The organism is Photobacterium sp. HL06 (genome assembly GCF_059552575.1).
Window position 1 is genome coordinate 2474803 of sequence record NZ_CM183915.1, and the last position, 54490, is coordinate 2529292.

Annotated in this window: 72 protein-coding genes and 1 pseudogene (2 of these 73 running past the window's edge); 24 read left to right on the top strand and 49 right to left on the bottom strand. The window is 44.3% G+C overall.

All coding sequences use genetic code 11. From position 1 onward, the window contains the following. The 5 genes from AC51G0_RS29205 to AC51G0_RS29225 form a co-directional block, all read right to left on the bottom strand. Positions 1-156, bottom strand: the beginning of a protein-coding gene (locus AC51G0_RS29205; RefSeq protein WP_496304246.1) for a YeiH family protein. The gene continues 789 nt to the left of window position 1, outside the view; only the first 156 of its 945 coding nucleotides appear in the window; its start codon is at positions 154-156; its stop codon lies off the left edge, out of view. A 135-nt stretch (positions 157-291) separates the two neighbouring features. Then, positions 292-615 (bottom strand): YdbL family probable chaperone protein, encoded by a 324-nt coding sequence (locus AC51G0_RS29210; protein ID WP_496303030.1) that lies wholly within the window; start codon positions 613-615, stop codon positions 292-294. Positions 616-633: 18 nt separating this feature from the next. Then, the gene (locus tag AC51G0_RS29215; protein ID WP_496303031.1) at positions 634-849 is read right to left on the bottom strand and encodes a YnbE family lipoprotein; all 216 of its coding nucleotides are present in this window, start codon (positions 847-849) and stop codon (positions 634-636) included. Between the two features lie 48 nt (positions 850-897). Next, on the bottom strand, positions 898-4227 hold the full coding sequence (locus tag AC51G0_RS29220) for an intermembrane phospholipid transport protein YdbH family protein (protein ID WP_496303032.1): 3330 nt from the start codon (positions 4225-4227) through the stop codon (positions 898-900). A gap of 353 nt (positions 4228-4580) precedes the next feature. Continuing rightward, positions 4581-4928: a hypothetical protein gene (locus tag AC51G0_RS29225; RefSeq protein WP_496303033.1), complete on the bottom strand. Its 348-nt coding sequence runs from the start codon at positions 4926-4928 to the stop codon at positions 4581-4583. A gap of 323 nt (positions 4929-5251) precedes the next feature. On the opposite strand from AC51G0_RS29225, the gene AC51G0_RS29230 reads away from it, so the two are divergent. Next, positions 5252-5905, top strand: a complete 654-nt coding sequence (locus tag AC51G0_RS29230; RefSeq protein ID WP_496303034.1) for a hypothetical protein — start codon at positions 5252-5254, stop codon at positions 5903-5905. Positions 5906-6054: 149 nt separating this feature from the next. On the opposite strand, the gene AC51G0_RS29235 is transcribed toward AC51G0_RS29230, so the two are convergent. Further along, a complete protein-coding gene (locus AC51G0_RS29235; RefSeq protein WP_496303035.1) occupies positions 6055-6846 on the bottom strand; it encodes a DUF4344 domain-containing metallopeptidase in 792 nt (263 codons plus the stop codon). Between the two features lie 154 nt (positions 6847-7000). On the opposite strand from AC51G0_RS29235, the gene AC51G0_RS29240 reads away from it, so the two are divergent. Then, complete coding sequence (locus tag AC51G0_RS29240; protein ID WP_496303036.1) at positions 7001-7894, top strand: LysR family transcriptional regulator; 894 nt, start codon at positions 7001-7003, stop codon at positions 7892-7894. 131 nt (positions 7895-8025) lie between these two features. On the opposite strand, the gene AC51G0_RS29245 is transcribed toward AC51G0_RS29240, so the two are convergent. Both AC51G0_RS29245 and AC51G0_RS29250 read right to left on the bottom strand, forming a co-directional pair. Next, positions 8026-10719: a bifunctional acetate--CoA ligase family protein/GNAT family N-acetyltransferase gene (locus AC51G0_RS29245; RefSeq protein WP_496303037.1), complete on the bottom strand. Its 2694-nt coding sequence runs from the start codon at positions 10717-10719 to the stop codon at positions 8026-8028. A 175-nt stretch (positions 10720-10894) separates the two neighbouring features. Next, a complete protein-coding gene (locus tag AC51G0_RS29250) occupies positions 10895-11404 on the bottom strand; it encodes a DUF2301 domain-containing membrane protein (protein WP_496303038.1) in 510 nt (169 codons plus the stop codon). Positions 11405-11555: 151 nt separating this feature from the next. On the opposite strand from AC51G0_RS29250, the gene AC51G0_RS29255 reads away from it, so the two are divergent. From AC51G0_RS29255 to AC51G0_RS29270, 4 genes are all read left to right on the top strand, one after another. Continuing rightward, positions 11556-12137: an SPOR domain-containing protein gene (locus AC51G0_RS29255; protein ID WP_496303039.1), complete on the top strand. Its 582-nt coding sequence runs from the start codon at positions 11556-11558 to the stop codon at positions 12135-12137. Between the two features lie 323 nt (positions 12138-12460). After that, positions 12461-13453 carry a D-alanine--D-alanine ligase gene (locus AC51G0_RS29260; RefSeq protein WP_496303040.1) on the top strand — a complete coding sequence of 331 codons (993 nt, stop codon included), beginning with the start codon at positions 12461-12463 and terminating at the stop codon, positions 13451-13453. Positions 13454-13565: 112 nt separating this feature from the next. After that, positions 13566-13739 carry a YhfG family protein gene (locus AC51G0_RS29265; protein ID WP_496303041.1) on the top strand — a complete coding sequence of 58 codons (174 nt, stop codon included), beginning with the start codon at positions 13566-13568 and terminating at the stop codon, positions 13737-13739. After that, the gene (locus tag AC51G0_RS29270) at positions 13729-14367 is read left to right on the top strand and encodes a putative adenosine monophosphate-protein transferase Fic (RefSeq protein ID WP_496303042.1); all 639 of its coding nucleotides are present in this window, start codon (positions 13729-13731) and stop codon (positions 14365-14367) included. The genes AC51G0_RS29265 and AC51G0_RS29270 overlap by 11 nt, the downstream gene beginning before the upstream one ends. Positions 14368-14446: 79 nt before the next feature. Here AC51G0_RS29270 and AC51G0_RS29275 read toward each other — a convergent pair whose 3' ends face one another. After that, the gene (locus AC51G0_RS29275; RefSeq protein ID WP_496303043.1) at positions 14447-15418 is read right to left on the bottom strand and encodes a tyrosine-type recombinase/integrase; all 972 of its coding nucleotides are present in this window, start codon (positions 15416-15418) and stop codon (positions 14447-14449) included. Between the two features lie 249 nt (positions 15419-15667). Between AC51G0_RS29275 and AC51G0_RS29280 the strand changes: the two genes are divergently transcribed. After that, positions 15668-16030, top strand: a complete 363-nt coding sequence (locus AC51G0_RS29280) for a DUF3319 domain-containing protein (RefSeq protein ID WP_496303044.1) — start codon at positions 15668-15670, stop codon at positions 16028-16030. Between the two features lie 50 nt (positions 16031-16080). Here AC51G0_RS29280 and AC51G0_RS29285 read toward each other — a convergent pair whose 3' ends face one another. Both AC51G0_RS29285 and AC51G0_RS29290 read right to left on the bottom strand, forming a co-directional pair. Next, positions 16081-16596 carry an ATP-dependent zinc protease family protein gene (locus AC51G0_RS29285; RefSeq protein ID WP_496303045.1) on the bottom strand — a complete coding sequence of 172 codons (516 nt, stop codon included), beginning with the start codon at positions 16594-16596 and terminating at the stop codon, positions 16081-16083. 109 nt (positions 16597-16705) lie between these two features. Beyond that, positions 16706-17311 carry an HAD family hydrolase gene (locus tag AC51G0_RS29290; protein ID WP_496303046.1) on the bottom strand — a complete coding sequence of 202 codons (606 nt, stop codon included), beginning with the start codon at positions 17309-17311 and terminating at the stop codon, positions 16706-16708. Positions 17312-17431: 120 nt separating this feature from the next. Here AC51G0_RS29290 and yciH point away from each other — a divergent pair, with 120 nt between their 5' ends. Beyond that, positions 17432-17755 carry a stress response translation initiation inhibitor YciH gene (gene yciH, locus AC51G0_RS29295; protein ID WP_496303047.1) on the top strand — a complete coding sequence of 108 codons (324 nt, stop codon included), beginning with the start codon at positions 17432-17434 and terminating at the stop codon, positions 17753-17755. Positions 17756-17854: 99 nt separating this feature from the next. On the opposite strand, the gene AC51G0_RS29300 is transcribed toward yciH, so the two are convergent. Next, positions 17855-19999, bottom strand: a complete 2145-nt coding sequence (locus AC51G0_RS29300; RefSeq protein ID WP_496303048.1) for a methyl-accepting chemotaxis protein — start codon at positions 19997-19999, stop codon at positions 17855-17857. Between the two features lie 714 nt (positions 20000-20713). On the opposite strand from AC51G0_RS29300, the gene AC51G0_RS29305 reads away from it, so the two are divergent. Then, positions 20714-22063 carry an ISNCY family transposase gene (locus AC51G0_RS29305; RefSeq protein WP_496304247.1) on the top strand — a complete coding sequence of 450 codons (1350 nt, stop codon included), beginning with the start codon at positions 20714-20716 and terminating at the stop codon, positions 22061-22063. Between the two features lie 358 nt (positions 22064-22421). Beyond that, a complete protein-coding gene (locus tag AC51G0_RS29310) occupies positions 22422-22883 on the top strand; it encodes a phage protein (protein ID WP_496303049.1) in 462 nt (153 codons plus the stop codon). A 50-nt stretch (positions 22884-22933) separates the two neighbouring features. Here AC51G0_RS29310 and AC51G0_RS29315 read toward each other — a convergent pair whose 3' ends face one another. From AC51G0_RS29315 to AC51G0_RS29420, 22 genes are all read right to left on the bottom strand, one after another. Then, positions 22934-24319: a DUF8370 family protein gene (locus AC51G0_RS29315; protein ID WP_496303050.1), complete on the bottom strand. Its 1386-nt coding sequence runs from the start codon at positions 24317-24319 to the stop codon at positions 22934-22936. 148 nt (positions 24320-24467) lie between these two features. Continuing rightward, positions 24468-24620 carry a hypothetical protein gene (locus tag AC51G0_RS29320; RefSeq protein ID WP_496303051.1) on the bottom strand — a complete coding sequence of 51 codons (153 nt, stop codon included), beginning with the start codon at positions 24618-24620 and terminating at the stop codon, positions 24468-24470. A gap of 9 nt (positions 24621-24629) precedes the next feature. After that, entirely contained in the window at positions 24630-24827 is a 198-nt protein-coding gene (locus tag AC51G0_RS29325) for a hypothetical protein (RefSeq protein ID WP_496303052.1), read from the bottom strand. Between the two features lie 100 nt (positions 24828-24927). Next, positions 24928-25443, bottom strand: coding sequence for a virion protein (locus tag AC51G0_RS29330; protein WP_496303053.1), 516 nt, complete (start codon positions 25441-25443; stop codon positions 24928-24930). Next, positions 25444-26523 (bottom strand): hypothetical protein, encoded by a 1080-nt coding sequence (locus AC51G0_RS29335; protein ID WP_496303054.1) that lies wholly within the window; start codon positions 26521-26523, stop codon positions 25444-25446. Continuing rightward, positions 26520-27344 (bottom strand): hypothetical protein, encoded by an 825-nt coding sequence (locus AC51G0_RS29340; RefSeq protein WP_496303055.1) that lies wholly within the window; start codon positions 27342-27344, stop codon positions 26520-26522. Before AC51G0_RS29340 ends, AC51G0_RS29335 begins: the two co-directional genes overlap by 4 nt. Then, positions 27344-27886 carry a chemotaxis protein gene (locus tag AC51G0_RS29345; RefSeq protein WP_496303056.1) on the bottom strand — a complete coding sequence of 181 codons (543 nt, stop codon included), beginning with the start codon at positions 27884-27886 and terminating at the stop codon, positions 27344-27346. Before AC51G0_RS29345 ends, AC51G0_RS29340 begins: the two co-directional genes overlap by 1 nt. Continuing rightward, positions 27876-28256: a hypothetical protein gene (locus AC51G0_RS29350; RefSeq protein WP_496303057.1), complete on the bottom strand. Its 381-nt coding sequence runs from the start codon at positions 28254-28256 to the stop codon at positions 27876-27878. The genes AC51G0_RS29345 and AC51G0_RS29350 overlap by 11 nt, the downstream gene beginning before the upstream one ends. Next, the gene (locus AC51G0_RS29355) at positions 28253-28471 is read right to left on the bottom strand and encodes a hypothetical protein (protein WP_496303058.1); all 219 of its coding nucleotides are present in this window, start codon (positions 28469-28471) and stop codon (positions 28253-28255) included. The genes AC51G0_RS29350 and AC51G0_RS29355 overlap by 4 nt, the downstream gene beginning before the upstream one ends. Continuing rightward, positions 28471-28620: a hypothetical protein gene (locus AC51G0_RS29360; RefSeq protein ID WP_496303059.1), complete on the bottom strand. Its 150-nt coding sequence runs from the start codon at positions 28618-28620 to the stop codon at positions 28471-28473. Before AC51G0_RS29360 ends, AC51G0_RS29355 begins: the two co-directional genes overlap by 1 nt. Continuing rightward, positions 28620-28901 (bottom strand): hypothetical protein, encoded by a 282-nt coding sequence (locus tag AC51G0_RS29365; RefSeq protein ID WP_496303060.1) that lies wholly within the window; start codon positions 28899-28901, stop codon positions 28620-28622. Before AC51G0_RS29365 ends, AC51G0_RS29360 begins: the two co-directional genes overlap by 1 nt. A gap of 9 nt (positions 28902-28910) precedes the next feature. Then, the gene (locus AC51G0_RS29370) at positions 28911-29744 is read right to left on the bottom strand and encodes a major capsid protein P2 (RefSeq protein WP_496303061.1); all 834 of its coding nucleotides are present in this window, start codon (positions 29742-29744) and stop codon (positions 28911-28913) included. 490 nt (positions 29745-30234) lie between these two features. Then, complete coding sequence (locus AC51G0_RS29375; RefSeq protein WP_496303062.1) at positions 30235-30564, bottom strand: hypothetical protein; 330 nt, start codon at positions 30562-30564, stop codon at positions 30235-30237. Positions 30565-30584: 20 nt separating this feature from the next. Next, on the bottom strand, positions 30585-31187 hold the full coding sequence (locus tag AC51G0_RS29380; RefSeq protein ID WP_496304248.1) for an ATP-binding protein: 603 nt from the start codon (positions 31185-31187) through the stop codon (positions 30585-30587). Positions 31188-31246: 59 nt separating this feature from the next. Continuing rightward, entirely contained in the window at positions 31247-31741 is a 495-nt protein-coding gene (locus AC51G0_RS29385) for a hypothetical protein (RefSeq protein ID WP_496303063.1), read from the bottom strand. A gap of 19 nt (positions 31742-31760) precedes the next feature. Continuing rightward, a complete protein-coding gene (locus AC51G0_RS29390; RefSeq protein WP_496303064.1) occupies positions 31761-32174 on the bottom strand; it encodes a hypothetical protein in 414 nt (137 codons plus the stop codon). Continuing rightward, on the bottom strand, positions 32167-32331 hold the full coding sequence (locus AC51G0_RS29395) for a hypothetical protein (protein ID WP_496303065.1): 165 nt from the start codon (positions 32329-32331) through the stop codon (positions 32167-32169). The genes AC51G0_RS29390 and AC51G0_RS29395 overlap by 8 nt, the downstream gene beginning before the upstream one ends. A 17-nt stretch (positions 32332-32348) precedes the next feature. After that, positions 32349-34019 carry a rolling circle replication-associated protein gene (locus tag AC51G0_RS29400; RefSeq protein WP_496303066.1) on the bottom strand — a complete coding sequence of 557 codons (1671 nt, stop codon included), beginning with the start codon at positions 34017-34019 and terminating at the stop codon, positions 32349-32351. Then, entirely contained in the window at positions 34006-34170 is a 165-nt protein-coding gene (locus AC51G0_RS29405) for a hypothetical protein (protein ID WP_496303067.1), read from the bottom strand. Before AC51G0_RS29405 ends, AC51G0_RS29400 begins: the two co-directional genes overlap by 14 nt. Then, positions 34170-34454, bottom strand: a complete 285-nt coding sequence (locus tag AC51G0_RS29410) for a hypothetical protein (RefSeq protein ID WP_496303068.1) — start codon at positions 34452-34454, stop codon at positions 34170-34172. The genes AC51G0_RS29405 and AC51G0_RS29410 overlap by 1 nt, the downstream gene beginning before the upstream one ends. Continuing rightward, complete coding sequence (locus AC51G0_RS29415; protein ID WP_496303069.1) at positions 34451-34645, bottom strand: hypothetical protein; 195 nt, start codon at positions 34643-34645, stop codon at positions 34451-34453. Before AC51G0_RS29415 ends, AC51G0_RS29410 begins: the two co-directional genes overlap by 4 nt. Further along, on the bottom strand, positions 34642-34878 hold the full coding sequence (locus tag AC51G0_RS29420; protein ID WP_496303070.1) for a hypothetical protein: 237 nt from the start codon (positions 34876-34878) through the stop codon (positions 34642-34644). Before AC51G0_RS29420 ends, AC51G0_RS29415 begins: the two co-directional genes overlap by 4 nt. Before the next feature lie 143 nt (positions 34879-35021). On the opposite strand from AC51G0_RS29420, the gene AC51G0_RS29425 reads away from it, so the two are divergent. The 4 genes from AC51G0_RS29425 to AC51G0_RS29440 all read left to right on the top strand — a co-directional run bounded on the left by AC51G0_RS29425 (position 35022) and on the right by AC51G0_RS29440 (position 37610). Continuing rightward, the gene (locus tag AC51G0_RS29425; protein WP_496303071.1) at positions 35022-35285 is read left to right on the top strand and encodes a helix-turn-helix domain-containing protein; all 264 of its coding nucleotides are present in this window, start codon (positions 35022-35024) and stop codon (positions 35283-35285) included. A 153-nt stretch (positions 35286-35438) separates the two neighbouring features. Further along, a complete protein-coding gene (locus AC51G0_RS29430) occupies positions 35439-36788 on the top strand; it encodes an ISNCY family transposase (protein ID WP_496304247.1) in 1350 nt (449 codons plus the stop codon). A 359-nt stretch (positions 36789-37147) separates the two neighbouring features. Continuing rightward, positions 37148-37357 carry a helix-turn-helix domain-containing protein gene (locus AC51G0_RS29435; protein ID WP_496303072.1) on the top strand — a complete coding sequence of 70 codons (210 nt, stop codon included), beginning with the start codon at positions 37148-37150 and terminating at the stop codon, positions 37355-37357. A gap of 10 nt (positions 37358-37367) precedes the next feature. Next, positions 37368-37610: a DUF3653 domain-containing protein gene (locus AC51G0_RS29440; protein WP_496303073.1), complete on the top strand. Its 243-nt coding sequence runs from the start codon at positions 37368-37370 to the stop codon at positions 37608-37610. A 57-nt stretch (positions 37611-37667) separates the two neighbouring features. Here AC51G0_RS29440 and AC51G0_RS29445 read toward each other — a convergent pair whose 3' ends face one another. The 4 genes from AC51G0_RS29445 to AC51G0_RS29460 all read right to left on the bottom strand — a co-directional run bounded on the left by AC51G0_RS29445 (position 37668) and on the right by AC51G0_RS29460 (position 39538). Beyond that, entirely contained in the window at positions 37668-38786 is a 1119-nt protein-coding gene (locus tag AC51G0_RS29445; protein ID WP_496303074.1) for a hypothetical protein, read from the bottom strand. Positions 38787-38859: 73 nt separating this feature from the next. Next, positions 38860-39009, bottom strand: a complete 150-nt coding sequence (locus tag AC51G0_RS29450) for a hypothetical protein (protein ID WP_496303075.1) — start codon at positions 39007-39009, stop codon at positions 38860-38862. 9 nt (positions 39010-39018) lie between these two features. Then, on the bottom strand, positions 39019-39234 hold the full coding sequence (locus AC51G0_RS29455; protein WP_496303076.1) for a hypothetical protein: 216 nt from the start codon (positions 39232-39234) through the stop codon (positions 39019-39021). 100 nt (positions 39235-39334) lie between these two features. After that, positions 39335-39538: a hypothetical protein gene (locus tag AC51G0_RS29460; RefSeq protein WP_496303077.1), complete on the bottom strand. Its 204-nt coding sequence runs from the start codon at positions 39536-39538 to the stop codon at positions 39335-39337. A gap of 6 nt (positions 39539-39544) precedes the next feature. Between AC51G0_RS29460 and AC51G0_RS29465 the strand changes: the two genes are divergently transcribed. Next, complete coding sequence (locus tag AC51G0_RS29465) at positions 39545-39766, top strand: hypothetical protein (protein WP_496303078.1); 222 nt, start codon at positions 39545-39547, stop codon at positions 39764-39766. A 358-nt stretch (positions 39767-40124) separates the two neighbouring features. Here the strand turns inward: AC51G0_RS29465 and AC51G0_RS29470 are convergent, their stop codons facing one another. Further along, positions 40125-40826 (bottom strand): hypothetical protein, encoded by a 702-nt coding sequence (locus AC51G0_RS29470; RefSeq protein ID WP_496303079.1) that lies wholly within the window; start codon positions 40824-40826, stop codon positions 40125-40127. A 151-nt stretch (positions 40827-40977) separates the two neighbouring features. Further along, positions 40978-41169, bottom strand: a complete 192-nt coding sequence (locus AC51G0_RS29475) for a hypothetical protein (RefSeq protein ID WP_496303080.1) — start codon at positions 41167-41169, stop codon at positions 40978-40980. A gap of 144 nt (positions 41170-41313) precedes the next feature. On the opposite strand from AC51G0_RS29475, the pseudogene AC51G0_RS29480 reads away from it, so the two are divergent. Continuing rightward, positions 41314-41445 (top strand): annotated as a pseudogene (locus AC51G0_RS29480) (ISNCY family transposase); the annotation flags it as partial. 68 nt (positions 41446-41513) lie between these two features. Here the strand turns inward: AC51G0_RS29480 and AC51G0_RS29485 are convergent. After that, positions 41514-42059 carry a GNAT family N-acetyltransferase gene (locus tag AC51G0_RS29485; protein ID WP_496303081.1) on the bottom strand — a complete coding sequence of 182 codons (546 nt, stop codon included), beginning with the start codon at positions 42057-42059 and terminating at the stop codon, positions 41514-41516. 217 nt (positions 42060-42276) lie between these two features. Here AC51G0_RS29485 and AC51G0_RS29490 point away from each other — a divergent pair, with 217 nt between their 5' ends. From AC51G0_RS29490 to AC51G0_RS29505, 4 genes are all read left to right on the top strand, one after another. Further along, positions 42277-42495, top strand: coding sequence for a hypothetical protein (locus tag AC51G0_RS29490; RefSeq protein ID WP_496303082.1), 219 nt, complete (start codon positions 42277-42279; stop codon positions 42493-42495). 696 nt (positions 42496-43191) lie between these two features. Continuing rightward, the gene (gene rpoS, locus AC51G0_RS29495) at positions 43192-44067 is read left to right on the top strand and encodes an RNA polymerase sigma factor RpoS (protein ID WP_496303083.1); all 876 of its coding nucleotides are present in this window, start codon (positions 43192-43194) and stop codon (positions 44065-44067) included. A 185-nt stretch (positions 44068-44252) separates the two neighbouring features. Then, positions 44253-44471: a hypothetical protein gene (locus AC51G0_RS29500; protein ID WP_496303084.1), complete on the top strand. Its 219-nt coding sequence runs from the start codon at positions 44253-44255 to the stop codon at positions 44469-44471. Positions 44472-44552: 81 nt separating this feature from the next. Beyond that, positions 44553-45095: a YceB family lipoprotein gene (locus tag AC51G0_RS29505; protein ID WP_496303085.1), complete on the top strand. Its 543-nt coding sequence runs from the start codon at positions 44553-44555 to the stop codon at positions 45093-45095. 93 nt (positions 45096-45188) lie between these two features. Here the strand turns inward: AC51G0_RS29505 and AC51G0_RS29510 are convergent, their stop codons facing one another. Continuing rightward, entirely contained in the window at positions 45189-45488 is a 300-nt protein-coding gene (locus tag AC51G0_RS29510; RefSeq protein WP_496303086.1) for a hypothetical protein, read from the bottom strand. A gap of 232 nt (positions 45489-45720) precedes the next feature. Next, positions 45721-46869, bottom strand: a complete 1149-nt coding sequence (chrA, locus tag AC51G0_RS29515; protein WP_496303087.1) for a chromate efflux transporter — start codon at positions 46867-46869, stop codon at positions 45721-45723. A gap of 486 nt (positions 46870-47355) precedes the next feature. On the opposite strand from chrA, the gene AC51G0_RS29520 reads away from it, so the two are divergent. Next, positions 47356-48285, top strand: coding sequence for a LysR family transcriptional regulator (locus AC51G0_RS29520; RefSeq protein WP_496303088.1), 930 nt, complete (start codon positions 47356-47358; stop codon positions 48283-48285). 88 nt (positions 48286-48373) lie between these two features. Next, the gene (locus AC51G0_RS29525; RefSeq protein WP_496303089.1) at positions 48374-48925 is read left to right on the top strand and encodes an OmpA family protein; all 552 of its coding nucleotides are present in this window, start codon (positions 48374-48376) and stop codon (positions 48923-48925) included. Positions 48926-48963: 38 nt separating this feature from the next. Here AC51G0_RS29525 and AC51G0_RS29530 read toward each other — a convergent pair whose 3' ends face one another. Then, positions 48964-50070 (bottom strand): 1-acyl-sn-glycerol-3-phosphate acyltransferase, encoded by a 1107-nt coding sequence (locus AC51G0_RS29530; protein ID WP_496303090.1) that lies wholly within the window; start codon positions 50068-50070, stop codon positions 48964-48966. Positions 50071-50343: 273 nt separating this feature from the next. Between AC51G0_RS29530 and AC51G0_RS29535 the strand changes: the two genes are divergently transcribed. Continuing rightward, positions 50344-51030, top strand: coding sequence for an AraC family ligand binding domain-containing protein (locus AC51G0_RS29535; RefSeq protein WP_496303091.1), 687 nt, complete (start codon positions 50344-50346; stop codon positions 51028-51030). An 89-nt stretch (positions 51031-51119) separates the two neighbouring features. Here the strand turns inward: AC51G0_RS29535 and AC51G0_RS29540 are convergent, their stop codons facing one another. Then, on the bottom strand, positions 51120-51644 hold the full coding sequence (locus tag AC51G0_RS29540) for a hypothetical protein (RefSeq protein WP_496303092.1): 525 nt from the start codon (positions 51642-51644) through the stop codon (positions 51120-51122). A gap of 48 nt (positions 51645-51692) precedes the next feature. Further along, positions 51693-52235, bottom strand: coding sequence for a nicotinate-nicotinamide nucleotide adenylyltransferase (locus AC51G0_RS29545; protein WP_496303093.1), 543 nt, complete (start codon positions 52233-52235; stop codon positions 51693-51695). A 184-nt stretch (positions 52236-52419) separates the two neighbouring features. Here AC51G0_RS29545 and nadE point away from each other — a divergent pair, with 184 nt between their 5' ends. Continuing rightward, a complete protein-coding gene (gene nadE, locus AC51G0_RS29550) occupies positions 52420-53259 on the top strand; it encodes an NAD(+) synthase (RefSeq protein ID WP_496303094.1) in 840 nt (279 codons plus the stop codon). A gap of 67 nt (positions 53260-53326) precedes the next feature. On the opposite strand, the gene AC51G0_RS29555 is transcribed toward nadE, so the two are convergent. From AC51G0_RS29555 to AC51G0_RS29565, 3 genes are all read right to left on the bottom strand, one after another. Continuing rightward, entirely contained in the window at positions 53327-53842 is a 516-nt protein-coding gene (locus tag AC51G0_RS29555) for a phosphohydrolase (protein WP_496303095.1), read from the bottom strand. Between the two features lie 172 nt (positions 53843-54014). After that, positions 54015-54188: a YoaH family protein gene (locus AC51G0_RS29560; RefSeq protein ID WP_128784579.1), complete on the bottom strand. Its 174-nt coding sequence runs from the start codon at positions 54186-54188 to the stop codon at positions 54015-54017. Positions 54189-54254: 66 nt separating this feature from the next. After that, positions 54255-54490 carry the final stretch of an NnrS family protein gene (locus AC51G0_RS29565; RefSeq protein ID WP_496303096.1) on the bottom strand. Its footprint extends 970 nt past the window's final position, so 236 of the gene's 1206 nt are visible here — the last part of the coding sequence; its start codon lies off the right edge, out of view — the gene reads right to left on this strand; its stop codon occupies positions 54255-54257.

Here is a 54490-nt window from a genome sequence, read left to right on the forward strand (position 1 = left end):
GTTGAATTGCGTCGGCACTATGCCCAGGCTGGCGAGAGTAAATCCTAAGATCAGGGCGACTGGTGAGCTAATGAAAGGTAACAGACAAACCAGGGCGACAAAAAAGAAGAAGTAATCAGACGTCTGAGATTTTTTGAGGGTGTTATGAAGCGACATCATTAGTGAGTAATCAAGAGAGTCAAAAGGTTAGAATGCAGTGAGTATACGCGGAAAAACAAGTTAGTTAGATTTAAATATATTGAAGCTAGGGTTAAGAAATATTGAACATATGGTTTGGCATTACAACTGACACTATTTTTTTAGCCATTTACCTGCAGCATTTTGGTAATAGTTACCTGACTGGGTTTTTTCGACAGCCTTTTGGTGTGCCAGCCGGCCGACTTCTGGGGTGGTGAGCCCATGGGAGACGGCAATTTTTTTATAGCGATCTTTTCGGCGGTTGTTTACGGTAGACACAAGTTGACGCACTTCGCTAGAAGCATTCGACGTCACGGCGGCGACATAGCCCGTGTTTGCTTCCCCAATCAGCCCTTGATCTTTTGCCTGCTGTAGGTCGAGTGCATAGGCGTTGGCTGATATGAAAACAGCAAAAAAAAGGATTAGAACATTCTTCATGGCAATCTCCTTGCCATATCAGAATACATCGTCATCACTGAATAAGTCATCAATTTCCTTATCAACTTTTATTCGGATCTCGTGTTCAATCTTAACGTTCAGGTTTACTTCTATTGGCTTGTCAGAGGCTGTGACCTGGACTGTGGGTGTACAGCCGGAAATGCCAATAGCACTAAGTATTGCAACGAATGCAAGGAGTGTGAGTATGCTGGAAAGTTTAAGCTGAATATCCATGAGCTACGACCATTCTTAGCCACCATGTTTAACAAAAGCGCAATAATGCTACTCATCCAAACCAAGCTGCTTTAAAAATTGACCTTCCAGCTTTGATGAATTTATGGCATTCAATGTCTTTATTAATGCTGGAATATCGTCTTCTAGGTTCAGGTTTAGATATACAGGCCGACCATTTTGAAAATCAGGGTTGTAGCCCTTAAACCGTGAACTGGCGTTTAATTGTCCTTCTTTAGAATAGTCTATATCAACGGCCAGCGAGTCGTATTTATAATTTTTGAGAATCCGACTAATCACGAGCAAGCTGTTTTCCCCGGCGGCTTCGACATTTTGGTCGATGGTCGAACCTTCCTTGTACCTGAGTACTCCTCCTGGATAGCGTGAGTGAAGTTTGCCGTTTTGGATAACGGGCAGACCGTTTTGAATCGACATGGGAAAGGTGCCATCTAAGGTGCCAGTTAGCTCAATGTCACTAGGTTCAATGGCTTGCATGAGTTTTTCCAGGTTCAGGCGATGGACCAGGATTGGGATGTGGGAAATGTTAGTTAACTCTGAACTGGTCACGCCATGAGTGCTGATTGAGCCTCCTAATGCATAAGCGCTTGCACGGTGAAGTGCATAGTGGTTATTTTCAGTATCGAATTCAACTAAAGCGAAAATATTCTCGAGTAATACCCCGGCATGCAGTAGACCTGCATGTACACTGACTGGGTATTTAGAGCGAATCCCTTTGGGGGAGATGGCGGCGGTAAAAGAGACATTGAGATCAGCAAAATGAAACCCGTGTATATACCCTCCTAAGCCGTCAGCAAAGACACCAAAGTCACCACGAAGCTTGCCTTGGTTAAGTAACAAATCGGCGTTAAAGCTAATGATGCCGTTATTTAAGTCATACTTGATAGGCAAGTGAGGCAAATAGTGTTTTTTTAAAGTACGCTTGGGGTTAAAGTGAATGTCATTACGGTGTAACTTTATTCGTGTCTGATCCTGCTCTAAATTGGAGCTGATCGTAAATAGCATCAATTGTGCTTGCTTTGCACTATTTAACGATCCAGATAGATTGACTTTCCCTGGCTTTAGTTTGAGTGCTCCTTGGCTACTTAAGGAGGGTAAACGCTGATTATTTTGCCTTAGGTTGAGAGTTGTCTGGTACTGGGTATTTATTTCCAGCCGATCGTTTGATTGCATCAGTGTCGCGTTGGTTAAGGCGAGTACAAGCTTGGCATCGTATTTTTGTACAGGAAGTTGGTTTTTGCTGCTCTGAAGCTGTTTTCGCTTTTGCTTGGAAATGGGCCCCTCGGCAATTAATTTCTCACCATAGAAGTCACCTGTCAGTAGGATTTCGGTATTCGGGGCAAGTTTCAGTTTAAGTTGCTGTGGGGCTTCATGGCTAGATCCTTGTGATAGGAATAGGTCAAGGTTTCCTACTTGCAGCAACAGATCAGTAGCCTGAGACTGAATCAGGGCTGGATCCAGTTCTGTTCCCAGTTCTGTACCCAGCGGCAATATAGCCTTGTCGACTTTAATTTCGGTATTTTGAAATTGCATCGCCAGTTTGCGAGCAGACCAGTTCAGGTCAATATCACTAGTGGCTGCGATCCTGTTAAATTCAGTCCCTATAGCTGGATAAAGTTGGTTAGCTCGGGACTGAAAATTCAATTGGGTATGACACTGTAACGAATCGACCGGGTTGAGCTGTTCCAGCTTGATGGCACAGTGTAGTTTTTTAATCAGCAAAGAGAAAAAGCTGTCATGTTGGGGGCTTTCCATCGCTATTTTTTCCGTAGGATCGCTCAGCTTAAGTGTTAGCTCATTGTCTTGATATAGCGCATCAAATGTCAGTGAGCCATCAGTATTGAATGACAAGGTCGAGATAGGCTTTGGGTTATGAGATGGCGAAAGTATTGGGTGTTGAAGAGCGAACTGATTTAAAGCGACCTTAACATTGCCGGGCAGCGTTACCTTAATGCGGTAAATAGCTTGAACGATACTGCTTAGCTTGGCCGGTAGCGCTCCCTGAGCCGGAACATGGTGTGTTGTAGCTTGAGTGATTGCTGTTTGAATGGCGCTAATAGCTAACGGTTCGCTGAGTGTCGCACTGGGTATGTCATAGAGCTTGAGCCTGTCAGTCAGCTCTTTGGTATTACGGAAGTTGGCGTTACAGTTGAGCGACTCTGGTAGCGGGCTAACAAAGTGGATCTTTACTAGGCATTGCAGGGTGTTGCCTTTCGGGCCTGTTATCTTTCCAGAAAAGTAGGCATCTTGTTCATTAAGGTGCTTGACCAGAATATCAATGTCATAGGGATCTGGACCCAGAGCTTTCCCGGTTAACCTTAGCTTGGCTTTTTTATCAGGTTTGTTGTTCCGCTTCCTTGGGGTTTCAAGCACCAGGAGTGAGTGAATGATCAGCTCCCCGTAGTTGAAGTCATGAATTTTTAGTTTGCGCAAGGGGAGCAAGGAAAGCTTGGCGATGGCCCTCCCCAGATGGAGGCTCTGGCTGGCATTGTCAGGTTTTTCAATAAATTCAGGAAGCTGGCTTGGCTGATCAAGCCAGAGTTGATCTGCGGTCAGTTTAATACTCTCTTCGATACGTTGAAGGTTGAGCCCCAGTGCAATGTTCTTTCCTGACTGGGTGTACCCCTGAGTGACTGTTTCCCATTTGGGACTCAATGTTTCGATGTGAACAGAAAGAGGGGTTATATCTGCCTGCCAGCTGATTGAGAAGTTAGCGTTGTCAAAGCTAAAAGGATAACGGTTTGCGGCCTTGTCACCTGGCACCAGAAGGCTCAGGGCCCCGTGCTTAATAAAGCCGCTAATAACAACAGCAGGTTGTGTTGTTAAGACCAGGTCGATGTCATCTACTTGTTGTTTGACTGCAATATCATGTTTATCGAACAACGACACTTCAATTAAGTTAGCGTGAGCGCTAAAAACATAAGGCTCTGAGAGATCAGTAAAATTAAAAGCGGTATCAGTCAGTGTCAGGTTGCCTAAGCTTATCTCTTGTTGGTCCAGTGTTTTTAAAATATCAGGAGAGAGCCTGACTTCGGTATGTTGGGAAAACAGTCGCCATGAAGCATTCGAGATGGCGCTATCCATGTCTACAAAATGCTCTAGGGATAGCTTTTTGAAGGTTAGCGCGTTTTTATTGATTGTGATGGAAACTTCATCGATAACTAAGCCTTGGTTGAAGCCGATCCCGGAGATAGCATTAATCTCAATCCCTTTGGAGGCTAACCACGGTGGAATGATAATGGCCGGAATAATGAGTACGCTAAGCAATATGAGCAGGCCATAGAGAAAAAGCCGCTTCCTTTGGCTTCTCTTTTCCCTTTTAGCTGGTGTTGTGGAGGCTCGTGTTTTCTCTGCTTCATTCATGAATCATCAAAACTACCTTAGTTTGGGAATTGATAGAGTGAACCTTCCTTTAAGCATAAACCGGAAACAAAAAAATAGTGGATAAATAACAACCTAACTGATTTATTGCTCAGGACTATGCTAGAAAGGTGAGGGAAAGGATGGCTGCCAGTACTGCCGCGATGGGCATTATTGTGTTCTTCAGCTCTGCCGTGGAGCTGCTTAATGAAGAATATACCTGTTTGGTTTCTTAGCGCTGTTCATTTGGTGGAAATGGCTGATGTAAAGCCACTATATTGAGATAAATTGCTTGGAAAACCATTTTAAAAAGCCCTCAAATGAGGGCTTAATTGTATATGTAGCTCATGATTTGATTAGCCTGCAAGCGCAGGATCACAGGCTACCTTTTCGACTTTTTGTTCAGCTTTGGATACAGGGACAGTGAGTTCACTGTTTAGCTGATGAATCGCTGTTGATAGCGCTTCTTTTACAATCGCTTTATCGTCATTTTCTAGTGCAAGTATTGCACGGAAGAGCTCTTTTTGAATGCAGGTAACTTGCTTTGATGCGTGCTCTAGTTCGAGGTATTCAATGGAGGCAATTTCATGGATACGTTGTGCCGAAATACTGGCGGGAGAAATGGCACGGTTTGTCATCAGCTGCGAAGAACAATGCTTGAGATATGAAATAGTCTGCGAAAGCGATTGTGAGGGTTGTTCCATAATGATTAATCCTTAATCTTTGATTTTAAATCAATTTGTGTCTTCCCGGTCACTTGTGAGTCACTTTAGAACAAAATGTTTTTGTTAATATTAATGCAGATCAATTAATTGCTTATTCCCTTCTGTTCGAAAAGTAAACTACAGTTGTAAGACTTAATGATGAGATGGTGAGTTTTACTATGCACTGGCAAATTTAACCATATCCGAAATGCGGATGATAAATTGCTAACTATAAGGCGTTGAAATTAAACAATAAAAAGGTTGGCATGCTACCTGCTATAACCATGAGCATAGCAATCATATCGTTGGTTAAAGGAATCGACATGAAGAAAGGATTTGGCTTACTTATTGTATTTATAGCGCTTTTTTCTTTAAGCAATATGGTAGTAGCGAAAGATAAGCGAACTTTTACAGGCAGCGTTGGCGTTAATGAAAAGACACTTACCGAGCTGGTGTTGGAAGTGCCGGTGGGGATGGTGAATGTCCAGGTGGTCGATAGCGACGTTGTCACATATAGGGTGGATGTTGAGGATAACTCATCTAGCTGGTTTCTCTTTGCTACGGATCTTGAATCACTCATATTGATTGAACAGATCACCGACCAGGCGATACACCTGAAGATTGATGAGGACAGTATCTCTCAGCAATGGACGTTAAATGTGCCCAAAGAGCTTGCACTGCAAATTCAAATTGGTGTTGGTAATATCGAGGTTGATGATTTCGGTCAGTCACTCTCGGCTGATATTGGTGTCGGCTCCGCGTGGATCGGTGTGAATAGTGCAGACTATGGTCATGTCAGCGCATCTGTCGGTGTTGGCGAAATTCAGGTTCAAGGTTTTAATCAGGGTAATTTGCTTAAAGAACGAGTGATGGTGTCTGATCAGCTGACCTATAGCGGAACCGGAAAGCATCAAATTGATGTAGAAATCGGTGTTGGAGATGTCAACCTTAGTCAGCCCCTTGTTAGTAAAAGCTAGTTGTTGCTAGAAACTGGTGTGAATAGTCAAAGAGTTGGTTATGCACTATTTTGACTGCATAGTCAGTTTGGTTGGAAAATTACCGGGGTTATATTTCAATAATTGGGTGGATATTCAAAATTATGAGTAGCCACCCTTTCAGGTTAACGCTAGTTTTCGTTTAGATAGGTCATCCAGCTATTAGTGACACGGGCAAACTCATCCAGGCATATTTCTTCTCGCTCAGTTTTGAACGCTTTATCAATCTCTGACAACAATTGTGAATGCTGCTCGGGGTTACTGCCGTAAATCAAACATAAGGTGTAGTAATAGCGCTGAATGTCGAGGCTATGCTCATCGATAAAATCTAAACTGTCGAATTCTTCAATTTGCTGATCTTCGTAGGCAAAAAGATCCGCGGCACTAATCGCAACCTCGGCACCGTTATCTACATAGTTCAACAGCAACACAGTGGCAAAATTGTCAACGGCATCTTCTTCTTTACCCAGCACAGGAATGTCATTGGCTGAGATAAAAGCGTGGCCAAGCTCATGTAGCAAAGTGTGCAGTAATGTATCAAGAGCCGCTTGTTGTTCGCTGATCCCTGATTCTTGGTAGTTATTAGATTTAAAACGTTCTATTGCATGCTGAAGGAAAGAATAGGGGATTTGGATCTGATGTTGTTCGGGATCGTATAAAGGGCCTTCCTTCGTTCCAAAGATAATCGTCATTTTGGGCGTGAAAATCATCGCTGATTCACTGAGCTCCTGAACTGTTCGGATTGCATCGGATGACTGGATAATGCTAAGGGCTTGTTTCTCTTCCGCAGTGTGGGCAGGAAGATATTGGTATTCAATACTTGGCTCTGGAAGCACTTGTGCTGGCGAGTCAGCAAGTGAATGAAAACCAAAAAATGGCAACGTTGTTAACAGGCCTAGTGGAAGTACATATTTTTTAAGCATTATATTTATTGCCTTATACCGGGAGTGTATAGCGTGTATTGATTAGAAATAGACTATGTATAGCAAGGTAAATGTCACCTTTTTCATGGGAATAGGGTATAGAACTGTGATACAACGTTAAAAAAGGATGTCAGCTTGTCGGCTGGGAGAGGATGTGAATAAATTATTGTCTTTTGAAGCGCTATTAGTGCTTGATGCCATTGAACGTCGTGGAAGCTTTGCTGCAGCCTCAGAAGAGCTAGGGCGAGCACCATCGTCTTTGAGTTACCAGGTGCAGAAATTAGAGCAAGATTTGGATCTAGTGATCTTTGACCGTTCAGGCCACAAGGCGGCCTTTACCAAAGCGGGTCGCTTGCTGTTGGAGAGAGGACGACAGCTACTTACTGCTGCTGATGAAATGATCTCTGATGCTAGTGCATTGGCCCACGGTTGGGAATTAGATATCACAATCGCGTATGACGGCCTGATCAAGCTGGATTATATGCTACCGCTGGTGGAAGGATTAGCGAAACAGAGTAAAACCCGACTTCGCTTTCAAGAAGAAATTCTAGCTGGATGTTGGGAAGCTCTCGCTCAAGATAGAGCTGACTTGTTGATTGCCCCAGCTCCAACTGTCGCGCCTCCCGAAGTGAAAATTCAGCCTATTGGTAAGCTGGATTCTGTCTGGGTAGCTCATCCTGACCACCCCATCCATCAGCATGATAATCCTCTCGATCCATCAGTCAGGAAGTTATATCGAGGTATAGCCGTTGCTGATACTGCCCGGAACTTACCTCCGCTTACTTATAATATTCTTGATGAGCAGCCATTACTTACTGTGAGCTCTATGCACAACAAGCTCGTTGCGCTAAAAGCCGGAATGGGCATCGCGACAATGTCGAGCTGCTTTGCTGAAGAAGCAATAAAAAATGGTGAATTGGCGGTAATTGGCGATGATCCCGTTTATGAGATGGAGGTCGTGCTGGCTTGGAACCGTAGTCGTATGGGTAAAGCGAAGACATGGTGTATCCAGCATATCGCGAATTTATGGAAAAAGCAGTCGAAGTAAATGAAAGCTAATATGCTGGTGGTATGTTTGGAGCACAAGGTACTGACTGATTAGCCTTGAACCAAAGCAGAGAGAAAACCAATGGTGCAGGGAGCACCATTGGGCAAACGACATGTCCTTGTTTAGCGAAATTACTTCAATGGCAGCAGCATTTCCACAATCCCGTCTTCCATCTGAATATCAATTTCAAACCCGACTTTTTGCGCCAGCATGATCATGCCGCGATTTGATGGCATGGTCATTCCTGTGATCCGCTGGAGCCCACGCTGCTTACAGTAATTAATAATCTTATTCATTAAGAGACTGCCCAGGCCCACGCCTTTTAAGTCGGATCGAACCAGAATCGCAAATTCGGCTTCTTCATTTTCAGGATCAGACAAGGCGCGGGTAACCCCAATAATTACCTCATCTTTTTCGCCATTGTCTAAAGTGATTTCACGAGTTGCAACAAATGCCATTTCCCGGTCGTAATCAATTTGGGTCAGGTTCGCCAGTGCTTCATGGTTTAATTCACCGACATCGGAGAAAAAACGCCGGTACAAATCATCAACCGAAACCTTAGAGATAAACGCTTTATGTTTTGGTTCATCTTCAGGCAAAATAGGGCGCAGCAGGATCGGTGCCCCGTCCTTGAGAGTGACATGTTCTTCATGTTCTTTGGGGTAAGGACGTATAGCGAGCCGTATCTGCTTATCACCATCAAACTGCTTGATCGTCATCGAGGCATCAATGACCGTCATTTCATCACCAGAAGCCAGCAGTGGGTGGATATCGAAGCTGATGATCTCGGGGCAATCGATAATCAGCTGGGAGATCTTCACTAGCAACTTGCATAACGCTGGAATATCAATACGTTCTGGTAGACTGCGCTGCTTGATTTTCCCTGTCTTAATGGCATTAATCACCATATAGCGTGCCAACGCCATATTCAGTGGTGGAATGGCAACGGCAGCATCTTTGTGAATATCCCACTCGGCAGCGTCTTCTCCCATCATGATCACTGGGCCAAAAACCGAGTCGTTATGGACCGAAATACGTAGCTCCTGTGCACCAGAGCGGTTGGCCATCCGCTGTACTAACAGGCCATCAATTTGGGCACTCGGATAGTTTAGCGAGACACGGTCTAATATTGCCTGGGCACTATTGGCGACTTCGGCTGCGGTTCTTAAATGCAGCATAACGCCATGAACTTCTGACTTATGGCGGATATCCGGAGAGCGAAGCTTAACTGCAACAGGATATCCGATTTGTTCTGCAATATGAGCGGCTTCTGCAGGATCGGTTGCAATCCAGGTTGGTAGTGTTTTGAAACCATAACTCTCAAGTACCGGACGAACTTCGTGGGTTTCGAGTTCAGAGATCCCTTGTGCAAGCAGGTGATTTAACACGTCATGAACATGACGAGGATTGGCTTGTATTTCACCGAAAGAGACAGGTGTCTCCATTAATTGCTTCTGGTTGCGGCGGTATTCAACCAGGTGCATGAAGGCCGAAGCTGCACTTTCCGGGGTACGGTAGGCTGGAAAACCTGCCTCGGTAAAAATTTGCCGAGAAATAGCCGCTTCATTTTCACCCGCCCAGTTGCTCAGTATATTAAAGCGCTTGGTGCGAGGGTGTGACTGAAGAACATGCGCAAGCCGCTTTGCAGTTTCATTGCCAGGAGCAATGGCTGAAGGAGAGTGCATGATCAGAAGTGCATCAAAATCATCACTGTCCAACAAAACCCGAATCGCTTTTTCATAGCGGTTGATGTCAGCATCACCAATGATATCGATGGGGTTGGAATGCGACCAGCAGGTCGGCAATACCTCAGACAGTTTTTCAATGGTGTCATCACTGAGTGTGGCCAGTTTGCCTCCTTGATCAGACAAAGCATCAACGGCCATAATAGCCGGCCCGCCACCATTGGTAATGATAGCCAGTCGTTCACCACGAAGGGGAACAGAGTGGGCTAGCGTTTCAACTGCTGCAAACAGTTCGTGGGTATTGTGTACCCGTAGCATACCTGAGCGGCGAATCGCGGCATCATAAACGGCATCAAGACCAACTTCACCACCAGTATGGCGATGGGCTGCCGCGCCACCTGCTTGGGTGCGGCCGCTTTTAAGAACCAGGATCCGTCTATTACGAGCAGCCGCTCGTGCCGCTGACATAAAGCGCCGCGCGTCTTTGATTGAATCAACATACAAAAGAATCGCTTCGGTTTTACTGTCTCGGCAGAGTGAATCAAGGAGCTCGGCAAAGTTTATGTCGCAGGCATCTCCCAAAGAAAGGAATGTCGAAAAACCGATGCTCTTATCCTTGGCCCAGTCAAGGATGGTGGTACAGACAGCGGCCGACTGTGAAATAAAAGCGATGTTGCCTTTATTGGCTGCGATGGGTGAAAACGAGGCATTGAGGTTTAACCATGGCAGAATTAACCCCATGCTATTGGGGCCTACAATACGCATGTCATATTGTTTGGCGATGGCATACATACGGGCTTCTTCGGTTTCACCCGTGCCATTAAAGTCGCTATTCATACCAGCGGCGAGCACGATAGCAACTTTGACTCCTTTTTGACCCAGCTGACGGATGATATCGACGTTGCGATGAGCATTGGTGCAAACAATCGCTAAATCAGGTACCCGTGGCAAACTGTCTATTGTTGGATAGGCAAGTACGCCAGCGACAGCGTCATATTTTGGAGTGACCGGCATAATCGGGCCGTGGAAACTACCGGAAAGAAGATTTCTTATTACGACGTTCCCAGCCCGGTTGGGGCTGTCTGATGCACCAATCACAGTGATTGATTTAGGCTTGAGTAGTTTGTCCAGTCCATCCATAACTTCACCCGGCATTAAAGAGAGTTATTCAAGAGTCTAACGGATGGTGGCTGGAGTTTCTGACTAAAGTGTGCGAGCTGTGATCAACACCAAGTTGTTTAATTAAGAGGACTTTTTATCAAAAGGTAGCATTAGAGGCTGCGAGAGTCTTTGGCTAACGCAGCCTCTAAGAGGATTAAACTTGATAACGGCTCTTATCACCAATATCGAAATGAATAGGCATCCGCCACTTTGCAACGGCTGCAATAGCTAACAGAATTGATCCTGCCATACTGAAAGCGATGCTGATATGTTCCAGCCCGAAAACTTGACTGAACCAAAAACCAGCCAGCATCAGCGGCGTCAGCTTCAATATTTTGATCTGAAAACAGAAAAACTCTTTAATCGCAAGAGCGCTAAAAGTAAATAGTGCCGCACCAAGTGCAAGAGGGCTCCACAACCCGAGTATTAGCCAAACTGCGGCAAATAGGCCACTGCCCATAATAAGCAACCTAAAGCGTTTGTCGTAGATATGAACAGTACTCGCAGCGATAAGTGCTGTAACGACTATGGCTGGTACTGCGAAGTTTGGCTCCCAGATCATAACTGCCATGATGGCCGCAGAAGCCGTAAGCACACAGCGGTATAGGATTACAGTTAATCTATCAAGGCTGTCTAACTCGCTCTGAATATGCGGATCGGCCATTTGTAACTCCAAAACAGGAAGAATGAGGGTATTTTACAACGGAATCATGTGACGAATAGCTGATAGTTATTGATCTAACGTAAAGTTAGGGTTGATTGGGTTAATAAGCAACGGCAGAATGAAACCAGAGTTTTGATTTGGCAGAGTTATAATGAAGAAAATCGCCGTGTTCACCGTTGTAACGGCACTAGCCGGGTGTGCGTCAGACAGTGAAAATATACAGATTGTTACTTCTTCTTCGGAAGAAACTTACACCGCAGAGCAGCTTCACTCGCTTGAACAGATGCAAGAAGCAAAAATTGAAAAAACACTGATCGCCTTGAAAGAGGAAGCAGTAAAACCAGAACCGATACCTGAGCAGGTAAAAGAAATCGTGATGGTTGAGCCGGAAAAGCCGCTTATAAAGCAAGAGCCTAAGTCAGATAAGCCAACCTATCAGTATGCGAAGGCTGCCTCGGAAGGATACACCATTCAAGTATTGGCATTGAGCCACAATAAAGGCTTTACGCCATATATGAACAAACTACCATCCAATCAGCCGGTTTGGATGAACAAGAAAAAACTTCAGGGTTTACCGTGGTACACCTTGTTGTATGGACACTTCGATACACGCGAACAGGCGAAACAGGCTTTAGCGGCATTGCCAAAAGATGTGAAAGACTATGGCCCATTTATCAGGAGCTTGAGCGAGATTAAATCATCGTCAACGCCTAAGTTAACTAAGCTACATTAACCACAGAAAAGAGAGCCCACGTGCTCTCTTTTTTATTGGCTTGGACTAGCTGATGTAGTATTCATCACTCTTTACTCTTATAAACTCAATAGAAAAAGTTGATAAATAAGCGGTATTGCGGATTTTTTGTCCGAACTGTGTGGTGTCATTGAAATATTTTGCTGTTGATTGACATGTAAGGTGCAATCGTTCGACTTTTTTTATTACTATTGAGTGAGAATTTAAGCTAAAGCGTTTATGCTGGTTATAAACTTAGACGCTAAGCAGCAATACATATTGACTGGCAAGGCAATGGTTGTCAGTTTGTACTACAAGGGATGATAATGAGCTCAATCCATGTTTTATTACTGTGCGGCGGCGGAAGCGCCGAGCACGAAGTTTCACTCGTTTCTGCGAACTACATTGAACAGCAGCTCCAGCAGATTGATGGCATTACCTATACCCGTGTTGAGATGAAGGATAACGGTTGGTTTGACAATGAGGGGCAGCATTGCCAGCTGAACCTTGATCGCTCACTACAAGTTGGTGGCCAAAAAACTGAAATCAACTACGTGATCCCGTGTGTTCACGGTTACCCGGGTGAAACTGGCGATCTTCAGTCATTTTTGGATATGGCGAAACTACCGTATTTTGGCTGCGGTGCAGAAGCTAGCACAAACTGCTTCAATAAAATCACCACGAAACTCTGGTTCGATGCACTTAACATCCCTAATACGCCTTATGTTTTCCTCAGTGAAAACAACGCTGATGCGCACTCCCAGGCTGAAATGGCATTAGACAAATGGGGGCAGGTCTTTATCAAGGCAGCATGTCAGGGCTCATCCGTGGGTTGTTACCATGTGGCGAGCAAAGCTGATCTTTCTGAGGCAGTAAATAAGGCTTTTTCTTACTCAGAACAAGTGCTTATCGAAAAAGCGATAAAGCCTCGCGAACTTGAGATTGCAGCTTATCAATATGGTGACGAGCTGGTAATCACTAAGCCGGGTGAAGTTTCCTGCCCGGACGATAAATTTTATACCTATGAAGAGAAGTACAGCACGGACAGTCATTCAACGACAACAGTTGAAGCCAACGATCTGACTGATGAGCAGATTGGCCAGATCCGTGGCTATGCCCGTAAAGCCTTTATCCAGATGAAGCTAAAAGATTTGTCGCGAATTGACTTCTTCTTAAGTGAAGATAATGAGATTTTGCTGAATGAAATTAATACCTTCCCAGGTATGACGCCTATTTCGATGTTCCCGAAGATGCTGGAACATAACGGCCATAAGTTCCAGCTTTTCTTGGAGCAAGCAATAAAAGCGTCCGCAATATAGGCAGGTAAGCGTTGGTTGGGGAAGTGATGTTATAAGCATCATTTGCCCCGATCTCATTTGGCGATTTTATCAGTAGCTGTAATACTGGTTATAGGCGAGAACAAGGAAAACTATGCTGACAACGAAACAAAAGCGTGAGCGATTTGAAGCTTTACGTGCCCGAAATTACCGGGCGAGCCTTCAGCTAGAAGGTTTCGATGTTGAGCCAGCACTGGTGAATGTTGAAGCCGAGACATCAACGGAATCAGATCGAATTGCCAAACTGAAACGACGGTATGCGAGATAAATATGGTGTGAATCAGGATCCGGATTGTTACTCCAATACGTCCGTTCTGAAAAATCGCTTATCCATTATGGATGAAGATGAACTTGAACTCGCCGAGAGAGATTTCACTCGAGTTCGAGCGGAACATTTTGAACCCGCTTTTGATCAGTTTAATCTTGCCTATCTTCAGGAAATTCACCAATTACTTTTCCAGGATTTGTACGTTTGGGCTGGCCAAATTCGAAAGGTCGACATAACCAAAGGTCAAACTCGTTTTTGCCATATGCAGAATATTCAGCGAGAAGCTGATCGGTTATTCAGTGAGCTAGAGCAAGAAGACTTTCTCTGTGGGTTACCGTTCGATCGCTTTATTCAGCGTATTGCGCATTATTATTGTGAACTCAACATTATCCACCCATTTCGTGAAGGTAATGGGAGGGTACAACGTATCTTCTTTGAAATACTTGCGATCAATGCAGGTTATGAAGTGTGTTGGGAAGGTATTAACTTAAAAGAGTGGGTCGAAGCGAACCAGATGGGATATTTTGGTGAGCTTAAGCCTTTAGAGAGCCTGTTTGAACGAATTACAGTTCCTATCGATCTCCGGCAAGGTCCTCGCGAACACTGGGCTGACAGCCCAACGGAGTGAAGACGTCAGGCTGTCGAGTTATCTATTCGTATTGCTAATGCACTATAACTTTGACTCTGTTATATAGACAATAACTCCGTCACTTTTCCCATGGTTTAGGTTTTATATATTTCGCTATTTCTTTATCATGGCGATCAGTGTTACCTACGTATTGAGCAGGCATTGCAGGGCTTTTCCAGCGTCCCTGGTCTTGAATTTCATGAATAGATAGACCAGAGTTGGCTAAATCTTTGGCTGCACCTACTCGCGGAGACTGACCAGAAAAAATAGTAGATGCCGGTAAATTTAATTCATCGCTTGCACGTCGAAACACTCGATAAATTGACGAATGGTCAAGAGGTAGGTCTCCAATGTTGCTATGGCGGTCGATGCGGCGAAATATATACCCATCGGAAATCATGCTAACAACTAACCAACGCTGTAAAGCTTTTGACGATACAGCGCTAAGGGCGATAGTTCTATCGGAAACCAATAGGTCAATTAAACCACTTGGGTGGATTTCAATCGATTTAATGGTTAGATCGGCCAGTTCGCTGCGCTTAAGCATCGCTTCGAAAGCCACAGCCCAGATAGCCATGTCGCGAATATCTTTAACTTTGGTTGAAAGCTCAAACCTATCGAGTAGGCGTTGCAAATGCTCATCACGAAAGGCCGATGCGTTTCGGTAGTCGTCATGCTTTTCTAGTTGTTGTTTTTTCATTTCTAGCCGAATTTCAGTGTGTGCACAGGGGTCAGTTAATTTGTGGCAACGATGAACCAGAGCAACCGTTACCATGTAACGCTTCAGGCTAGACAGCTTTCTTGTACGTGACATGTGGTCAATGTAACGATGAACCGTATCTGAGGTTGCGGGTAATGAGGAAACTTTGTTTTCCGTACAAAAGGTCAAAAAATTATTCCAATCGTTCTTGAAAGCAACCAGTGTATTTCGCGCATATTGCTGATGAGTAAGGACTTTCCATGGTTCAATTGATTCTATGAACTGTCTAAATGTAGCGAGACTGAGCTGCTGCTGAGCTTCGTTATCAATAGGGGGAATTGTTTTTGCCATTGTTAACACAACCGTCTAATGCACTATAACTATAAATATATGACAAACAAAAAAAAATGCATACTGAATAACAAAATAAATCACATAAATGACAAATTTATACGCTTATCAAGAAGACAAATGAGCAACTTAATGCTTCAATAAGAATAGATATATGAGTTTTGTAACAATCATTGTTACCTCATAAAGCACTGATTTAACGGTTATGTTTTGTACTAAATTTTGGCTCAACTTAGTTGAGGGGCGGGAATGAAAAAAAGAATATTTCATCGTGGGCACAATATTGAGAATGCTACGAGTGACCCAGATGGCTGGAAAACCACAATTAATGGTCGCCCAGTTGAAAGTAAACTTACACTAGTTAAGAAGAGTATTGACTGGTGGTGCGATATGAAAACATTTATGCCACCTGAAAAATTTGCAGGTGTTGGTTCTCAAGCACCGTTGACTGAACAAAAAATTGAAGAATATAAAGGTTTTAAGCTGATGAATGATAGCGGAAAACCTAATGAGTGGTATGTGATATTACGAGGGCGATTATTGAAAGGATCGCCCATAGCTATCAAAAAACACTTAGATGCCGTTATAGAAAAGCTAAAGCTACAAAGATAGAGTAGGGTAATGATGCTAAACTAAACGCCGCTTGGGCGTTTAGTTTACGATTAATCGTCTTCATCTAGTTTATCAACGTTGACCAGGTAATCTCCACTTAACCAGTTACGTCCGATAAGTAGTTTATAGTCGAGTTTGCTTCTATCGCGTAAGTTAACGGCAACGCGTTTGTGCTCACCGTTCCAACCTAAATCCATCTTCACTGCATAGCGACGTTCAACACCTTGAGCATTTCTAATCTTGCTGACTTTTATGATTTTGCCTTTATAAGTCGCTTTATCACCGTTTTCATTAATTGAGGTGAACTCAACAGTTTCACCAAGATGATCTCGCATATCATCGCTGTCACTTTCTTCACCAGTCACTTTGATATTGGTCGCATGTATCGATGTCGTCTTTGCGCCAGTATCAATGCGGGCTTTGAAATCAAGATCTAGCTCATGAACTTTGATCGTCTCAACTTGCCCAACAATCGATCGTTCTTTGCTATCTTTACCGTCAGCCATAGCTAAATTTGCACCAGTTACTGAAAACAGTATCAAGGCGGGTAGCAGAAGTTTCTTCACACAGGCTCCTAAAGGGTCATCGTCTATTTTTCAATATAGACACTAGGTTGATGGTTATGTTCCACTTTACTAGAACAAGTCGTTTAACTCACTCAATCTATGTCAAATTTTAGCTAATACTAAGGATATTTTGAATTTTGTTAAAACATGACGCGCTTTGCTCAAACAAAACAGTATGAAACCCAAAAGCTTGCGCTGCTATAAGGTTTTGCTCATGATCATCAATATACAGTGATTCACTTGGAACTAAATCATATCGTTCAATGAGTAACTGGAAAATATCAGGCTCGGGTTTCATCATTAACTCTTTCCCCGAGACTAAACCACCTTTAAACAAAGAGATAAGACTGTGGCGATCATTTAGCGTTTCGAAGAAAGCACTACTCATATTGGTCAGGTAGTATACAGAATAGTGGTGATCTATTACTTGAAACAGAAGGTTTTCTGTTTCATTAATCTTTACCAGGCTATTTAAAATGTGCTCAAAAAAGTCTTCCATGCGAGATTCAGATAAACCTGTTCTTGCAGCAAACTTGGGAATGACTTCAGCCATTAGCATGGTGCCACGATCAAGACAGAGCCAGTCCGGGTGATGAAGTACACCTTCAATTAACAGGCGCTGTTCGTCGGGAGAATCTGTAAATGACGTCACAATTTCGTACGGTTTCCATTCAAACAGGACACCACCAAAATCAAAAATTACATTACGAATCATAACAGTTTCCGTTTTACTACCATTTATTGATAATATTCGGTAACTGGTAAACCGCAAGATTGATTGCTTAACTTATTACCAGGCTCACAAATCCCAGAAAGCAGACGAGATTTTTTTCCAATGAATGATAACAGCCGCTTAGTATTCTCGACAGAAACTGGCCGAATCAAAGAAGAGAAAGCAGCACCACAGCGTCCCACAGGCGATGGAGTTGTACGTATTCAACGTCAGACAAAAGGCAGAAAAGGCAAAGGTGTTTGCATCGTAACAGGCCTTGACCTTGATGATGCTCAGCTAAAGCTACTGGCTGCAGAATTGAAGAAAGTTTGTGGCTGCGGTGGCTCGGTTAAAGATGGCAATATCGAAATTCAGGGCGATAAACGCGATGTCATCAAAGCTGCTCTTGAAAAAAAAGGTCATACCGTAAAACTAGCCGGCGGCTAACTAGCAGAAGCCCGAGTTCTCTCGGGCTTTTTTTGTCTATCAGCTGTGACTATAACAATAAGATAAGGCACCTTGCAGCAATGTGCCATCAACCTAATTTCACACTTTGAACGGCTGAACTATTTGTTGCTGCTCCGTAGAGAGAAGCTGAAGCTCAGAGCTTAACTGAGCCGAAGCTTCGGCCTCCTGAGTTATAGCATGGCTAGCTTCTCGGATATTAACCACGTTAAGATTAATTTCATTCGCAACCATACTTTGTTCAGCCGCGGCCTTCGCGATTTCAGCTCCCATCTCACTGGTATGCTGAATATGCTCAGAGATAACAGACAAAGCCTGTGTCATTTCATTGACTTGCTGAACAGCTTTGATTGCTTTTTCATTGCCACTACTAATAGCGCCTACAACCTCACCAGTTCCAGATTGGATTTGTTCAATTACTTTTCGAATTTGACCAATTGAATCTTGTGTTCGTTCAGCAAGACTTCTAACTTCACTAGCCACTACGGCAAAACCTCGCCCTTGTTCACCGGCACGTGCAGCTTCAATAGCAGCATTCAACGCAAGTAAGTTTGTTTGCTCAGCAATACCTTGGATAACAGCAAGAATCGACTCAATATTTTCACTATCATTTGCCAGGCGTTCAACCAAAGGCATTGCTGCAGAAACGTCATCGACCAGGGTTTCTACTGCTTGTGTGGTTGCTACTGCTACTTGCTGGCCGCTAGAAGCCGCTTGTTGTGCATCATCTGCTGAACCTACACCTTGGGCTGCATTATCAGCAACAAGGCTAGCCGTTGCTGTCATTTGTTGAAGTGCTGCAGCAACTTGCTCTACCTCAAAGAACTGCTGTTTGCTGCTCTCGCTGGTACGGCCTGCAATGTCTGAAGCTCGTTCAGATGTTGCTTGAGCGCTGATAACCGATTCGCCAATATGTTTGACTGTTGTTTGAAGCTTCTCGAGAAATTGATTAAACCAATGCACCAAATGACCAACTTCATCATCGCTCTCAACTTTTAGCCGTTGGGTTAGATCCCATTCCCCAGAAGCAATACTTTGCAGACGACCTGTAACTTGCCAAATAGGCTTAACAAGATAATAAGACGCGAACCAAATGAGTAAGAGTGTAACCAGTGCAATTGCTAATGCCATCACTAGTTGAAAAAGTGTGGTTTCGATATTTTGTTGTTCTACTTTCTTATCTAATTCAATAGCACTGGCTAATACATATTTACGTGGAGCACTAAATACCAGCCCCCATGGGCTAACATTTCCACTGAGTTGGACAGGGACAAGAGCTTGAAGTGTTTGATTCTGCTCATCCCAATTTAAGCTTATGTGCTTTTTTGACAACCATTCATCTATCCCAGTCTGGCGGCCTATAGGTAGCTCTTGTACCAATTTCCCAAGTTGGGATTTGTCGTGATCAAAAGCAACAACCAATCCATCTTGGCTCAGCAAAAGGACTTGCCCATGTCCGCTGACAAAGCTGTTATCTACGTTTTCTATTAATGGTTGTAATGATTGTAATGACAGATCAATACCCAACATCCCCAGCACGTCACCATTTACAATTAAAGGGACGGTGACAGATGTCATCAATAGCTCATCGGAACCAACATCATCAAGATACGGGTTTAAAACGCAAGATTGGCGGGTACGAATAGAGCAGGAATACCATTCGTTTACGGGACGTCCAAACTCATCCAATTCAGTATCGATAATATCTTCTTCTGCCATAACCTCTAGATCGACATTACCGTCGGTGTCTCTGGCCCAGTAGGGGACAAAGCGGCCAGTACTGTTTGATGCGAGATCATCGTTACCAATATATAGGCTGTCTGAATCAGTCAATGCATCAGGTTCCATTACGATATATAAACCAAGAATATCTGTCTGACGTTCTACAACTTGTCTTAGGTACTGGCTAATAGACCTGCGAAGCTGTTGACTTGAGGAATCATTAAGCTTGGCGCTCTCGCGCATAAATATAACTGTCTGAGCCAGTATTTCAGCTCGATTGTGATTTTTGTCTAAAACAGCCTTTACTTTCTGCGCTTGTTCAGAGGCTAAAACAGAAACGTATTCTTTCGCTGTCTGTTGCAAGTTTTTTGAAGTTTGTTCACGAACTAAAGATTGAGTTTGTGTTGAATGGTACAAAGAAAAACTAACAAGGCCAGAGAGTGCAATTAGCAGGCAGATCCCTGAGAGTAAGGTGAATTTCCATCGAACTGATAAGTTCTTCATCTATTAAACCTGTTTAATATCTGTTGTTATTTATTGTGCTGCATAATGGTTTCGGCGCGCATGATATCCCTTTGTTATGTAACAGTGCAAAAAAATATATTTAGAAAAGATGAAGTTAGACCAGTACTTCGTGAAAGCAACCAATAGGTTTCTGGTTTAAGGCTATGGTGCATGATTAGCTATGACTAGTAAGGCTAGTAAACTAGCTAAGAGCATTAGAACAGCAAAATAGATAAGCAAGAATGGCAAAGCACAAGCAAAAAGCTCGAAGAGCCTATATTTGTTGTAATAATCATTACTAATAGGATTTAGTAAAGATCATTTACGGTGCATAGCAGTGTCAAAGGTTTTGCCGTAACGCTGTATAATTTCAGCTAGGTTTGAAGCGCCAGGCAAACTGAACATTTGCAGCAGAGCTTAAAAATAGGTGTTAATTACCTATTTTATGGTAAATAGCGAATACTGTTAAATTGTACAGTACTGAGGGCATATGGAATGCTATAGAAGAGGACAGAAGAAGCAATGCTCGTACATAGCCCTAAGTTCAGACGTATCCCTGAAGCGCTATTTAACATAAGGTACATAATGCGCACTAAAGGTGTAAGAACCATTTAGAAGTGTCAGGTTTGAGCCAGTTAGAAATGTCATGTTGAACTAACTTCAGAGCACCATTTACCTAGTGTGTTACCTGGAGCCAATGAGATGTTGCTGACCATGACTGATGATGAATTACTGCGGATTAAACTCGTCCAAGACATTTGTGACAAACGCTTAACTGGTGTTGAAGCTGCCCGTATTCTCAGTTTGAGTACCCGGCAAGTTTATCGCTTGGTAAAGCGTTTTGTGGAATTTGGTTCAAGCGGTTTAATTTCATTAAAGCGTGGTCAACCCGGCAATCATCGACATGATGATAAATTAAAATTACAAGTACTCGCCTTAATCCACGAATACTACGCTGACTTCGGGCCGACTCTGGCTCATGAGAAACTCACAGAGCTTCATGGCATTCACGTCTCAGTTGAAGCTCTCCGCCAATGGATGATTGCCGATGGCCTCTGGGTTCCCCATGCTAAGCGAAAGCCTCGTGTCTATCAGCCTCGTCATCGTCGCGATTGCCTGGGCGAACTGGTTCAGATCGACGGTTCCCACCACGACTGGTTTGAAGGACGCAGCCCTAAATGCTGCCTGCTGGTCTACATCGATGATGCCACCGGGCGTTTGATGAACCTGCGTTTCAGTGAGACCGAATCCGCCTTTGACTACATGGTCGCTACTCGCGAATACATTGAACAGCACGGTAAGCCAACGGCCTTCTACAGTGATCGCCATGCTGTATTTCATGTTAGCAAGCGTGATGCTCAAACGGATCGACTGACCCAGTTCGGCCGGGTGTTAAACGACTTAAACATTGAACTGATTTGTGCCAATAGCTCACAAGCCAAAGGCCGCGTCGAACGTGCGAACAAAACGTTACAGGATCGCTTAATCAAAGAAATGCGCCTCCAGGGTGTTGATACGATTGAGCAAGCAAATACCTGGCTGCCCGATTTCATTACAGACTTTAACCGCCGGTTTGCTAAACCTGCCCGTTACCCCAAAGACATGCATCGCATCATCAGAGAAACACCGGAAGATTTGGACGATATCTTTGCCTGGCACGAAGTACGTAAGCTATCGAAATCACTGACTTTTCAGTACGACAAGGTTCTCTACCTGATCGATCCTACAGAAGAAAATAGCCGGCTGGCACAAGAGGCGGTAAAAGTTTTGGATTATCCTGATGGTACGATTGCCATCCAGTACGGCCATCGAAAACTCAGTTTTAAAGTCTTTGATAAATTGGCGAAGATTGACCAAGGCAGTATTGTTGATCATAAGCGGCTCGGCGCCGTACTCAAATTTGTCCAGGCCAAGCAAGATGAACTCGAGCAGCAAGGTAAACGCGAACGCAATAAAAGAATGCCAAAGCGCACCGCCCAACAACGGGCCCAACAGCAACTCCGCGCCATTAACCCGGTTCTGATACACCCTGAAGACTTCAAACCGAGCACCAAGAAAGGCTGACTTCCCTACTCTACAGTCAGTTTCGGAACAGGATGAACTACCTTGAAAGGAGACATTTTAATCTGGGAAAGAAACAGGACACTTTAAAATGGGATAAACAAAAGGGTTATGATTTAACATCTTTGGGTCAGCCTTGAAACCTTCATCAATCACCGTAAAAAAGTCTTTGGAAACAGTTAGTTAAACTCAACTCTGGTGGTTTTTGGCCGCTTCAAATCCAGTTAGATTTGTCCGTGCCGAAACGTGTGCTTACTGGCGCTGGTGTCCGTTGTCTGCTTTTCATCGCCAGCGTCAATCATTGCCCACGCTATCCATCGGAAAAAACTTTTAACTGTGTGAATTTTTTGCGAGGTACATCATGCTGCATGAATCATTTGTGAAGTTGTTCTGGCGCCATTTCAGCTCTATTGCCGAGGCTGCCGCGTGGTTTCATGTCAACCCGGTGACCGTTAAGCGCTGGCTGTCCGGCTGGATGGACGTCAACCCGATGGCCGAAAAGCTGCTGATCATCCGTGCCCGTGGCTACCTGCCGGATGATACCCGCTGGCGTGGCTTTCAGGTCGACGAGGATTACGCGGTGATCATTACGCCCACTGGCCGTCGCTTCAGTCCCAAGGAGCTGGATTCATGGGCAGAGCGCGTTGATGAGTACCACGCGCTAAAACGGATGTACGAGCTGGACTACATCCCGGTACGCTCCAATGTGGTGACGCCGCTGCCGTTCCGTGGCGGTCGGCGGGTCAAGGAAGTACAAAGTGACACGGTCACTAAGGCGAAAAAGAAGCAATACCGCAAGGCTCAGGCCAAGCGAACCAAGTAAGCTCCCTAGCCTTTAGATATGAAAAAGCCCGCGGCTGCGGGCTTATAAACTCATGCACTTTCTCGTGCATCAATAGTAAAAATAATTTTACTTTCAGATATTTTCAGGTCTTTGAATATTGTTGCCATACGTCCATACTCTCTATCTGAATAACAGAGAATCGCATATATATCCTTATCTGATTCAGGTAAGTTCTCTTCTCTTTTTAATTTTTTAGCAATAGTATCTTTTAGCACATTATTACTAGCCAATTTAAATGACAATTGCTTGCTTAGCTTTAGTTGATTCCTTTGTTTAACATTAGCTAAGAATACAAGTTTCATTAATAGCCGTAATTCTGTTTCGCGTGTGATGGGTTTTTTGTCAATATAGACATGCTTATATCCATCGGTTTCTTCTATTACACTTTTAAGTAACTGTGCTTTCATATACAAGTCTTCATGATTGTCATTAGACATATCATAAAACTCTGTCATTTTTAGATGATTGTATATGGATTTGAGATTTTTTATAAATAGCTTCTCTATGTTAGAAACCTTAATGCTACTATTAGATTTTGCTTCTCGATAGTTTTCTTCTTTTGCTTTTATAAAGTAATCAATATACTCTGGGTACTTGCTGACAGTGTCTCTAATGGCTTGATTGTACTCTCTCTTTTTGTAATCTTCAGGTAGGCAGTTAAAAAGGTAAGCATTCATCCTTTCTCTTAGCAACTCATTTGGCATCGCATCAACAATACCATCGAAATTAGAATACAAATCTTGCTTGTTAATCCATGTTTTGTCTTTAGTGAGAATTGACTTTGGTGTTAGCAAAACAAAGTCATTATTATGTGTTGGAAGTGTGAATTCTTGAGGTTTCCATGATTTAGTATTGTAATCAAAAAAGCTTTTTTTTACGTAATGTACTTCCAAATGCTTTTTGTCAATATTCTCTTTTGCAAACTTCTCAGTATATTCAAGAAGATATAGTTTTATCAGGTTCGTGGTAAAGTCGCTAATATTATCTTTGCCAACTCCATCCTTTATTAAGCAAAGTTTTTCTAAGTGACTTTCTTTAGTTATACTTTCTTCGCCAAAATTGGGGAATATTGTATGCAGGTTTTCGTTTAATGAACTGGCGAAATCATTACCAAGACCACTTCCACCGTTCCCGACCTCACTATACCCAAACCAGTTTTGCTTAACTTCAGGAAACATAAACCATGCTTCTAAGTCTCTCTTTCTTATATGTCCTTCAGCTGCTTGCTCCTTTAGAAAAGCTACATATGAAATCACATCATTGTGGAGATCTCTTAGCTCTTCATCATCATTTTTATATAAAAGGAACGGGTCAATAAACAACGGTAAATCATTGATTAATGATGGGTTAAATGCTCCATATTCCTCGATGGTTTTCTCATCAACCTCGAAGAAATCGGAAAAATAAACTTTCATACTTCACCTCAATACAATACGCAAACCATAGCTATAGGGTTGCAACCAGTATCACATTAACATGAAAAGCCCAGAAAACACCGTGTGATGTATGGCTTTCTGGGCTTCTTGAGGCTTCGATCAATATCTTTGTTGTGAATGAGCTAGTTTAACGATGCTCTTCTATTTTGGTAATTCTTGCTTCGTGCTGTTCAATAATCTTTTTTATCCAAGCAATATCCGTCTTCATCGCTATTCCGGTACCAAAAGCAGAGCAAAAGCCAGTCGCCGCAGCGACCAGCACAGTTTGGTAGACATCCATCCAAGCCCCCTAGCCCTTTTCCTTGCGAACCGTGTCCCACAGACCGATGATGGCCGCGGCAATTACCGGAATCGTTCCGCCAAGTTGGGCACCGGATTCACTTAGGGTCACAGTAACTAGCTCGCTGTTCCCAGTAAGAAGACCAACGGCCGCACTGCCAAGTAGCATCAATCCGGTTTTAGTACTTGGCTCTTTAAAATTAATCATAACAATCCTTGTGAGCGTAGAAATTTAATGGTGTACGCGCCGAGAACCATCCCGGCGACGCTGATAGTAATTTTAGTGACAACGCTTTTGGTTGTGGGGCTCATGCCAATTTGACCCCTTTCATCACCTCACTCATGGTGTAACGATGGCCGACTTCCATTCGCGCCATGCCCTTGATGAGCACGGCGGCCGTGTCGTTATTACGGACATCAAGCATCTGGTGCTTACCATAGCCCGTCCACCGGGCAACCATGTCGGCGTAATGGTCGCTCTCATTTTCGTTGCTGGGCGCAAAGGTGTGCACAATGCTGTGAATGGTATTGATGCCACGGCGCTGGTAGCTGCGCAGGACACGAGCTGCAGCGCGGAAACCGTATTTGTCATCTTCGAAGATGACGAAACGGCCGTCACTACCAACCTGCCCGCGCCAGTTGTTGCGTGAACTGTATTCGATGTTGAGCGGGTTGTTGTTGCGAATTCCGCGTGGTTTTCCTGATGCCATATTGTCTGTCATCCCTGTGATTGTTGACCAAGACAGGCCGTCTCCATTAGGCTGCCGGGCACGATATAATACCCAGGCAATAACAATGACGAAGAAAGCCAGCCAGCGATTCATTTACACACCCAATGCATAAAAATGTATATGGTTATGTCTGCTGTAATATGCTTCCACATCAAACGTATATTCACCTCGCCCAAGGTGGTAGCCAGTGATATTCGTTAACTTGATTGTATTTTCAGACAGGTCAGGCGTAATTATTAACTCCGTCAAAATATCTCTCGAGTTGTTTATGGATTTAATATTTACAATAAGGTGCCTGCTAATATCATTGATATACGGTACACGGGGTAAGTTAAACGTCATTCCCTCTGAAAATCCTGTATCGGGGATATTGGTTGCAATTTTTAGGTACAGGCCATCATCCCTATCAACTTGGGTCTCCTCCAGTTGGGGGGCCTGCCCAGGTTCGCCATAATAAACACCCGCACCAGTAATATATGTATGCTGGGCGCTATCAATATCCAATCGCTCAACAAAAAACGCATACTGTTTATACATATCCAACTCAAATCCACTTTGCCAGTCCTCGACGTGAACAAATGTGCCTTGGGCGGTTACTGTTTTTTCCGTGACTATTCGAATAGCATTGCCATCACTATCAAGCTCGGCAATGCCGTATCGCACTCGCTCTTTTCCACCGCCGGATTGCAGTCGAAGATATGCATGAGGCGTAATAAGTTTTGAATGTGCCGCAGGATTAGATGTTGGCCGAAACACTTGAAACAAAACTTGTTTCATGCCCATGTTGGCAATATTTAACGCCCCAGCTTCAGCCTTTAATTCATCTGCGCCCCAAAGCCAACCATGCCAAAAATTAGCCAGCTTATAATTACCATCCTCCCCGGTGCCAACTGGTGTTTCACCCGACCAGTTAGGACATACAGGGGCAGCAATATGATGGCTATAATTTAACGAGTTGGGCACAGCTCGCTGTGTCGCAGGAATATCCCAATGACAACGCATGATTTCAGTTTTATTCGGCATCCCCAAAAATGCAGCGTTGCGCAGCATATTCAGCGGTTTCTTATTACTTGCCTCTTTACAGTCTCTGGCAATCTTACTCATCTCATGAGCCAGAAATTCAATCTTGTTACGTGCGCTACCTGCAGGCAGCCGTTCTTTTAGTGTGCTCATCGGCTCACCTCAATGATTTGAATGGTATCGCCGTCCGTCCCGACAAAGGTCAGCTCGGCGGTGGTTTCCAGTTTCAATTGCTCACCCGGTGTTAGCTCCCAGCCAGTACCCAGTGTGACCGCTTGGATATTGCCTGCGGCGGCCTTAACCAAAACGTGACAGCGTGACGTATTTCTCGCCAGTACGGCGTTTCCTGCGGTTAACGTCAGCAAACTGCTGGCAATAGACTCACCGCCAACGGGCTTGGTCAGTAACGGATGGGTGCCGTAGACGCGTACCGCCTGCCCGGTTTCCAGCTTGACCTTTGGCAGTGTCGACACCTCAATTTGCTGACCTTGAGCCAGCGAGACTTCTGGTAGTTGTGTTACAGACAATTGTTGATTGGCGGCAAGTTGCACCTTGGGTAGCTGTGACACGGTCACCTGTTGGTTGGCATCCAACTGTACTTTTGGTAGCTGTGAAATCACGACAGCTTGACCATCGACTAAGGCCACTTTGGGTATCGTACCAATGTTGACCTGCTGGTTGGGTGACAGGGTCACTGCTGGCATTTGAGTCACGGCCACCTCCTGCCCGTCACTGGGCGGAATATAGCGGCCATACCCGCAAATGATAGATACGGTGCCTGCTTCACCCGTGTTCTCGACGGTAATGCGGCCTGATAGCTGGCTGTCAATCACCTGTGCACCGGGCTTTAATCGGTATTCCCCGCGCTCGGTCTGGATGAGTAGCGCCTCGGGGCAGCTCTCGATATACAGGAACTCCCCAACGGCCTGAAACTGCTTTCGCTCACGTGGCTGCATGTGCTGCTTGAAAGTCATTATTTCCGTCCCTTAAAAATGAATGCCATGGCCAGCATGACCACGATAACCGACACCATAATGGCCATCTGCTTGGAGGTGGCAACCTGCCCGCCGTCCACTTTCAAGGCCGCCAAGTCTTTAATTGCAGCAAGGCTCTCACTGTTCTGGGCTGCCTGATTTCCGGCAAGGCCAGCCATCATTTGCAAGTTTTCGCCATTGGTGTCCGTGACGTGTTTCATGGCGTTGTTAGATACATCAGCATTGGTCTCCAATGCATCGCGGCCAAAGTCCATGGCCGAGTCAACGGTATCCTTGCCCATTTCCAATGCCGCTTTGCTGACATCGGTATTGCTGGTCATTGCCAACTCATTCAGTTCACTGGCGCGTTCCATCGCACCGTGGTCAGTCATGGTCACGTTAATGTTTGAATCACTAACCCCTGACACCATGACCCCGTTGTTATCACCACTGGTTGCCGCCGTACCACTGACATTACTGGTATTCGTCGTGGTATTCGTGGTGGTCGTGGTGTTGTTCGTACTCTTACTTTTACCGCCCATAATCTGCCCTGATAATTAGGTATCCATCTTCATCCTTGCCGCCATCAAACATAGGCAAGCCAATCATCCGTAAAAACCGCAATTCAGCAGGCCGTTGGGTATGGCAGCGAACGTATCGGCACCCAAGCTGGCGGCCATAATCAAAAATGGCCTTGGCACCAGTTTTCAGCTCTCCGGCAAACCCCACCGCCACCAATTCCAGCTCGCCATTGGGATGTTGCTCAACACGCAGCAGCGCATAGGAATCCGGGCCCGTTTGGTAGGTGGCTTCCCTGCCCGCCTGTACTTCTCGACAGGCTTCGGCATGGTAATCACCCAATGCGGAGATTAATGCCGGGCTGGCTTCATCCCATAGACATGGCCGCATCATTTCTTCACCATGATGTAGAAGACGGCCACGCCTGCCAGCAACAGTGCCCACGTTGGAATGCCGTTGTTGCTGCCCATGTTGACCGAGCCGCCTTTAAACCCGGAATGGTTCTGGGTATCGGTACGGTTGTTGGTGGTACTGGTTGCGGTGGATGGCCCGGCTGAACCGCCTTGCAGGCCACCGCCGCCAGTCAGTGATGTCATTGAGCCCAGCATTATTTCATCACCCCCGTAATGTCGAGGAGCCACAAGGCCATTAACACGGCAATCAATATCTTGAATGTCCGGGCAAAGGTCTCACCGCTAAACAGTCCTGCGGCATACCCGATGGTTCCGGTCAGTAACGGCCAAAAAAGTAATGGCATTATTTCCCCCGCATCATCAAAACCATGAACATCATCAGTACCATGAAGCCGCCGCCCATGATGAGCAGGGTCTTGTTGGTGTCCGTTCCCGTGTAAATCGGTTGTCCGGTCGGCTCCCTTGCTGGCTCTTGGTGCTGTGGCGTGCGGTTTTCTTCCGGTGCTGCCGAAGCGACTTTTTCCGCCTCATTGTCAAACCAAGAATCCAGCCACTGCTCGCCGCCACTCATGACCGAGTCGCTCAACCCGCCTAAGGTTTCGCCCAGGCTATCAAGTACCCCCATAGCGCCCCCTTATGCCGCAGTCGGTAATGGGTTGACCTGCTCGACCGCTTCAACAATCACCGGCACACTGCCCACCGCCGTTTTATCTAGCTCAAACGCTAACTGGCTGCGGGCGGCTGTATTCAGCATGCCGTCAGCACCAAAGCCATAGCGGATAAAGTCGAGGCTAAACCAGCCTGTGTTTTGCTCTTTCTTGGACTGTGCCAAATCAAAGGCGTTATCGGCCTTGGTGACGTTTAGCTCTTCAAAGTTGTCGCGCAGGATGCGGACACGCTCGATAGAGCCGTCCAATAAATGCAGACGCTTAAGGTTCAGTGCCGGGCTGCGCTCGGAAAAGTCGAACGGTGTGCGACCTGTCGCCGCAGCAAACCATGTCAGCTCATACAGGCGCGGCATGTAATAGCGAACGGCTTGCGATGGCAGAACATGGGCACGGGCGCGGATACTTGGCGCAACGGTGCCAGCGGGCTTGGATTTCAGGGTGACATAGACAAACCAGATCTCCCCGGCAAGTGTCACAAGGTCGGTTTGGCGTACGCCAATTTTGGTACGCAAGGTAGGATCGCCAAATGACAAGATATAGCGTCCCGGCTCGGCGTAGTTCTTGCGGTGGGTTTGCAGTTTAACCAGTGTTTCACCACTGATGCTGTATTTGGCTGCACCGTTTAAGGAGACTTCGACACGCTCAATATCAGCCGGATCGGTAATGTCAGTGATCAGCTCGATGCTGTGATAAGTCGGCCCCGAAACTAGACGCAATGATGCACGGTTGCCCCAGCCGACACCTTCAACCGGGTCTAGCTCTTTCGGGCGTGGTGCGAAGGGTGTTTGCAATAATTCCATGTACTCCCCCTTAACCAATTGCGTCTTCGACGGCATCAACGTTATTCGATGCCCAGACAACCGCCCCGGCAACCAGTAACGCAATCACCCCCGTGACCACATAGCCTTTCGTTTTTGCACTCATGATTTACTCTCTGTTGGTTATGGCTTGAAATAAACACCAACAGGAAAGCAAGTGATTTGGCTTTTAGGCAAACGAAAAAAAAGCCCATAAAGCTATAGGCTTATGGGCTTTTCAGTATTTGATTCAGTTCACATGAACTTAATGGAAAACAGGCTCAGTAATGGTTGAACCACAAATGCATGTGACAGTTTCCCTGTCTTCATCAACGAAAAAATCATCATCCTGCCCGCAATCTGGGCAAGGCTTAAATTCAATCTTGGGCTCTAAAAGCATAAGTGTAATCAAATATAACTGCCTGTATTCTTTCTATCACTCTCCGAGGAAGATTATTGTGATTAAGTGTGCTTTTGGAAACTGTTTCCAAACTTAAAACCCATACTCATCAAACTCGGCATCAATAAGCTGTTCTAGATCGCGGAGCTCTGTAAGCAAGAAGGAACCAAAGATCGCAAAGTCTTCCTCAGTTAGCGTAGTATCGGTACGGTCAAGATAAGAAAGGCAGCGGGTCAATGCCCGTCGTATAAGTGGGTAATTCAACGTCAGTTCAAGGCCAGTATTACCGATTTCCGGTGCTAGAGCTTCTGCTACATAATCGAGGTAATCAAGTAACCCATAACCGAAATCAATGGCGTGATTGCTTTCCATCTGGCCGTTGAGAAACTTGGTAGACTGGTCGGTGATAAATAATTTATTCATTCATTGGCGTCCCTATCCTGTTACCACCGGATCACCCCTTTTTCCCACTCTTTGCCATCCTGCAGGACGTATTCGAGTTTCTCTAATGGAATTATCTCAGCAGCGGGTATTCCTGTTTTTCTTTGCAAATAGTATGCACTATCATCAGTTTTTTGCATCATCACACAGGCATACTGACAGTTATCAATAATAGTTTTTGAGACTTCCTGCCCACGCTGGAACATATTGATCGAATGTAGGCCATATTTGCGCCCTAGCCTCAAAATCTTACCGTGATAGCCCGTAGCCTTCCCAGTCGTGTTGCTATGTTCTGCAACCTCTTCACAAATCACCTTAAGCGGCTTTTTGTGCTTGCCGTTCCCGACGCCCCAAACCACAGAGCAGAATTTATCAAAGTCGGCCTCGGTGGTTTCATGCTTAGGCGTGTAAGCAATTTTGAAACCCTGATTGGTTTTACGCCCAGCAATCAATGCAGCAGCAAAGTCCTTAAGTTTGGTATAGCTGCGAACGACACGCCCGGCGAGTTTGCCTTGGTAGTCATTGAGCGGATCAAAAATCGCCACTTGGTCGGCGGTTTTGATAAATAGCTTTTTGGCTGCGGAAGTCTTCCCGCAGCCTGACATACCAACCGCATACGCATGGTGATTATCTAGCGCATTGTTTTGGTTGATAGGTTGGAGTTTCAAGCGGCCTCCTGTTGCTGGTCATCATTGGCTGCGTTCTTGGCTTTCTGCTTCGCGGCTTCAATATCAGCAGCCTTCAACTGCTTGACCTGCATGAAGCTACTTAGCCCCAACATGCCTATAGCGGCTACAGCCATGATTTCATCCATGTAGGCCGCCAACCACGGTGGTGGGTTGCCGCCATATTTCACAATCAATGGTGCCACTTTGTAGGCCACTGCCTCAGACTGGTCAGGGTCGAACTTGAATTCAGGGTGAACCATGGTTTTCATGGTTTGCTCGACGGTCATCAGGCCAATAAAGACCACTCCGGCCGCGGCTTCAATTTCGGCTTTTTTGTCTTGCTCTTTTGACTGTACTGATGACGGGTCAAAGTCGTGGCTGTCATCATCCAGTGTGGACAAGAACGCTTTTTCGTCCTGCTCTGAATGAGTTTCGATGTCCGGTTTTTCGCTATATTCGCCATCGTTTACGGCTAGGTTTTCAGTTTCCATTCCAATTCCTTTGGGTTGTTTACGATAAACGGGTAATGACACCGCCAGTTAAGCCACCAAGCACAATCCCGGTTAGGATCATACGCCATGCTTTTGGCTTCGTTTCTGGCTCGGGTTCAGGTGGTGTTTCGGTTTCCGTTGGCACAGATTCGGGTTCAACAATATTGGCAACGGGTTCCGGTTCGCTTTGCTCCGGTTCTTTGGTTTGGCGCTCCGCCTCCTGCAATGCCTCAACTGTCGGGTAATGCTGGTTAAACTTGTCCTGCCAGAATTTCCCTGTCTGTTGATTGGTACCGCAATCATCACAAATTGAATACAGGAACTTAGCCCGCTTGCCTTTGGCACGGTGGATGGTACGGACACAGCCACACTCACAACGGTTAATTCCTAATACTTTGTTCGTCGAGGTACGAACGGGGATTACATCAGCCATGTTTCCTCCCTTGCTCCAATTCCATCAGTTTTTGGTTAACACCATTCATCCAGACCAGTACTAGCCGTAGCGGTGCCATCACTTTGGCAATGAACATATTTCCTTTGGCCTTATCGAGTTCTTGTTGCAACTCGGCGGTGATTTTTTGCAGTTCCATTCGTATTTCGGTTCCTTTTAAGCTGCTAATTGCAGGGATTCGTATTGTTCCCGAACCGTCATCGAGCGTGACAATTCGAGTTCGGGATCACCTTCCATGGGTTGAGCAAACGGGTCAGTTAACACACTGCGCCAATATGCCCGTTTAATCTGAAACTGTTGGTACTGTTTGGCGTACTCTTGTCGGGCGATTGCTCTGGCTTCGGTAACTGACTGCATGTATTCGGTATCTTCTGCTTTGGGTACCATTGACCAATTACGGGCACCTGCTGCCCAAAGCAGAAAATCATAGGCTTGGTCTTCGGCCTGTTCACCATCGAATGACAGGCAGAAAATGTTCTTAGTACTGGCATGAACACCTCGGCTTTTTATTTGGTCACGGATTGCCTTCTGTTGGGCCTCTAACCGCGCCAGCCTTGCTGTTAATCGCTGCTTTTCATCTTTTGATTTATTGGCCTTTTTAGCGATGGCTTTGGCCTTAACGGTTTGGTCATGTTGTTTTTGCAGGCGGTAAAGGCGGCGGTCTAATGGTTTGCGCCATTGCTCAAGGCGGTAGCCCAACTCTTTGATGATGGCAGCCATGTTGTCGGCCTCGAAACTGGCTAAACAATCCCATCCTGGAGCCCGGCTACAACGGGCAATGTTATAGCGGTTCCCTTTGATTAAACCCTGAGTGGCGTTGTCACCTTTGGCAGCATAACCAACAGCCTTGATGATGTAAAAACCCGCAGCTTTGGGATGCCTGATTTTTTCTAGCTTGGCGAACCCATGCCCCCAGATATTTTCGATACGGGCAGCCCATGCTTGAAAGTAATCTTTCTCAACCGTCCAGTTCAGCAAAATATGCACATGCGGGTTGGGTTCACCGTCTTCATTGGCCGGGCACTCTGCCACCCAGATGTAATGAAAGTCACTGTCATGACCGTCGAGTTCAAACGGTTCCTCATTGCTATCAATGCCATGCCAGCCGCGCTGATACATCTTTTTTAGGCCATCCAGAAAACGGGAGACTTCTTTGCCAATAGTGGTTTCACCGGAGAAGATTTTTTCTCGCTGCTCTGCGCTAAATGTTGGAGTCAAAAAGGTGGTGAAGCCATCATGGCAGGCCGCCACATAGGCACCCGATTCAAAAATTTTGGTGACGGCTCGTTTGGTTAGCTTTTCGGTGTAGCGTTCACCGCTTTGAGGATCAGGCGCGTCACCCGGTCGGGTCTGGGTATGGTGCAAAATACGAAGACGGCCTGACCAATCTTGTTTCATCAGCCGCACTGTGGATAACTCTCTGCGCTCAGAATCGTCTGTAAGCGTGTACAGTGTGTCGTGATTGTAGAAAGCCTCGGTGCTGGCAAATTCTGTATCGCCCCGCTCAAGCTTTCTCTGTTGGCGTAGTATGCGGTCTAGCTGGGCTTGTTGTGGGTGTGTCGGACTTTTGCGCCCTTGGACAAGACTATTCTCTTCGTCACTGCGTTCCGCCGCTTCGCGGATGAGTTCATCGGCATTAACTTCCGGCAAAGAGCTGGCATACTTAACCTGCTCATACGCAAATAAACTGTTTAGTGCAGCCAGATTTTCATAATGATTTTTACGCTGAAAATCGGAACCTAAAAAACCGCGACTGAGCGCGGCTTCGGTTTTGTCATGTGGCTGGACGGCACCTGCCACATACAGCAGATCATTAGTACGGAGCATAGAGCAACCCCGCTAACTCTCGGCGACTATTGGCCGCGTCATTCATAAACTGGATGGCCGCCCGGCGCTCACCTGCTAGGCGGTAATTCCGAGCCAGCACTAAGCTGGCACGAATTTCTTTTTTAAGTAGGTGACAAAGATGGTGATTCATTACAGGCCACCCATCACATCAACCGCTTGGCGAAATGCCTGAAAAATACGGCGGTATTCCGCAGCATCATTGAGCAGAAAGACGGCATTTTCCCGTTGACCACTTAAACGGCTTCTCTTGGCAAGCTGAACGGAATTGATACATTCGAGTTGGGCTAGCAAGGCTAGATGCTCGGCTGTAATGGCTTTGTCTAACGGGATCACCACTTCATGCAGCGGCATCGACGAAACCGCCGCCCCCGAAGGGGCTTTGGTCACTTGCTTTGGGATCTGGTTACTAGTCATGACATCACCACCAAACGGCGGTTGTCGTCCACCGGGATAATTGCTAATACAGAGCGCATGTAACTCGGTTCATTGCCTGCGAAATTGACGCATTGAGAAACGGCGCGATAGAAATTTGATTCCGGGGTAAATGGCAACGGCTTGTTAACCGTTGCACCCGCATTGGAATACCACTCCATAGAAGTGCTCATTTTGCACCTCCTGCCAGCAAATCGCGGTTAAACTGATAGGCAGCCAATTCAGTGAGATATTCACGTTGGCGTTCGAGCCGTTGGGCGGTGGTTTTTAGGCCGAATTTCTGGCGCAGTCGGCGTACGGTTACGAGGGATTTTTCGGTGAGTTTCGGGTCGGGGTTGGAACAGCCTGCCATATCCGGACAGGGCCGATGTATCGGGCTGGTGACAATATGTTGTTGATTATCCATAATCTTATCTCCCAATAAGCAAGTTTCTCGTATGCATATAGGTTAATATCAAATTTCTGTTACTGGCAACTGGCTGTTGCTATGGGAAATGGCAATTTGATCGCCTATTATTTAACAAACAGGGACTTAGGAACGGCTTACTTATGACTTACACAATTGAACTGTTGAATATGGTTAAAACCAAGTACAGCTTGGAGTCTGACTATCAATTGGCTAAGAAATTGGGCGTAAGTAGTGCTAGAGTTAGTAACTGGATGAAACGTAAATCCTTGATGGATTGGGAGGTTGTGTTCCAAGTGGCTGATTTACTTGGAATTGATGATCAAAAGGTAGTTTACGGAATACTCAAAGACAAATATGAAAACCCACGCATAATCAACGCCTTACAACAAGGCACTCCTGCCTAATTTAGCTTAACCATACGGTACATAATGCGTACTGATGTTGTAAGAACCATTTAGAAGTGTCAGGTTTGAGCCAGTTAGAAATGTCATGTTGAACTAACTTCAGAGCACCATTTACCTAGTGTGTTACCTGGAGCCAATGAGATGTTGCTGACCATGACTGATGATGAATTACTGCGGATTAAACTCGTCCAAGACATTTGTGACAAACGCTTAACTGGTGTTGAAGCTGCCCGTATTCTCAGTTTGAGTACCCGGCAAGTTTATCGCTTGGTAAAGCGTTTTGTGGAATTTGGTTCAAGCGGTTTAATTTCATTAAAGCGTGGTCAACCCGGCAATCATCGACATGATGATAAATTAAAATTACAAGTACTCGCCTTAATCCACGAATACTACGCTGACTTCGGGCCGACTCTGGCTCATGAGAAACTCACAGAGCTTCATGGCATTCACGTCTCAGTTGAAGCTCTCCGCCAATGGATGATTGCCGATGGCCTCTGGGTTCCCCATGCTAAGCGAAAGCCTCGTGTCTATCAGCCTCGTCATCGTCGCGATTGCCTGGGCGAACTGGTTCAGATCGACGGTTCCCACCACGACTGGTTTGAAGGACGCAGCCCTAAATGCTGCCTGCTGGTCTACATCGATGATGCCACCGGGCGTTTGATGAACCTGCGTTTCAGTGAGACCGAATCCGCCTTTGACTACATGGTCGCTACTCGCGAATACATTGAACAGCACGGTAAGCCAACGGCCTTCTACAGTGATCGCCATGCTGTATTTCATGTTAGCAAGCGTGATGCTCAAACGGATCGACTGACCCAGTTCGGCCGGGTGTTAAACGACTTAAACATTGAACTGATTTGTGCCAATAGCTCACAAGCCAAAGGCCGCGTCGAACGTGCGAACAAAACGTTACAGGATCGCTTAATCAAAGAAATGCGCCTCCAGGGTGTTGATACGATTGAGCAAGCAAATACCTGGCTGCCCGATTTCATTACAGACTTTAACCGCCGGTTTGCTAAACCTGCCCGTTACCCCAAAGACATGCATCGCATCATCAGAGAAACACCGGAAGATTTGGACGATATCTTTGCCTGGCACGAAGTACGTAAGCTATCGAAATCACTGACTTTTCAGTACGACAAGGTTCTCTACCTGATCGATCCTACAGAAGAAAATAGCCGGCTGGCACAAGAGGCGGTAAAAGTTTTGGATTATCCTGATGGTACGATTGCCATCCAGTACGGCCATCGAAAACTCAGTTTTAAAGTCTTTGATAAATTGGCGAAGATTGACCAAGGCAGTATTGTTGATCATAAGCGGCTCGGCGCCGTACTCAAATTTGTCCAGGCCAAGCAAGATGAACTCGAGCAGCAAGGTAAACGCGAACGCAATAAAAGAATGCCAAAGCGCACCGCCCAACAACGGGCCCAACAGCAACTCCGCGCCATTAACCCGGTTCTGATACACCCTGAAGACTTCAAACCGAGCACCAAGAAAGGCTGACTTCCCTACTCTACAGTCAGTTTCGGAACAGGATGAACTACCTTGAAAGGAGACATTTTAATCTGGGAAAGAAACAGGACACTTTAAAATGGGATAAACAGAAGGGTTATGATTTAACATCTTTGGGTCAGCCGCGAAACCTTCATCGATTTCCGTAAAAAAAGTCTCTGGAAACAGTTAGTTAAACTCAACTCCGGTGGTTTTTGGCCGCTTCCAATCCGGTTAGATTGGTCCGTGCCGAAACGTGTGCTTTGTGGCGCTGGTGTCCGTTGTCTGCCTTTCATCGCCAGCATCAATCATTGCCTGCGTTATCCATCGGAAAAAATTTTTAACTGTGTGAATTTTTTGCGAGGTACATCATGCTGCATGAATCGTTTGTGAAGTTGTTCTGGCGCCATTTCAATTCTATTGCCGAGGCTGCCGCGTGGTTTCATGTCAACCCGGTGACCGTCAAGCGCTGGCTGTCCGGCTGGATGGACGTCAACCCGATGGCCGAAAAGCTGCTGATTATCCGGGCCCGTGGCTACCTGCCGGATGATACGCCGCTGGCGTGGCTTTCATGTCGATGAGGATTACGCGGTGATTATTACGCCCACTGGCCGTCGGTTCAGTCCCAAGGAGCTGGATTCGTGGGCAGAACGCGTTGATGAGTACCACGCGCTAAAACGGATGTACGAGCTAGACTACATCCCGGTACGATCCAATGTGGTGACGCCACTGCCGTTCCGTGGCGGCCGCCGGGTCAAGGAAGTACAAAGTGACACGGTCACCAAGGCGAAAAAGAAGCTGTACCGTAAGGCTCAGGCCAAGCGAACCAAGTAAGTTCCCTAGCCTCTGGATATGAAAAAGCCCGCAACTGCGGGCTTTTTGCTGTTTGGGTTAATCTTTGTTATATCGATTAATTATATCCACTATCTTTTCTTTATGTGAGTTGCTTTCTTTTAAAAGTGGATTCCCATCCAATCCAGAAATTACTTCTATATTTGCAGTTTGTATATCGTAATTATTTAGGTCTATTCCCTTGTCTGCAGCCAGCGCATCGTAATTATTTAGATTTATTCCCTTGCCTGCAGCCAGCACATCGTGATTATTTAGATTTATTCCCTTGTCTGCAGCCAGCGCATCGTAATTATTTAGGTCTATCCCCTTGTCAGCAGCCAGCGCATCGTAATTATTTAGGTTTATTCCCTTGTCAGCAGCCGCCGCATCGTAATAATTTAGGTCTCTTCCCTTGTCTGCAGCTAGCGCATCGTAATTATTTAGGCCAACCCCTTTGCCTAGAGCTAACTTACCATTCATGGCGTCGAATGATCTTTCTAGTTTTTTAACTTCTTTTGACATAAGGCGAGCTTCTTTTGTTTTTTGTTCTAGCTCGCTCATCATGCGTTCTAATGACTTAGTATGATTCTTACCCTCAGATTCTAGCTGTAATTTGAGGTTCGTGTTTTCATTCGTTAATGATTCGGCTTTCGCATTGATTCTTTTTTTATCGTCTTTTAAATTAGTTATGTCCTGGGTTAACGATTCAATTAGCTCGTTTTTCTCTGATAGTTGGTCTTTGAGAGCTAGAATCTGAGTCCGCCACTCATTGCCATCTTTTTCAAGGATGCTGATATCTCTTAGTAAAGACTCAATCCTTTCTCTTGGTGCGTAAGATACTTGAATTCTAAAAACTTTTTCAGATATGACTTTCCTTAATCCCCCCCATGCATCAACAGCACCACTGCATAAGATGGATAATAATGGAAAAAATAAGACAAATAGAACACTTGCACCAAGAGGATACACAACCCAGTGATACACTTTATCTGCCATATCAACATATAAGCCGTCGAGTTTGTCTAGCTTTTTGGTAAACGAGCCAGTACCAAAAAAGATAATTAGAAATTTATAATTCCATGCGAACCATGAAAAAATAAAAGGGGCAATCAATGGGCTGTTTAACTTCTCCCTAACATGCTTACTGACAGTGTCCATAATTTCCGTTACATTTTCCATAAAAATACTTTTGCTTCAGATAGTTACCGCAATGATACATTAGACATATATTTTAGTGAAACTCGAGTAATTATTAACTTTTCTCAAGCCTTGTTATTCTTACATCATATGCCTCTAAAATTTTTTTTATCCAAGCGATATCCGTTTTCATCGCTATCCCTGTACCAAAAGCAGAGAAAAAACCAGTCGCCGCAGCTACCAGCACAGTTTGATAAACATCCATCCGTACCCCCTAGCCTTTTTCCTTACGAACCGTGTCCCATAGCCCAATTAAAACCGCAGCAATCACCGGAATTGTGCCGCCAAGTTGAGTGCCAGTTTCGCCTAAGGTGACGGTGACTAACTCGCTGTTCCCGGTTATCAGGCCAACGGCCGCACTGCCGAGCAACATCAATCCGGTTTTGGTGCTTGGCTCTTTTAGGTTAATAAGCCCTTTGAAATCAATCATAACAATCCTTGTGAACGTAGAAATTTAACGGTGTACGCGCCGAGAACCATCCCGGCGATACTAATTGCAACTTTGGTGACAATGCTTTTGGTTCCGGGACTCATGCCAGTTTCACTCCTTTCATCACTTCGCTCATGGCGTAGCGGTGGCCAACTTCCATCCGTGCCATGGCTTTAATGAGTACCGCGGCTGTGTCGTCGTTGCGGACATCAAGCATGGTGTGCTTGCCATACCCCGTCCACTCGGCAACCATGTTGGCGTAATGGTCGCTTTCGTTTTCATTGCTTGGGGCAAAGGTGTGCACGATACTGTGAATCGTGTTGATGCCGCGGCGCTGGTAGCTACGCAGGACGCGGGCACCCGCCCGGAAACCGTATTTGTCATCTTCGAAGATAACGAAACGGCCGTCAGAGCCGACCTACCCGCGCCAGTTGTTGCGCGAACTGTATTCGATGTTGAGCGGGTTATTGTTGCGGATCCCGCGAGCCACACGCTGCTTGTTCATAACTTGTCCTTTTCGCTGGCTATTTAGGAACCACACCAGTGCTATTAGCACGGCTGTAAATGGAATATTCATGATCACCGATATGCGTTTTATTGAGCGTGTTGTTGGTTATGGCTTGAAATAAACACCAACAGGAAAGCAAGCGATTTGGTTTTTAGGCAAACGAAAAAAGCCCGTAAGGCTATAGCTTTATGGACTTTCAGTAATGGGATTTACGTCACTTACAGAGGAAGCTTTAAGAGGGAAAAACCTCAACATCACACAGGCAATGATACTACTTTCATCACTCTGATGGCACTCGGGTCAAGGTTTAAACTCATAATAATCTTTGACCGTTTAAAAGGTATTGTCTCTAACAACGGCTAACGGAAAAGTATTAATACAATTAGTGGTGATATCGCGTTCTCAAAAGGAGTATGCCGATAATAAACATTGCAGATGTGTAGGGCTCAGGAATGGGGGTATATGTATAGGTGACTTGACTATAAGCACCTAATGGAAAAGGGTCAGAAATGTTTGTGTCACTGATAGCGCTATAAAATCCAGACCCCGAACCAGAAGCGATAAATTCAGCCGTTTGAGTACCCTGAAAGGTGAAATTACCAACACCAGTAAAATAACTTAATTGGTCTGGAGCATTGAAAGTTTGACTATTATTGATATCATGCAGAATAGAGGTATCCTGCTCGCAATTATTAGAAAAATCACCCGTACACTGAACTATAGAACCAGAAATCCCAGCAAAATTTATGATGTAATCAGCGGAAGTATCAAAATCAAAATTAATATCGATTGTTGTCGCATAGAAAGAATCATAAATATCCCCCTCAATAGGTTCGCTAACTGAAGTACTAACAAAGGTTGAATTTCTATAATCAAGGGACACTTGTTCTAATTGCCCCAATGAAGGGTCAAAAAATGGAAGGAGATATTCTATTTCAGTAAAGAACGACGAGGGTGTTGAAATCACCCCATCATCAAAACTTACCTCGTAAATATTATCTTCAGTGAACTCAAAGCTAATAACATCTGCTCTTGAAATTCCGGATATTAACAAAAAAAATAATGTAGTATATGTTCGTTTCATATTTACACCCTATATAATGTCACGTGGGAAAACACAAGCAAAGCTTATGCCACACTTATATATCAATATCTTATGTAGAAAATCACTGATGAGTTGTAAAAAAAACTGACAGAGGGGCCTGACTTTTAATACACTTTATATCACCACCTTATTATCCCCTTTTGCCCTCTTTACCATCTTGTAAAAGGTATTCGAGTTTTACCAATGGAATGATTTCACTAGCGGGTATCCCTGTCTTTTGCTGCAAGTACTGCGCACTATCATCGGCTTCTTGCATCATCACACAGGCATACTGGCAGTTATCAATAATGGTTTTCGAGACTTCCTGCCCTCGTTGGAACATGTTGATAGAGTGAAGGCCGTACTTGCGTCCTAGCCTTAAAATCTTGCCATGGGTACCCGGTTGCCTTCCCGGTCGTATTACTATTTCGGTAACCTCTTCACAAATTACCTTTAGTGGCTTTTTGTGCTTTCCGTTCCCAACGTCACCGGGCGTTTGATGAACCTGCGTTTTAGTGAGACCGAATCCGCCTTTGACTACATGGTCGCTACTCGCGAATACATCAATCAACATGGTAAACCGACGGCTTTTTACAGTGACCACCATGCTGTTTTTCGATCGTCCGATCTTGCTCTAGAGGTAAACGTCAACAAGACTTTGGTGCGATTGAGTGTTGGCGCCTGACATCAGCATTTTGAGTGTATGGATCTAAACCATTCCTCACGAATGACACCTAGTTTAATTGAGTCGAAGTATTGCCCTTGGAAGTAACGTACTTTTCTGAGTTGTGCTTCAAGCGTCATGCCAATGGATTTTGCGCACGCCACCATCCTTGGATTACCTGACCAAGTTGTTAATGCTACTCGCTCAATTTCTAATGTGTTAAACAAGTGTGTTATCCATGGAATTAGGGCTCTTCGTCCAATACCTTTACTCCAAAAACGACTGTCATAAATGATAACGCCCACCTCTAACCACCTTGTCCTTTCATCTTCCCAATAATAAGAAACACTACCGATAGCATCTCCTTCGTAGTCAATCACGAGAGCATCTGTCCCATCACAAAGTCGCTTGAATAAACCAGATTCAAATTCTTCAGCTGTTGGTGTTGAATAAGGAAAGTATGGCCCATTGAATTTGGTCCATTCTTCGTCTGATGTGATCAGAGAGTACAATGGTTCTTTGTCTTCGAAAGTAGCTACTCTGATAGTAATATTGTCCATGTGAAGCATTTAGTTTCATTCGCCTCAGTAACGTTACAGGATCACATAAGCACAAGTGACATCGTAACTAACTTTGTAAGTGAGCATTATTCGTAATGCTTCCCTCGCCTATTATATTTTGCGCACAATCGCCCTTCCGTGAAGTCTGTCGTATTAAAAAAAGAACAATGTATCACTATTATGTTGACTATGCTGATAGCATAAAATAAAAAAGAAAGGCTAGGTTATGCGTGGAATATTTACACTGGCTATGTTGCTGGCAGCTTATACCTTTGCATCAATAGGTGAGTATACAGAAGATCCAAGTGTTCCTGAGTTTGATGCTTCCATTGAAGTCTATGATGTAGAGATAGATGATGCTGATATCAATATATCAAATACGCCTTATCTACAAATAGTTAGTTCTGATGAACCACAAAGTATACATTCAATAACAAAACCATAAGCATGATGAATTACTGAAGAAAACCACTTATAAATGCAGACTCTCAGATATGTGACGCTGTCACTGATGTCGATGTGATTATTAATCTAAAATCTTAACCAATCTAATACAGAGCCAGTTAAAGTGTTGAATATTCACAATATCGTCTCACGGGCAACATGTTCTATAAAAATGTAATTAGATTGACATTACCAATAGTACATTAACATTCAATTATCGGGGGGTATTATTGAGCGGAAACATATTATATCAATCATTTATCAGATTTTATTTTAATACGTTTCAAGTCCCTATTGATTAATAAATCAATTTAAATTGATAGTTGGCTTAATAAAGTAACACGTCAAAAGGTCACACCGTCACTAAAATGTGAGAACGCTCTATATGCCAAGTTTGAATATATTGTAGCATTATCATTTCCCGGTCCCTCCCCCATATTGAGATTATAAAACTTTGATTTTATTGAAGTGTGCAGAGTAATATGCCCTTAATGCATACATATCAAGGCAGTTCATTAGCTACATAAATAGAACTCAGAATTGACTACTACCCCGGTGCTAAATAACAAATAGTTATACCTATTTGCTATATCTTGTGTGTTATCGAATAGAATATGCAACATGTGTATGATAGTGTGGTTGTGTATAAGAAAATAAGTATAAAAATATTGTTACAAAAATTATTGAGGGAAATGGTATGGATATCAGACCGCAAGATGCACATGGATTTGAAACAGATGTCATACACTTATATTTACAGGATATTGCGCAGAAACCTCTACTGTCGAAAAGTGATGAAATTCAATATAGTCGTAAAAGCCTGTTAGGTGATGAATCAGCAAAAGCAACAATGATAGAAAGTAACCTTCGGTTAGTTGTTAGTATTGCGAAAAAATATCGTGGTAGCGGTATGCTTCTGAGTGACCTAATTGATGAAGGAAATATTGGTTTAATTACAGCGGTAGAGAAGTTTGATCCAGAGCGAGGTTTTCGTTTTTCCACATATGCCACGTGGTGGATTAAACAGACTATCGAGCGTGCTATTCACAACCAGGCCCGTACTATTCGCCTTCCGGTGCATGTCTCAAAAGAAATCAATACGATTCTACGTACCCACAAGCAGTTGATGAAGAGCTCAAACCAGGAGCCTACTCACGAAGATATTGCTGACAAACTCGAACGTACCGTTGATGATATCTCCGGCGTTCTAGCGTTAGATGCGCCAGTCATGTCTATTGATCAGGCCATTACTGAAGATACTAACTCTCAGACAATCTCAGCTTTTATTGCAGATGACACATCCACGCAACCTGATACTGCAATCAATAAGCAAGACATAAGTAAACTAGCTATCTCTATGCTTGACTGCCTCAATGAGCGAGATCGAGAGATCATATGCCGCCGTTTTGGTTTATTAGGCCATGAAATACAAACCTTACAACAGGTAGCAGATGAAGTTGGCTTAACCCGGGAACGTATTCGTCAATTACAGGTAAGCTCTTTGAACAAACTGAAAAACACATTAAAACGAAACAACTATGATCTTGAACTACTATTCTCTGAAATCGCTTAACCTCACTATATGAGTGCTCAAGTTGTTTGAGCGCTCATTTCTGATCAAGCTGTTCCCTCCAAGTAATTGCGTTGTTTATTGCTAGCTCAGATTGAGCACCACCTCGAAATCATCAGATTCTAACTAATTGAAAGTAGATATATTTTCTATAATTTCATTATCACATTCATACTATCGGCATATCTATGAAACAAATAGTTATAGGTTCTATACTCTTCTTGATACTTAGTTCCTCAGCTGCAGTCATGGCAAAGAGCAAGAAACATGAACAATGTGTAAAAACTCAGGCCAAGATTGAAAAGATTCAAAGCAAAATGCGTCAAAAATACACCAATAAACAAGGCGTAAAGTATCGGAAAAAACTGGATGAGCTGTATAAAGAAGAATTTAAATATTGTTTCTGATTATTTTCCCAACTGAAGTGGCACAGTGTGGTTAGATTGCTGATACTTAAACGATATTAAAACAAATCCGGAAGGTTTTCAGTGCAGAAAATAATCACCTTGCTTCTTATAGTCTTCATGTTATCTTCCTGCGCTAGTTACAGCGTAACTGAAGGAGAGATTCAAGACTACCTGGATAGTCGTGCAACTTTTGAACGAACTGTTGGGATTAAAAGCTTAGCCTATGCAAACGTAAAATTTAGCGACATTAAGGTTGGTATAGGTAGAGTGTCAGATGATCGGGTCAATCTAGATGCAAAATCTCAAGCTAAGATCATGATTTCCGGCCAACCACAACAAGATATAGCAATCGACGTCAGTTTTAGTGCTGTGCCCTATTACGATAAGGATGAGGGTGCCATATTCCTCAACGATCTTGAAGTTGAATCACTGGAGTTGTCACCTGATGAGCTAACAAGTTTTGCCGGCAAACAACTTCTTACACCGATTGTTGAAATGGTTGGACAGTTTATTCTTACCCAGCCTGTATACCGCCTAGATAAAGAAGACGCTAAGCAATCGCTATTGAAAACAGCTCGACCTGAACTCTTGATCAAGAACCACTCGCTCGTTATTCAGATGTAATCCAAATCGTAAAAGGTTTGAGCCAATCCAAATCGCTTACCATAAATTTGGATTGGTTTAAATCTAGGGGTTCATCCTGAGCCCTTCCGTTACTTATTTAGGTTCTTTTTTCGACTGTTCAAGAAAGTTGGTCCCTGCTGCTTCATCAATAATATGAACAGCCCGCTCAGCTTCAAATGCTTTTTTCATGGCTTCTGCAGCATAGTCACGTACAGTTTTACCTTGTGTTGTAATAACCATAACGATGAGTAGCAATACCGTTAAAACACCCGAAGAAACGGTGAAAATCACTTTTCTGACTATACGCTTCTCTGATTGGCGTAATTCTTCCTGAATGAATTCAAGTACATCATAATTGGTGAGGTTCGGGCGAACCTTTTTTTTTACTGTCATTGGTGTGTTCTGAATATATAAGTAATAACAAGACAGTAGCAAGATAGACTTAACATTAGCTTAATCGTTTTGATAAGCAGAGCGGTTTATCCTAAAAAGCTCAATAATGCAGAATATTTATTTATATAACGAATACGGAACTGATGTTTTTTAAGGTTTTACGTCATAAAGTTATAGTGCGTTAGGTCAAATAAAAATAGCGGCCAACACAGCCGCTATGATTGATCAGTGATTAAAGGAAAAACTTATAGCCACTAAACAACAAAATCAGTAACCAGACAGGACAATTACGGTATTTAAGCAGGAGATAACCCACAACCACCGCGATTACATCGAAAACGGTCCCGACTGAAGTGAGCAAAACAGGCTTTACAAACGCACTTGCCAGCAACCCTACTACACTTGCATTAACCAGTAAGATTGATGACTTCAACCGACTATGGTTAACCAAGGCATTCCACGCAGGCAGGAATGCAAACAACAAAAGGCTTCCTGGCAAGAAAACAGCAATAGTGGCTACAAGGCTAGCTAATACAGGGCTATCAATCATTGCAGAAGCACCCAAATAACTTGCCATAGTAAACATAGGTCCAGGGACTAACTGAGCAGAGGCGTAAGCACTCAGAAAAGTATCTTTATCCACCATACCATCAAGCATTGGCTCTAATAAGGGCAACACGACATGCCCACCACCAAAGACAAAGCTACCAGCTTGATAAAAGACATTAAACAGTCCTAAAAGGTCTGACTGCCCTGCTGTCAGTGGCATCACCAGTAACAGCGTAATGAAAATGCCTAATATCACTATATTCGGCCGGATCAATGCATTTTCTGTTGAACGTCTTTGACCTGATCCTTCTTTAAACGATAACAGATAGCCGACCAGTGCCGCACAAAGAATCGGAAGTATTTGCCCAATTAAGCCTGAACTGAAATACACACTGGTAGCTGTCAAACCCGCAACACTCAGCGTCATCAAACTGGTCAGGTTCTTCTTTGCCATTCCCCATAAAGCATCAGCAACCACGACGACAGCCAGTAATTTTGCCGCCTGGATAATGGTATCAATGAAGGCAACATCATTGTATTGCTGATTTCCAATTGCTAACAATGTCAGTATCAAAAATGACGGCAAGGTAAAACCGACGAAAGCTGCAGCTGCCCCTAAGTAACTCGCCTTTTTGTAGCCAATATACATACCCAGCTGACTACTTGCAGGGCCGGGAAGAAACTGGCACAAAGCAACAGCATGGGTGAAATCCTGATCACTTAACCACTTCTTTTTTTGAACAAATTCTCGCTGAAAATAACCTATATGGGCTGCAGGTCCCCCAAAACTGTATAGACCCAAAACAAAGAACTGCCATAACACTTTAAACATAAAACCTCCTAATGAGGCTTCATCTTATTGCAATCAGCATAATTAATTAAATCGTTCAATTTAATCATACACATTAATTTTATTAATAATATGGAAGATCACTAATGATCAGCACAAAAAGCTAACCAAGCACTCAGCTGAAAGTTTATTACATTATGTGTCACCACATTGTTTACGGCAGGAAACTAGCTTTTAAGTGGTTGTATTTAAAGAGTTAATAAATTCATTAACGAGCGGGCTTTTCCAATGCTCAAGGCGCTGACCCAGAGAATATGCTAGAGGTGGTGTTATGGCGGGTTTCTTGTCTGATCTTAAAACATAAGAAAAGATCTAATTTTCTTCAAATAGAAAGCTTGCAGATCAAGAGATGTTGTCGTGAGAAAGCATCAAATTGCTAGTGACATTGTCACAGTGTGAAACCTTGCTTATTTACCAGTTAGTAATCAATGGTATACTTTATGTGTTGTTTCTTTACGGTTCTCCCCTATGCTAGAAAATCTTCAACAAATGGTTATCCTCGCGACTGTTGGCCACGAGCAAAACTTTACGCGCGCTGCAGAACGCCTTGGGATCTCAAAATCGCAAGTTAGTAAACAGATCCGCTTTTTAGAAGAGCGTTTAGGTTGTCAGCTGGTTCAACGGAGCACTCGTGCAGTTGCATTAACAGATATTGGTTTACAGTACTCTGAATATGGGCAGCAGCTACTTGATACTGTTAATGAAGCAGAAGCTATGGTGGCGGGTTACCGAAATGAGATTAAAGGTGTGCTTCGGGTTGGGATCGCGCAGTCATTTGGTAATGCTACTATTACTTCAGCATTGGCAGAGTTCCAAAAAGCCCATCCGGATTTAGAGCTAGAAGTAAGCTTATTTGATCACCGCCCTAACCTCCTAGAAGAAGGTTTCGATTGTTGGGTCGCTATTCACGAACATCCACCTGAAGGCATGGTGGCTCGTAAACTAGCTGACTGTAAATTTGTTGTGGTTGCATCACCTGCTTATCTTGAGCTGCATGGCACTCCTAATGTACCAAGTGATTTACGTAAACATAACTGCATTACCTACCAGAGCCGAGAAAGAAAATACGTTAACTGGGAATTTACCCGTGATGGTGTAAGACAATCTATCCGTGCAAGAGGCAGTTACCGTATCGATAACGCTCCTGCTGTTCTTGATGCTGCGCTCTCTGGACTTGGAATCGCCTATTTAGCTACTTACCTTATGACAGATGAACTTGAAACCGGCAAACTTATTCAACTACTGCCTGAATGGAAGGCTGATGTAGAACTGCCCATTTATGCTGTTTATCCGCGACGCAAATATCTCGCCCCCAAAGTACGTTCATTTATTGACTTCATGTCTGAACGTATGGCGGTGCCACCGTATCGTAATCCTAACCCTGTTATTGAACGATAAGCGAAACAGTACAATCTCAACTATACAGTTGTGATTCTAGGCAAATGTTCTAAACCTAAAGTAGTGGTTTCTAGCTTTAGGTTGACTGATGGCGTGCAACAATACCCCGTATCGTAGATTAATTCCGTTACTGCTAACTGGTCTTTTATTGGCAGGTTGCGGCAATGGAGGTGACAACGTCACTAGTAATGCTGCAGGTCAGCAATCTACGACCACAACCTCAGTTGTTCCAAATGCCAAAATACTGCTCACAGAAATACCCGAAATGCGGCAAACGCTCTATTTTGAAAAAGACAAATATGAGCTTAATGCCGTAAACCAGCTTCGGCTAGATCCTATTGCAGTAAGGCTCAGGCAGCACCCTGATAGCTTTATCGTGGTTGTCGGACACAGTGATGATAGTGGTAATGAAGAAGACAATGTGATCCTATCCTATGAACGGGCATTTAGCGTTGCAATATACATCTCATCTGTCTTTGGTGTCGAAGAAGAAAGAATTCAGATTGTAGCGGCAGGAAATAGCGAGCGGATAGCACAAGGTTCGACGGAAATGGAAAGACGACAGAATCGGCGGGTTGAAGTGCTCTCTCCCAAAGCAATTGTTAGAACACTGAGTGCGACTCCAGATCCTAGGTATTAGTTAGGCAGCAGATATAGCACCTGCTGCCTACGTATTATTTACTGTTTTTTTACTGCCGGGAATGCGTACATTTTCTTTAGAATGTTAACGACACCTTCCGGCAAATCAGCCAATTTTTCAGAAAAGCGTGCTTTCTCTGCGTCTGTTGCAGATTCATGCTCTTGATTGGCCGCAATGTAATTTGCTGGGAAAAGGTGGTAGTTCTTCGTGATCTGGCGATCAACTTCTTCAGCTAGTTCTTCCGGCGCTTCAAATGATGATTTGATCACCTCACCAAAACTCACATGAATCCGTCGCTTCTCGCCAACAATACCCTTAATAATACTCTCAATATCTTCAAACTCGCCTTTTTCATAGGTGCCTGATGTTTCTTTTTCATACAGCTCTTTAGCTTTAGCAACGTCGCAAGGATCATTTTCATAGGAAATGGCGACAGGGACGATATTCAAACCCGCCATGAACTCACTGAAAGACTGCTTACGCTTTCGTCCTTCCATATAGAACATCTTCAGAATTGCCGGATCGGTTCTATCATTGCCATCTTTTGCCCTTCCTTCTTTTTGTGCAATCCAAATTGAATTACCCGTTTCCAGGGAGTGGCTAATATAGCTTGAAAGCTGGCCAAGGTTTTTCATCATCTCACGTGGCCCTTTCGACGAACGCTTAACAATAAAACTTTTATTCAGGCGCATTAATTCAGTTGCGCAAGGCTTTTTCAGCAGATTATCGCCAATGGCAATACGAACTGTACTGAATTTATGTTCAAACAAACACCAATTAACCATCGCAGGATCCATCGCGATATCACGGTGATTTGAAATAAATAGGTATGATTGGTTCGGGTCAAGCTTATCCAGGCCGCTATTAGTGACGCCGTCACAAGAGTGAGTAATGGTTGCATTCATATATTTGGCAACCTGTAACTGAACATCTTCTACGGTCTTGACGCTTGACCATTTCTTGATCAAAAAGCGTTTAATCAACGGGATCAATAACCAGCCTAAAAGGCCTGACAACTGAGGAAAACGATAATTTAGGATTGCTGTAGTAAATTCCTTATCGTTTACAAGGCGTTCAATCGCACCACTTACTTCGTCATCGTTATATGGACGAATCTCTTTATAAATATCGTTATCTGTTTGCACAATTATGCTTCATATAAAATAAAAACCGCGACATTTTACGCAGATTTATCAATTTGCCCAATGACATGACGCAACAACTTGAGTGGTTGGAGGTCATACCACGTGAATATGTATAGATTTCAGACAGATTAACCTATTTTTAGTAAACATGTCTGTTGTTAGAGTAGCAATTCTAGCTAAAAAAGCGCCAAATATTATGGTTAATGGCCTCAGTTATTGACGGTTTGCCTAAAACAGAACAATATGTGCGTGCTTTTTTGCTAGAGACTTACTATGAAACAGGCTATAGAATTTTCACACAACGTTCAGAACTACCTACACGTCGGCTCTCGCCGCAAAAGTCATACATCTTACATGATTGTTGTCACTGAAGGCTCTGCGCTTGTCCGGCTTGGTAAGCAAGAATTTTTGGTCACAAAAGGTACTGGCTTCTGGCTCCCTTTTGATTGCCTGCATGCGCTCACCGTACTACCAGGTACTCAGTATGATAAAGTCGAGTTTTCTACGCGCTTAACCACTCCGGTATGTAAAGAAGCCGGCTTTTTTACTGTTACTTCTTTAATGACAGCTCTACTAAAGGAGCTGCGCTATGAGGCGAAGAAAAGTTCACCTCTTTGCTTGAACGAGCCAGCAGGAAACCTGATGCGCGTAATGGCTGATCAGGTTGCGACACTCAAGGTGAAAACAAATTCACTCTGCCCAGCTTTGCTCAATGACTACAACCCTCATCTAAGCAAAATGCTAAATGGTGACAAGGTAACTGATAAATCTGCTTTAGGAGCAATATCAGAACTCATTGGATTTTCAACCAATGAATTTGAAGCATGTATCGTGATGCGTGAAGCACTTAAGCTATCACGCTCTGGCCGTAAGCTAGAACAAATTGCAAACACTCTTAAGACTTCACCGGAAGCCATCTCAGCGCTGGCTAAACCCATACTAGGGCAAGAATTAGCATAAACCATGCAATACATTAAGCGGCGCTAATGCGTCGCTTAATGATACATTTTACTAGATGCCGGGTTCTTGTTGCTGAAGAGGAGTTTTTGTTACTGGAAAGGAATTTCAACTTGTAAGTATATATCGTCAAGGTTCTCATCATGCCAACGATAATCAACTCTAACCCTTGGTGAACGGCCATCTTCACCGCCGACACCAAAACTCATTTGTAAACCGTGATTTTTAATCCATTCCTGCGCATCATCAATGGTCAGGATATCATGATCCTCATATTTATCAGGCATCCAAACACCTAGACCATAAAATACGGTAGCGTCGGATTTAGACGACAATACCGGTGAATCACTTGATCCCGTCCAATCATCCCAAAAATCACTTTCTGGCTTGCCATCCTGCTCCCATCCTTGATTAACATCCTGGTTCGGCTGGGATTCATATGACGCATCGACACTAACGAGAGAGCACGAAGTTGCATACGTTTTCTGTTCTTCAGCCGTCAGGCCGGCTAACTGGCTTGCGGTAAACTGTTCGCATGGCATCGCCCAAACATCCCATGCGATAAAAGAACTGGCTATGAAAGCATAGGTATAAAATTTTTTCTTACAACTACTCAAACTTAAGCCTTTCGATACCAAAAACAGTGACAAGCTTACCCGTGAGAGTTACTGGTCTCCACTATATTCATGGAAGCAATAACGCGCTCGGTCTTTAAGCATTCTAGCGACTTTTGCCGTTGTTAAGTGTGAAATAGAACGCTTCTTGACAATATTATCACGTATTTTTGTGCTTCTGACGTTGACAGTCTCTGGACAGGCCAAAATCTGCCATTTATTTAGTATTTCTTGAGATTTGTAGAACTTCGCAAAGTTAAGAAAATTGTCTGGCCCAACTACAAACGTAAACTCAGCACCGGGTATCCGCGCTTGCAGCTCGCTAAGCACAGCAAAGGTTGTGATCGGTTCATTCCCGACAGCCATCTCTTGTTCTAAACGTGACAGCTCCAAGTTAGGCAAGCCCAGATCATCGATAAAGGCTTCTACCAGCTCACAGCGGGCATCATAATCGATCATCACTTTACCCCATGCATGGGCATAACTAGGTATAAGTAAAACGCGATCAAAGTGATGCAACCGCTCTAGCACGGATTTATGCCCCAAACTAGGTGGGTTAAATGCGCTACCAAACACGGCAATTGATGCTGTCATGACTAGAATGCCCCTTTTTTATACCGATTTATCATTAATTTGGTTTTATTGTTAGTTCAGGATTGATCCTGTCCTAGAGTTATCGCATGATTTTGCCAAAGGTTTAATGCAAAACCCTTTTTTTTTTGCATTCAGTTGAGCTAATTGATTAGAAACTGGGCAACGCCCTGAGGATTCATTCACTATGGAACAGCTTATTCGCGCTGAAATGCGCGTTTTACCAAAAATTGATGTCGATTTTGAAATTCAGCGCCGTATCAGCTTTATTCAGCGCAAGCTGAAGCAAGCCAACTGCAAATCCCTTGTTCTTGGGATCAGCGGTGGTGTTGACTCCACACTGTGTGGACGATTGGCTCAGCTGGCTATCAACAGGTTGAATGACGAAAGTAATTCTCAAGATTATCAATTTATCGCAGTACGCTTGCCTTACGGTGAGCAGCACGATGAAGATGAAGCGCAATTGGCCCTTTCTTTTATTAAACCAACCCACTCAGTTAGCGTGAATATCAAAGACGGTGTTGACGGTACGCACGCAAGTACTCTGAAGGCACTTGAAGAAGGAACAGACCTGCTTCCTTCATGTCACGCCAAGATTGACTTTGTTAAGGGGAATGTAAAAGCGCGTACCCGTATGATTGCCCAGTATGAAATTGCCGGCCTTGTGGGGGGCATGGTACTGGGTACAGACCATTCGGCTGAAAATATCACAGGCTTCTATACCAAGTTTGGTGATGGCGCTTGCGATCTGGCACCTTTATTCGGCTTGAACAAACGTCAGGTCCGCCAGCTTGCAGCGGCACTGGGGGCTCCTGAATTGCTAGTCAAAAAGGTACCCACTGCCGATCTGGAAGAACTGGCACCGCAGAAGCCCGATGAACATGCACTTTTAGTAACCTACGATCAGATTGATGACTTCCTGGAAGGCAAGCCTGTCGAGACTGAAGTCGCAGAACGCCTTGTGGAAATTTACCAGGCAACACAACACAAGCGCCAGCCAATCCCAACAATCTACGACGAAGAGTAACCCTCAATGTTCAAAAGGGGCCATAGGCCCCTTTCTTACAAACGATCTGCTCTCTCAAGCCATTCCGTTACGATGCTTCGGAGTACTTTAATAAGTTATCCAGTTCCCACCAAATTGCCTCGCAGAGCCCTTGACGGTACACGGCCTTTTTAAAATTCGGATGCTCTTGCTGATACAAATTAAAGTATTTCTCTGTACTCCGTAAACTTGCTCTGACATTAGCAAGACGGTCACATGCTTTTACAATTAATGCAATTCTGGCCGCTTCTTCATCAATATCAAGGGAAGCCAAACGATGGTTGACTTCGACTTTCCTGGACTTCCTGTCTTCAAGCTTACCATCACTCATATAACCAACCGCATCAGCGACCAAATAGCCAAAATCAGCTGCCAGTTCATCAATACTAGTTTCAGTATCTTCAACAACATCATGTAGCTGTGCGACAATCATCGCATCAGTACCAAATGGACTAGCTAACCGTGAGACCGCTTCGAGGTGGACATAATAAGGAACAGCACCATACATCTGATCTTTGTGTTTAGCTCGAGCAAGTGTACGTGCTTTCAGGTAACGGTTATTCATCCTGCCCCCTGTTCAAAAGCCCTTATAAATACCTAACTTCTTTATTCTATTTCAGCATCTGAGTGTTTGCTAAGGATAGATATAACAGTTGAGATTTATCGCACATTTTGATGAAAAAACAGGCACCTCTGGTGCCTGTTTTCTTGAGAGGCTGATAACTAACCGCAGTTAGTTATTGTTCTGCTTCACTCTGTGCCGCTTGCTTTTTTGCTTCAGCTTCACGAATTTCGTTAGCAACAATCATAATTGCTTCTCCACTGCTGATACCCTGGGCCATCAGTTCGTGGATTTTATCAGCAGCCTTCTGCTGCTGTTCGTGAGTTAATGTAGGCACGTTGTTAAACATAACTGTAAATTCTACTCTACTAAAGGGAGCGTTATTTTAGGGATAATCCGCAGAGTTGTCACCTATTTATCCCGGACGGCCATCCAAACGAGGTTTCGTCAAGATTGGATAGTACACCACAGTGAAAATCATAAATGCCACCGCCCACAGTACGGCTGAAATAATATAGCTATTGAGCATCATTGTGGGAAACAACATCAGCACAACGGTACGAATCAGAGCCGAAGCCATTAAGATTACAAAAGCCGCTACCATGATACGACCAATTTGTAAGCTGCGCCCTGTATGGCCTAATGAAACAC

Coding starts and splice junctions, on each gene's coding strand:
- AC51G0_RS29210 (WP_496303030.1), bottom strand. CDS start 615: ATGAAGAATGTTCTAATCCTTTTTTTTGCTGTTTTCATATCAGCCAAC.
- AC51G0_RS29215 (WP_496303031.1), bottom strand. CDS start 849: ATGGATATTCAGCTTAAACTTTCCAGCATACTCACACTCCTTGCATTC.
- AC51G0_RS29220 (WP_496303032.1), bottom strand. CDS start 4,227: ATGAATGAAGCAGAGAAAACACGAGCCTCCACAACACCAGCTAAAAGG.
- AC51G0_RS29225 (WP_496303033.1), bottom strand. CDS start 4,928: ATGGAACAACCCTCACAATCGCTTTCGCAGACTATTTCATATCTCAAG.
- AC51G0_RS29230 (WP_496303034.1), top strand. CDS start 5,252: ATGAAGAAAGGATTTGGCTTACTTATTGTATTTATAGCGCTTTTTTCT.
- AC51G0_RS29235 (WP_496303035.1), bottom strand. CDS start 6,846: ATGCTTAAAAAATATGTACTTCCACTAGGCCTGTTAACAACGTTGCCA.
- AC51G0_RS29245 (WP_496303037.1), bottom strand. CDS start 10,719: ATGGATGGACTGGACAAACTACTCAAGCCTAAATCAATCACTGTGATT.
- AC51G0_RS29250 (WP_496303038.1), bottom strand. CDS start 11,404: ATGGCCGATCCGCATATTCAGAGCGAGTTAGACAGCCTTGATAGATTA.
- AC51G0_RS29255 (WP_496303039.1), top strand. CDS start 11,556: ATGAAGAAAATCGCCGTGTTCACCGTTGTAACGGCACTAGCCGGGTGT.
- AC51G0_RS29260 (WP_496303040.1), top strand. CDS start 12,461: ATGAGCTCAATCCATGTTTTATTACTGTGCGGCGGCGGAAGCGCCGAG.
- AC51G0_RS29265 (WP_496303041.1), top strand. CDS start 13,566: ATGCTGACAACGAAACAAAAGCGTGAGCGATTTGAAGCTTTACGTGCC.
- AC51G0_RS29270 (WP_496303042.1), top strand. CDS start 13,729: ATGCGAGATAAATATGGTGTGAATCAGGATCCGGATTGTTACTCCAAT.
- AC51G0_RS29275 (WP_496303043.1), bottom strand. CDS start 15,418: ATGGCAAAAACAATTCCCCCTATTGATAACGAAGCTCAGCAGCAGCTC.
- AC51G0_RS29280 (WP_496303044.1), top strand. CDS start 15,668: ATGAAAAAAAGAATATTTCATCGTGGGCACAATATTGAGAATGCTACG.
- AC51G0_RS29290 (WP_496303046.1), bottom strand. CDS start 17,311: ATGATTCGTAATGTAATTTTTGATTTTGGTGGTGTCCTGTTTGAATGG.
- yciH (WP_496303047.1), top strand. CDS start 17,432: ATGAATGATAACAGCCGCTTAGTATTCTCGACAGAAACTGGCCGAATC.
- AC51G0_RS29300 (WP_496303048.1), bottom strand. CDS start 19,999: ATGAAGAACTTATCAGTTCGATGGAAATTCACCTTACTCTCAGGGATC.
- AC51G0_RS29305 (WP_496304247.1), top strand. CDS start 20,714: ATGACTGATGATGAATTACTGCGGATTAAACTCGTCCAAGACATTTGT.
- AC51G0_RS29310 (WP_496303049.1), top strand. CDS start 22,422: ATGCTGCATGAATCATTTGTGAAGTTGTTCTGGCGCCATTTCAGCTCT.
- AC51G0_RS29315 (WP_496303050.1), bottom strand. CDS start 24,319: ATGAAAGTTTATTTTTCCGATTTCTTCGAGGTTGATGAGAAAACCATC.
- AC51G0_RS29320 (WP_496303051.1), bottom strand. CDS start 24,620: ATGGATGTCTACCAAACTGTGCTGGTCGCTGCGGCGACTGGCTTTTGC.
- AC51G0_RS29325 (WP_496303052.1), bottom strand. CDS start 24,827: ATGATTAATTTTAAAGAGCCAAGTACTAAAACCGGATTGATGCTACTT.
- AC51G0_RS29330 (WP_496303053.1), bottom strand. CDS start 25,443: ATGAATCGCTGGCTGGCTTTCTTCGTCATTGTTATTGCCTGGGTATTA.
- AC51G0_RS29335 (WP_496303054.1), bottom strand. CDS start 26,523: ATGAGCACACTAAAAGAACGGCTGCCTGCAGGTAGCGCACGTAACAAG.
- AC51G0_RS29340 (WP_496303055.1), bottom strand. CDS start 27,344: ATGACTTTCAAGCAGCACATGCAGCCACGTGAGCGAAAGCAGTTTCAG.
- AC51G0_RS29345 (WP_496303056.1), bottom strand. CDS start 27,886: ATGGGCGGTAAAAGTAAGAGTACGAACAACACCACGACCACCACGAAT.
- AC51G0_RS29350 (WP_496303057.1), bottom strand. CDS start 28,256: ATGATGCGGCCATGTCTATGGGATGAAGCCAGCCCGGCATTAATCTCC.
- AC51G0_RS29355 (WP_496303058.1), bottom strand. CDS start 28,471: ATGCTGGGCTCAATGACATCACTGACTGGCGGCGGTGGCCTGCAAGGC.
- AC51G0_RS29360 (WP_496303059.1), bottom strand. CDS start 28,620: ATGCCATTACTTTTTTGGCCGTTACTGACCGGAACCATCGGGTATGCC.
- AC51G0_RS29365 (WP_496303060.1), bottom strand. CDS start 28,901: ATGGGGGTACTTGATAGCCTGGGCGAAACCTTAGGCGGGTTGAGCGAC.
- AC51G0_RS29370 (WP_496303061.1), bottom strand. CDS start 29,744: ATGGAATTATTGCAAACACCCTTCGCACCACGCCCGAAAGAGCTAGAC.
- AC51G0_RS29375 (WP_496303062.1), bottom strand. CDS start 30,564: ATGAATAAATTATTTATCACCGACCAGTCTACCAAGTTTCTCAACGGC.
- AC51G0_RS29380 (WP_496304248.1), bottom strand. CDS start 31,187: ATGTCAGGCTGCGGGAAGACTTCCGCAGCCAAAAAGCTATTTATCAAA.
- AC51G0_RS29385 (WP_496303063.1), bottom strand. CDS start 31,741: ATGGAAACTGAAAACCTAGCCGTAAACGATGGCGAATATAGCGAAAAA.
- AC51G0_RS29390 (WP_496303064.1), bottom strand. CDS start 32,174: ATGGCTGATGTAATCCCCGTTCGTACCTCGACGAACAAAGTATTAGGA.
- AC51G0_RS29395 (WP_496303065.1), bottom strand. CDS start 32,331: ATGGAACTGCAAAAAATCACCGCCGAGTTGCAACAAGAACTCGATAAG.
- AC51G0_RS29400 (WP_496303066.1), bottom strand. CDS start 34,019: ATGCTCCGTACTAATGATCTGCTGTATGTGGCAGGTGCCGTCCAGCCA.
- AC51G0_RS29405 (WP_496303067.1), bottom strand. CDS start 34,170: ATGAATCACCATCTTTGTCACCTACTTAAAAAAGAAATTCGTGCCAGC.
- AC51G0_RS29410 (WP_496303068.1), bottom strand. CDS start 34,454: ATGACTAGTAACCAGATCCCAAAGCAAGTGACCAAAGCCCCTTCGGGG.
- AC51G0_RS29415 (WP_496303069.1), bottom strand. CDS start 34,645: ATGAGCACTTCTATGGAGTGGTATTCCAATGCGGGTGCAACGGTTAAC.
- AC51G0_RS29420 (WP_496303070.1), bottom strand. CDS start 34,878: ATGGATAATCAACAACATATTGTCACCAGCCCGATACATCGGCCCTGT.
- AC51G0_RS29425 (WP_496303071.1), top strand. CDS start 35,022: ATGACTTACACAATTGAACTGTTGAATATGGTTAAAACCAAGTACAGC.
- AC51G0_RS29430 (WP_496304247.1), top strand. CDS start 35,439: ATGACTGATGATGAATTACTGCGGATTAAACTCGTCCAAGACATTTGT.
- AC51G0_RS29435 (WP_496303072.1), top strand. CDS start 37,148: ATGCTGCATGAATCGTTTGTGAAGTTGTTCTGGCGCCATTTCAATTCT.
- AC51G0_RS29445 (WP_496303074.1), bottom strand. CDS start 38,786: ATGGAAAATGTAACGGAAATTATGGACACTGTCAGTAAGCATGTTAGG.
- AC51G0_RS29450 (WP_496303075.1), bottom strand. CDS start 39,009: ATGGATGTTTATCAAACTGTGCTGGTAGCTGCGGCGACTGGTTTTTTC.
- AC51G0_RS29455 (WP_496303076.1), bottom strand. CDS start 39,234: ATGATTGATTTCAAAGGGCTTATTAACCTAAAAGAGCCAAGCACCAAA.
- AC51G0_RS29470 (WP_496303079.1), bottom strand. CDS start 40,826: ATGAAACGAACATATACTACATTATTTTTTTTGTTAATATCCGGAATT.
- AC51G0_RS29475 (WP_496303080.1), bottom strand. CDS start 41,169: ATGTTCCAACGAGGGCAGGAAGTCTCGAAAACCATTATTGATAACTGC.
- AC51G0_RS29485 (WP_496303081.1), bottom strand. CDS start 42,059: ATGCTTCACATGGACAATATTACTATCAGAGTAGCTACTTTCGAAGAC.
- AC51G0_RS29490 (WP_496303082.1), top strand. CDS start 42,277: ATGCGTGGAATATTTACACTGGCTATGTTGCTGGCAGCTTATACCTTT.
- rpoS (WP_496303083.1), top strand. CDS start 43,192: ATGGATATCAGACCGCAAGATGCACATGGATTTGAAACAGATGTCATA.
- AC51G0_RS29500 (WP_496303084.1), top strand. CDS start 44,253: ATGAAACAAATAGTTATAGGTTCTATACTCTTCTTGATACTTAGTTCC.
- AC51G0_RS29510 (WP_496303086.1), bottom strand. CDS start 45,488: ATGACAGTAAAAAAAAAGGTTCGCCCGAACCTCACCAATTATGATGTA.
- chrA (WP_496303087.1), bottom strand. CDS start 46,869: ATGTTTAAAGTGTTATGGCAGTTCTTTGTTTTGGGTCTATACAGTTTT.
- AC51G0_RS29520 (WP_496303088.1), top strand. CDS start 47,356: ATGCTAGAAAATCTTCAACAAATGGTTATCCTCGCGACTGTTGGCCAC.
- AC51G0_RS29525 (WP_496303089.1), top strand. CDS start 48,374: ATGGCGTGCAACAATACCCCGTATCGTAGATTAATTCCGTTACTGCTA.
- AC51G0_RS29535 (WP_496303091.1), top strand. CDS start 50,344: ATGAAACAGGCTATAGAATTTTCACACAACGTTCAGAACTACCTACAC.
- AC51G0_RS29545 (WP_496303093.1), bottom strand. CDS start 52,235: ATGACAGCATCAATTGCCGTGTTTGGTAGCGCATTTAACCCACCTAGT.
- nadE (WP_496303094.1), top strand. CDS start 52,420: ATGGAACAGCTTATTCGCGCTGAAATGCGCGTTTTACCAAAAATTGAT.
- AC51G0_RS29555 (WP_496303095.1), bottom strand. CDS start 53,842: ATGAATAACCGTTACCTGAAAGCACGTACACTTGCTCGAGCTAAACAC.
- AC51G0_RS29560 (WP_128784579.1), bottom strand. CDS start 54,188: ATGTTTAACAACGTGCCTACATTAACTCACGAACAGCAGCAGAAGGCT.